Consider the following 55,763-nt stretch of genomic DNA (forward strand, 5'->3'; position numbering starts at 1 on the left):
CGACTACCGACTCGGCCACCGAAGTCGAAGCACTCATCGAAGACATCCAGTCACAGCGTGAGACGGTCGTCACCGGCGTCGAGCGAATGAAAGACCGCGTCACCGAAGAGTCGGAGTCCGTCGAGACGGCCATCGATGCACTCGACGACATCACCCAGCGCGTCGAAGAGAACAACACCAGCGTCCACGAGGTCACCTCGGCGACCGATGCGCAGGCGTCTTCGACCGAAGACGTGAGTGCGATGGTGCAGGAAGTCGCGAGCGTGAGCGAAGAGACCACTGCTGAGGCCCAGACAGTGTCGGCGGCAGCAGAAGAACAGGCGGCATCCATCAATCAGGTCACCACGAGTGCGCAGTCGCTGGCAGTCAACGCCGAGAACTTGCAGTCGCTTCTCGACCAGTTCGACGTCGATGTCGACGAAGCGGGTTCGTCTGTGATTTCGGACACGGTCCCGAACACCGTTGCCGGTGTGGGTGTTGAACCGGGTGTGCAGTCACCCGCGGTCAGTGATGGCGGAGTAGACGAGTAACGAACAGACAACCCGCTTCCTCCTTACCCTCGCCTCGTCGCCCGCCTTCCTCCTTACCCTCGCCTCGTCGCCGGCGACTCAGACGACCGGCCCCGCTCGAACGTCTCGTGAATTGCGAGGACGAACGCGGGGACGACCAGCATGAAGATGTGTTCTTCGAGCGGGATGCCGAGGAGTTCGATGCCCGTCCGGAGTGGAATCGAGAAGACGCCGACTTCGAGCGTGTACCAGTCCCAGACGTACGCGATGGGGTAGACGACGGCGACAGTTCGGGCCGTCCGACGAATCGCGTCGCGCCCAGCCCGAACGAGGAGTACAGCAGCAACCGACCCGAAGAGGACCTCCGTCGCTAGGTAGGTGTACGGCCCGAGGACACCAATATCGGGGAGCGAGATGCCGGATAGTGGGCGGAACGCCACTGCGATCACGAGAAGCGCGAGAAAGACGTACGACCCGCGGACGAGCATCATGGTTGCGAGTTTCGGCGGTGCGTTGCGGGCGATGACGACGACGAGTGCGAACGGGACAGCGGCGACGGCGGCGAAGGGCGGGAACGTGCCAGTAATCGCTCCCGCGACGACGAAGAAGAGGCCTGCGCCGATGAGCACGTGAGCGAGCCGATACGCACCGTCCGTCCCGAGCACGACTGCGACGGTTCGCTTGTCGATAGAGCGGTCGTAGTCGTAGTCTTTCGCGTCGTCGATGATTTTGATGCCGGCGAGGACGAACAGTAGAACACCAGCGAACGCGATGGGCGTGGCGGTGAGGGTGCCTGTCTGGACGTAGTATCCACCGAGGATGGCGAGCGCGATTCCGAGGGGATATCCGAGTGTCGTCGTCACGGGATTCGTGTCCAACTGCGGGGCGTGGAAGTAGCCCAGCAGCCATCCGGGGATGGTGAAGACGAGGACGCCGGCACCGACCAGTCCGACGAGCGCACCGGTCGAAAGCACGAACCCGAGTGTCGCACCGACGAGACAGAGCTGACACCCTCGCCGGGTCAGGGGGTGGTCGTCGTCTTCGCCCCGCTGGTAGAAGTCCACGTAGCCGTCCTTGACGTGGGCAGTGTACACCCCGAAGAACACCGCTGCGGCATAGAGGGTTCCGGGGAGGAGCGCGAACTCCCCCGCGAGGATGGCGCCGAACCACGACGCCGCAACCGGAGGGAGCATGAACACCGGATGCACCTGTGACGCGAGTGCACCGAGCGCTGCTTTGGCCCCCGTGTCGTGACGAGCGATAGACATGTGATACCATACGACGGTTACGACCAAAAAGGGCACAGCGAGTGACACGTGCCGGAGTGAGACGCCGCACTGCTCAGTCGACGGAGACCGTCGAGCTGGAAAGTGTACGAAAAAACTGGGTTCGCCCCGCTACCAGTGGTGCCCACCGATGTCGACGATTGCGCCGCAACGAGCGCATTCGGCGACTTGCAATGGGTCAGAGAGCGCGTTGTGAACGGTGACGTCGCGAGGGCCGACAGGGGCGCCACACCGCTTACAGACGGGGGAGTGGATTGTTTTCGACGATTGGGCTGTGTTCATCATGATGGCTGTTGCGTGACAGACGGTGGCTGTGGCTCGTGTACGTCGCGAGGGGACACCGACACTAATGCTGCTGAGTGGGTGGACTTTCACCCGGTTATGCACTCAGGAGCGAACTCACATCGCGCATCGAAGAAAGCACACTCAGTCACGTAACAGTACGCTAATCGGGAATATAACCATTGCTAGCACGTGTCAATAAACGTGCCAGAGGCACGTACTCTGGAGACGAGTGGGCGGCGGCCAACTGTCTGAGACGCCGTGTGTTCCTCCCACACACCCGCTCTGAATCCGAAGTTCTTAACCCCCGTCCTAAGGTAGTTCCGCCAACTCGCTGGCAACGCGGGCACGCCAGAGGGCACCCGTCACGTACGGGACGAAATGTGGTCACAGGGGAACCCCCCGAACGACTGAATCGCAAGCGCCCGCGGTGATATACAATGGCAAAAAGCTTCTATTCCCACATCAAGGAAGCGTGGAAGAACCCGAAGGAAGGCAAACTGGCCGAACTCCAGTGGCAGCGAAAGCAGGAGTGGCGCAACCAGGGCGCAATCGAGCGCATCGAGCGACCCACCCGCCTCGACAAGGCGCGTGAACTCGGCTACAAGGCCAAGCAGGGTATCGTCGTGGTCCGTGTCTCCGTCCGCAAGGGTGGCGCACGCAAGCAGCGACACAAGGCCGGTCGCCGGACGAAGCGTCAGGGTGTCAACCGCATCGGTCGCCGCAAGTCCATCCCGCGCATCGCCGAGGAACGCGCCTCGCGCAAGTACCCGAACATGCGTGTGCTGAACTCCTACGGCGTCGGTCAGGACGGCTCCCAGAAGTGGCAGGAAGTCATCCTCGTCGACCCCGAGCACCCCGCAATCCAAAACGACGACGACCTCAGCTGGATCTGCGACGACGCCCACGACGGCCGCGCCTTCCGCGGTCTCACCAACGCGGGCAAGAAGAACCGCGGCCTCCAGAACCGTGGCAAGGGTACGGAACACGTCCGTCCCTCCATCACGGCCGGTCGCCGCCGCGGCAAGTAACGCCCCGCGCACCGCACAATTCTCTCATTTATCGACTGCTGAGCGACTGCTCAGTGTCGTCTCTCCCGACCACGACGAAAACAGAATAACCGGACAGGTCAGAACGGCGCGGACGGTCCGAGGTCGGATTCGGTTTCGGACCCGCGTTCGACATCGCCATCCCACCCGTCGAACCCGCCGCGGAGACTGCTCACGTCGGCCTCGACGTTCTGGTCGAGGACGGAGGCGACGCGCTTCGAACTCTTGCCGACGTAACAGGAGACGACCACTTCGTCGGGCCACTCCCGCTCGAATACGTCGGGGCCGAGTGTCGCGGCAGGGAGGTTCTCCGACCCGGGGATGTGCCCGGATTCGTACGACGATGGGTCTCGGATATCGACGATAGCCACGTCTGTCTCGTCGGTTTCCAGTTTCTCGGTCAGTTCGTCAGGCGTCGTCTCGACGACCATACGAGTGTGTGAACGGGCGCGACGCCAAAGGCGCGTCGCTTCCGGCCATACGGGGCGATGGGTGTGCTCGACACCTCGTGCCGCGGGTTTATTCGGTGCCGACGCCAACGTCGGAGTATGACACTCTCACTCGACGCCACCCAACTCGACCGGTATTCGAGACACATTATCATGGACGAAGTCGGTCCCGAGGGCCAAGAGCGACTGCTCAACTCCCGGGTCGTCGTCGTCGGCGCGGGGGGCCTCGGGTCGCCCGTCATCGAGTATCTCGCCGCCGTCGGTGTCGGTGAGCTGGTCGTCGTCGACGACGACGTAGTCGAACGGAGTAACCTCCAGCGACAGGTTATCCACCACGACGACGACGTCGGCGTCCCGAAAGCCGAGAGCGCCGCCGACTTCGTCCGCAGCCTCAACCCAGACGTGACCGTCGAGCCCGTCCAGACGCGGGTCGACAAGTCGAACGTCTACGAACTCGTTGAGGGAGCAGACGCCGTCGTCGACGCCTCCGACAACTTCCCGACGCGATATCTCCTCAACGACGTCTGCCGATTCGAAGAGATTCCGCTCGTCCACGGCGCGATATACAAATTCGAAGGCCAAGCGACGACGCTCTTACCCGAGGGGCCGTGTTACCGGTGTCTGTTCCCAGAGGCTCCCGAGCCGGGGACGGTTCCCGACTGTGCGACGACGGGCGTCATCGGCGTCCTCCCCGGGACAGTTGGCTGTATTCAGGCCACGGAAGCGGTGAAAGTCCTCCTCGACGTGGGCGAGGTGCTCGACGGCCGGCTCATGTTCTACGACGCGATGGACATGACCTTCGAGACGGTCCCCTATCGGAAGAACCCGAACTGCCCGGTCTGTAGCGACGACGGCGTCGACTCCATCGCTGACATCGAGTACGTCGAGAGTTGCGCCATCACACTCGACTGAGTCAGTCTGCAATGTCGAAAAGGGGCGGGGAGAATCGAGGGGGCAGTGAGTTGGGAGGCCTATACGTCTCGGTCGAACTCGAACCCACCGAGTGAGTCTGCGTCGTCGGCCGTCGTTCCGAGATGTTCTTCGCCACCGTCGGTTGCAGCGTGGAGTTCGCCGAGACTCTCAAGTTCTGTGACTGCTGCCGCGCCGCCCCCAACGAGTTCGTCGACATGGTTCGCGAGGGCGTCGAGGGCAACCGTCTGTCGTGACGTTGCCTCGGTGATGTCGGCCGTCGCGTCCTCGGCGGAGCGAGCGTGGTCCTGTGCGACCTGAATCGTCGTCGTGACCTCTTCGATGTTGGTCGCTTGCGAGTCGGTCGCGCGAGCGACTTCCGTGATGCCGTTGGCCGCCGAGTCGGCCGCGTTGGCGATTTCGCTCAACGACGAGAGGACGTCCGAAATCTCGCCGGAGGCGACCTGAATCTGCTCGTGGGACTGTTCGGACGCCATCACCGTCTCATCTGCCTGTTCTTGAATCTCGTCGATGCTGTCGGCAATCTCCTCGGTGTGTTCGTGAGTCTGATTGGCGAGTTGTTTGACCTCGTTAGCGACGACAGAGAAGCCTTCACCGGCCTCGCCCGCCCGCGCGGCCTCGATGTTCGCGTTCAGGGCGAGCAGGTTCGTTCGGTCTGCGACTTCCGCGATGACCTCGACGACTTCCTCGATGGCACCCATCCGCTGTTGGAGTTCCATCACGCTGTCGAGTAACTCGTCAGAGATTTCGATGACGTGGTCCGTCGCCGTTCGGATACCCTGACCGGCCTCTCGGCCGTTCTCTGCGGCGGCCCGTGCTTGGTCTGCCGCCGCCGCGACTTCGTCGGACGTGGCCGCAATCTCTTCCATGCTGGCCGAGAGGTCCTGCATCTCTTCGGACCCCTTCGCGAGGAGGCCGGCCTGTTCTGTCACCTGTGACTCGATGTCCGTCGCGGCAGTCGAAGCGCTTCGAATCGCGTTTCCGAGGTCGGCAGTCGTGCCGTCGACTTCGTGAGCGAGGCGTTCGAAACGAGCGGCCATCCGATTGAGGTTCTCGACGACGAGGAGCACTTCGGCGTCGAGTGCGTCCTTCTCGTCTGTGAAATCCGCTCGGGCGGCGAGGTCGCCTTCGGTGATGCTCTGCATCGTCTCAGACACTTCTTCGACGAGTGCGAGCGACGCCTGCCCCCTGTTCACCACGTCAGTTTGGTCGTGGACTGTCTCGACGACGCCGACGAGTTCGTCGCCCTCGAAGAGTGGTTTCGCCGTGAAGGAGATGTGTCGTTCGTCGCCGTTGTGGTCGACCATCGTACTCGTGTCGTGGTAGAGGTGTTGTGACCGGTCGGCGACCGACAGACCGTACTCCTCGTCGGCGTTTCGTGGCGCGTCGAGCACCTTGTCCGCGAGCGTCTTCGCCCGACGACCGTCCGGGTAGAACAACTCGCTCACGTGGTCGGACCCGAGCGCGTCTTCCGGTGGTGCGCCCGTCAGTTCGGTAATCGGCGCGTTCCACGCGACGACGCGGTGGTTCGCATCGAGGACGAACACGGGTGTTCCGACCCCATCGAGGAGATCACCGACACGAAGGTCCTGTGCCGCCGCAGCAACCGTCGCGCTCTCGTCAGTCTGTACGCCACCGTCAGCACGTGCCCGAGCCCTGGCCCCCGGGACCAGCGCCGCAATTCGCGAAAGCAGGTCCATGTGTCCGTCTGTCGAACAAGGAGGTGATAACCCTACTGTCCAGATTATCATAGACGATATTCAAAAACATGACATGAGGGTTCTCGCTGTAGTATATACGACGTACGTACCAACACCGATACTAAGCCGACGTGTGCGAAAAAAGCAAGTCGGTCGGTCCGTGGTCACGTATCCAGTGCAACGACCATCGTAGCGTTTTATCCGCCCGCCCACCCACGTGCGCACATGACTACTCAGGGAATCGTCGGACAGTTCCTCTCGTTGAAAGAGGAGACCGACGCCGACCTGCTCGCCATGCAGTGTGGTGACTTCTACGAGTTCTTCGCCGAGGACGCCGAGACGGTCGGGCGCGAACTCGACCTCAAGGTGTCGCAGAAGTCCTCACACGGGTCGTCGTATCCGATGGCGGGCGTGCCGTTGAACGACCTGACGCCCTATCTCAAGGCGCTGGTCGAACACGGCTATCGGGTCGCCGTCGCCGACCAGTACGAGACAGAGTCGGGGGATTTCGCCCGCCGAATTACGCGTGTCGTCACGCCGGGCACACTCCTCGAAACGTCGCGGTCTGATGCGCAGTTCCTCGCCGCCGTGGTGACCGGTGGTGACGGTGTTGGCCTCGCGTTCGCCGACATCACGACTGGCCAGTTCCTCGTCACCGAGGCAAAGACTGTCGACGACGCCGCGGCCGAACTCTACCGATTCGCGCCGGTCGAAGTCCTCCCCGGTCCAGACCTCCGCTCTGACGACGAGACGCTCTCGCGACTCCGCGAAGCCACAGACGCCTCCTTCTCACTGTTCTCTAGCGAGGCGTTCGCACCGGGACGTGCCCGCCACGCCGTCCGCGAGCAGTTCGGCGAGTCCACCGTCGACAGCGTCGGTCTCGACTCCGAACTGGCGACACGTGCGGCGGGCGGAATCTTGGCGTACGTCGAAGAGACGGGCGCTGGCGTCCTCCGGTCGATGACGCGACTGCGCGTCTACCATCCGAGTGACCTGCTCGAACTCGACGCCACCACGCAGCGAAACCTCGAACTCACCGAGACGATGCACGGCGACCGCTCGGGGTCTCTCTTCGACACAATCGACCACACGGTGACGTCTCCCGGTGGCCGACTGCTCCGCGAGTGGTTGACGCGCCCGCGACGCGACCAGACCGAACTTTCGCGCCGACTCGATGCCGTCGAATCGCTCGCCTCCGCCGCCCTCGCCCGCGAGCGCGTTCGTGAAGTTCTCGATGGTGCCTACGACCTCGAACGACTCGCCTCCCGTGCCGCGTCTGGGACCGCCGGCGCGAACGCCCTTCTCCGAGTCCGCGACACGCTCGACATCCTTCCCGCACTCACAGACGCCATCGAGGGCACGGAACTGGCCGACTCACCGCTCGCCGAAGTCGTCTCTCGACCGGACAGAGATGCCGCGGCGTCACTCCACGCAGAACTCGCCGATGCGCTGGCCGACGACCCGCCGAAGACTGTCACGCAAGGCGGGTTGTTCCAGAAAGGCTACGACGACGAACTCGACGACCTCATCGAGCGCCACGAGTCGGTGAAGTCGTGGCTCGACACACTCGCCGAGCGCGAAAAGCGCCAGCACGGTCTCTCGCACGTCACGGTCGACCGGAACAAGACCGACGGCTACTACATCCAGGTCGGCAAGTCCGTCGCCGACCAGGTCCCCGACCACTACCGGCAGATAAAGACGCTCAAGAACTCCAAGCGGTTCGTCACCGACGAGGTCGAGGAGAAAGAACGAGACATCCTCCGTCTCGAAGAGGCTCGCGGCGACCTCGAATACGACCTGTTTCAGGACCTCCGCGAACGCGTCGCCCAGCACGCCGAACTCCTCCAAGACGTTGGCCGGGCCCTCGCCGAAGTTGACGCGCTGGCGTCGCTCGCAACCCACGCTGCCGGGAACGGGTGGACCCGACCGGAACTCACTGAGGCGGGACCACTCCGTATCGAAGCGGGTCGCCACCCCGTCGTCGAGACGACGACCGAGTTCGTGCCGAACGACCTGCACATGGACCGCGACCGTGGGTTCCTCATCGTCACCGGCCCGAACATGTCCGGGAAATCGACGTACATGCGACAGGCGGCGCTCATCACACTCCTCGCACAGGTCGGGAGTTTCGTCCCTGCACGCTCGGCGACGATTGGCGTCGTCGACGGTATCTACACCCGCGTGGGCGCGCTCGACGAACTCGCACAGGGTCGGTCGACGTTCATGGTCGAGATGCAGGAACTCTCGAACATCCTCCACTCCGCCACCGAAGATTCGCTCGTCATCCTCGACGAGGTGGGGCGCGGAACCGCCACCTACGACGGAATCTCCATCGCGTGGGCGGCCACCGAATACCTGCACAACGAGGTGCGAGCGAAGACGCTCTTCGCAACCCACTACCACGAACTCACGAGTCTCGCCGACCACCTCGACCGCGTGGCGAACGTCCACGTCGCTGCCGACGAGCGAGACGGCGACGTGACGTTCCTCCGCACCGTCGTCGACGGCCCGACCGACCGAAGTTACGGGATTCACGTCGCCGACCTCGCGGGGGTTCCACGCCCCGTCGTGGACCGGGCGACGGACGTACTGGACCGTCTCCGTGACGAGAAAGCAATCGAAGCCAGAGGCTCCGGGTCGTCAGAACCCGTTCAAGCCGTCTTCGACTTCGGGAGCGGCCAGATGAAAGTCGCCGAAGGGAGCGGCAGTCCGGCGAACGGTGCGGCCCAGAACAGCGCACCCGACACCGACGCGCAGTCCAAACCCGCACTCGACCCGGAGATGGAAGCCGTCCTCGACGAACTGAAATCGACCGACGTGAACACCACCTCACCGCTCGACTTGATGGCGAAAGTGCAGGCATGGCAGTCCAAACTGGGGGGTGACGAATGACGAGTATCAAGCAACTCGACGCGAAGACCATCGACCGCATCGCCGCCGGCGAAGTCGTCGAGCGGCCCGCGTCGGTCGTCAAGGAACTCTTCGAGAACAGTCTCGACGCCGACGCGACACGCGTCTCTGTCGCCGTGGATTCAGGCGGCGTCGAGGGAATCCGTATCCGCGACGACGGCGTCGGGATGACCGAAGAAGAACTCGAACTCTGCGTCCGCGAGCACACGACCAGCAAGATATCCGATATCGAAGACCTCGAAGCGGGTATCGGGACGCTCGGGTTCCGCGGCGAGGCACTCCACACGATTGGCGCCGTCTCACGGATGACCATCCGGTCGAAACCTCGCGGCGGAGACGTCGGAACCGAGTTACGATACGAAGGCGGAGACGTGGAGTCTGTTCGGCCCGCCGGGTGCCCCGAGGGGACGGTCGTCGAAGTCGACGACCTGTTCTACAACACGCCCGCGCGACGGAAGTTCCTCAAGACGACGGCGACCGAGTTCGACCACGTCAACACCGTCGTCACGCATTACGCCCTCGCCAACCCGGACATCGCCGTCTCGCTCGAACACGACGACAGAGAAGTGTTCGCCACAGAAGGTCGCGGTGACCTCCAGTCGACGGTCCTCTCGGTGTACGGCCGTGAAGTCGCAGAGTCGATGGTTCCAGTCGAACACGACGCACCCGGCGTTTCGGTCAGCGGCCTCGTCAGTCACCCCGAGACGACACGGAGTACACGCGACTACCTCTCGACGTTCGTCAACGACCGCTACGTCACAGACCGAGTCCTCCGAGAGGCCATCCTCGATGCCTACGGTGGCCAACTCGACGCGGACCGGTATCCCTTCGCCGTCCTCTTCGTCGAGGTTGCACCCGACGCCGTCGACGTGAACGTCCACCCGCGGAAGATGGAGGTCAGATGGGACGAAGAAGCGCAGGTCAAACGCGGCGTGACCGACGCGGTGGAAGAAGCGCTACTGAACAACGGCCTCGTCCGGTCGTCCGCACCACGCGGCCTCTCGAAAGCCGACGAGACACCGGTCGCCCCGGGCGATGCCGGCGACGAGGGAGGGGAAGACCCACACGACGTTCGTGAGACGGTCGACGCCGACGCCACCGAAACACACGACCGGCCGACGGCGCGAGATGTCCAGCCACCGCGCGAAGACCGGCACATCTCCGCCGACTCAGCCGAGTCTGTCTCGTCGCAGTCGGAGACCGCACAGTCGTCGTCATCTTCACCTTCCACGTCGTCTCACTCGTCCACGTCGTCTCACTCGTCCACCTCGCCGCCGCCGACACCGCCACGCGAGTACGACCTCGCACCCGGTCCAGAGACGACCGAACAGTCATCGCTGAACACTGAAACAGCCGACTCGTCACGGTCGCTCACAGGGTCATCGGCGAACACATCTGAGTCACCATCGACGACAGGGGACGGCGATTCCCAGCGCACGTCTCGCCGAATCGCCGCCCCGACGACACAGCGTGACCTCTCGGGCGACGAGGCGTCGCTGAACCCCGAGTTCGAGTCGCTACCGTCGATGCGAATTCTCGGCCAACTCCTCGACACCTACATCGTCGCCGAGACGAGGGAGGGGCTCGTCCTCGTCGACCAACACGCCGCCGACGAGCGGGTGAACTACGAGCGCCTGAAAGGTGAGGTCGAAGGCGACACGCCGACACAAGCGCTCGCAGAACCCGTCGAACTCGAACTGACGGCCAGAGAGGCCGCGTTGTTCGAGGAGTACCGCGAGGCGTTGGCACAGGTCGGGTTCCACGCTGGGCGAACTGACGACCGAACTGTCTCGGTTCGGACCGTTCCGGCCGTCTTCGACGCCGCACTCGATCCCGGCCTCGTCCGCGACGCACTGACGGCGTTCGTCCGCGAGGAGACCGACGGCGGTCAGCAGACGGTCGACGCCGTCGCTGACGACCTGCTCGCCGACCTCGCGTGCTACCCGTCTATCACCGGCAACACCTCGCTTCGTGAAGGCTCGGTGCTCGACCTGCTCTCGGCGCTCGACGCCTGCGACAACCCGTACGCCTGTCCGCACGGGCGACCAGTCATCATCGAGTTCGACCGCGAGGAAATCGAGGCACGCTTCGAACGCGACTACCCCGGCCACAGCGGGCGGCGCGCAGAGGATTAAAGGCAGAACACTGAGAGGTGGGTAGCGATGAACCCACTCGTCTTCTTGGGAATCCTCTTCGGCCCGCTGATTCTCGTGGTCTCGTACCTCTTTACTGCGGCAACTGGGCCGGGTGTTCCCGTGTGGGCGACCCCCGTCGGTGAGTCGATTCGGCTCTACGGGACGGCGCTGGCAGTCGTCGTCGGCCCGCTGGCACTCCATCTCGACCGACTCACACTCGCACGACATGCCGACTGGGTCCCTTCTCCTATTTATTACCTCGTGGCCGTGCCATTCCTGAGCATCCCCGTCTCCGTCATCTATCTCGTCCGCCGGTTTACCGCGGCCTGAGACCCACCATCGTTCAGAAGCGACGGCAGAGAATCAATCGCAGTCACGCCATTCGACACCAACGCCGGAGGTTTATACCGCGACTACGAACGCCCGTCCATGACAGCACTCGTGACCTTCGGCGAGACGATGCTCCGCTTGTCGCCGCCGCGTGGCGAGCGACTCGAGACGGCCCGTGAGTTCGAAGTGCAGGCGGGCGGCGCAGAGAGTAACGTCGCCGTCGCGGCGGCACGACTCGGACGCGACGCCGCGTGGTTCTCGAAACTGCCGGACTCACCGCTCGGTCGCCGTGTCGTCGGCGAACTGCGAAGCCACGGTGTCGGCACCGACGGCGTCGTCTGGGACGCCGACCACCGGCAGGGACTCTACTACCTCGAACACGGTGTGGCGCCGCGACCGACCAACGTCGTCTACGACCGTGCAGACGCCGCGGTGACGACGCTCGAAACGTCCGAAATCGACCTCGACGCCGTCCGCGACGCGGACGTGTGTTACACGAGTGGAATCACGCCCGCGCTCTCGGAGACGCTCCGAGAGACGACTGCAGACGTGCTCGCTGCAGCACAGGACGCTGGCACGACGACTGCGTTCGACCTGAACTACCGGACGAAACTCTGGGAACCCGAAGCCGCCGCCGAGGCGTACCGTGACCTGTTCGACTCGATAGACGTTCTCTTCGCCGCCCAACGAGACGCCGAGACGGTGCTCGGACGCGAAGGCGACGCCGAATCTATCGCACGCGGACTCGCAGCAGACTTCGGGTTCGAGACGGTCGTCGTCACTCGCGGTGCAGACGGGTCACTCGCGCTCACCGACGGCGAGGTGTACGAACAGGGTGTCTACGAGGCCGAGACGCACGACGCAATCGGCACGGGCGACGCCTTCGTCGGTGGATACCTCGCGAAACACCTCGCAGGCGGCGACGTCGCTGAATCCCTCCGGTGGGCCGCCGCGACGGCGTCGTTCAAGCGGACCATCGAAGGCGACGTGGCCGTCGTCACACCCGAAGACATCGAGCGCGTCGTCGCCGACGAGGGCGACGGTATCTCTCGGTAATTACCGCGCCATTTCGGGGGACTCACACAACTACCCAGTGGTGTTCCCAAGGTATTCTACACGATTCGCCATGCGAAGCGCCAGCATGACTGCCACAAGACTTTCTATTGTGAATGAATTTGCGGTCGAAATGCAATGAACCGAATCGCAGTCGTGCTCGCCGCACTGTTGGTGACGGCCGCCGTCCCCGTTGGGTCGGTCGCCGCCCAGCAGTCGAGCACTGATGCATCGGCCTACACAGGAACACACGTCTCGTTCGACACGAAGACGAACGCCGTGACCAACTACACCGTCGATGGCGTGACCGTCGTCGAGTCGGTCGAGACGTCGTCGCAGGCAGACGCCAGTGTCGGCCTCGACGTGGCGCTCTCTGCAGTCACCGATGTCGAGGCTAGTGGTCTCTCACTCGCCGCGACGAGTGAGACGAACGCGACGGTCCGAGCAGACAGTGGTGCGACCCTCCGCGCTCACGACAACCCCAAAGGGACGCTCGTCGTCTCCGCGGGTAACGAGTCGCAGTACGTGACCGCCGACCTCGGCGCGAACGCCACGGCCGCACAGGCTGGCAACTCGCGAATCATCGTCGAGCAAGACGGTCGGATGGGTGCGTTCATCCTCGTCGGAAACGGGTCTGTGACCGTCAACGAGGAAGGAAACGTCACTGCGGACCTACAGAACGGCTCCCGCCTCGTGTACCGCAGTTACTCCGACGGCCGAACTGACGACGACAAGCAGACCGAGAAACTCATCGCCAGCGGGTCGGCCACCACCGAAGTGTACGTGATGCAAGACGGTGACGAGACGACTGTCGACGCGATCCACTACGACGAGAACACGACCGTCGAACTGTCCGAACAGACGAAGGACAACGTCACCGTGACGATCGACCGGTCGGTCCATCAGGGGACCGTCGTCGTGACCTCCGTCTCCGAAGAGGCACTCGCCGCGACGGACAACCTGTCGGTGATGGTCGACGGTGAGGCCGCCGTGCAGGCGTCGAGTTACACCGAACTCCAGTCCGCCGCGAACGGTGGCGAAACCTCGAAGTACCTCGTCCAGGAGACGAGCGCCGAGGGTGAGACGAACGTCCTCGTCGCTGTGAACCACTTCTCCGAACGGCAGGTCACGATGTCGGGCGACGATTCGTCGTCGACGTCCGACGAGACGACCACCCCGGAATCGAGCGACGACACGACGAGCGACAAGACGACCGAAGACGCTGAGGCAACCGAGACGACGTCCGGTGAGGACGCTGCCGAGACGACCACGTCGTCCACCAGCGCACCCGGATTTGGTGTCGGTCTCACCGTCGTCGCGCTCGCAGGCGCTGCCCTCGTCGCCCGTCGTCGAGCGTAACGTCGAGAACTGCCGTTCAGTCGGCGGTCTCTTTTTGCGGGTCGAGTGACTCTACGGAGTGTCTGAGTGACATGTGTACTTTTCGAATGGTAGTGTATGCCAATAACACTCGATTATGTTCCAGATTACTCTCGGTATTGTCTCTTTCATTGTACATCTAGGCAACGATAATGAATATTCGTCTCGTTCAAAAAGTCAGATTCAAATCCGGGACCACGATAATCCGTTCCGGAAATGGCATCACTCTCGTTCGAACCGCTGACGTACGACGACATCCCCGACGACGAGCGCCCATCGTTCGCGCAGGCGCTCGTCCCTGTCATCGGGATGCTCGTCTTCCTGAGCGTCGGGGTCATCTGGCTGGGCCTCGACCCGCAGTTACCGCTCCTGTGGGGTATCATCCTCACCGGCGTCGTGGGTCGGTACTGGCTCGGCCTCTCGTGGACCCGGCTCTCAGAGGGCATCCGCGACGGCATCAACATGGGGATGTCGGCACTCCTCATCCTCCTCGTCGTCTACATGCTCATCTCGACGTGGACCGCCGCGGGGACGATTCCCGCGCTCATCTACTACGGCCTCGACCTGCTGTCGCCGGCAGTATTCCTCCCGGCGGCAACCCTGCTCTCGGCCATCGTCACCTTCGCCATCGGGTCGTCGTGGACCACCGCAGCGACACTCGGCGTTGCCTTCATCGGCATCGGGTCGGGCCTCGGTATGCCCAACGCGATGACTGCGGGTGCCGTCCTGACCGGTGCGTACACTGGCGACAAGATTTCGCCGTTCTCGGACACGACGAACCTCGCCGCGGCCGTCACGAACACCGACCTGATGACCCACGTGCGGACGATGCGCGTCGGAACGAGTATCGCGCTCGCCATCTCGCTCGTGGCGTACACCGCACTCGGCCTCACGGCTTCCGGGAACATCCCTGTAGAACGAGTCGCTGAGATTCAGACGGCTATCGCGAGCACGTACACCGTGAACCCGCTGGTGTTCGCACCACTTCTGGTCACGTTCGTTCTCGCACTTCGCGGCTATCCGGCGCTCCCCTCCATCATCGCGGGTGTCGTCGCCGGGACGCTCACGCAACTGTTCGTGCAGGGGCCAGTCGCCATCGACACCTTCGTCGGCGCGTGGAACGTCGCCTTCGCGGGAACCTCGCCCGAGACGGGCGTGGCGACTGTCGATTCCCTCCTCGCGTCAGGCGGTCTCCTCGGTTCGTCGTGGACGATGACCGTCATCCTCGCGTCGCTGTCGCTGGGTGGCATCCTCGAACGGACTGGCTGTATCGCCGTCATCGCCCACGAGATGCGTCGCATCCTCACCTCGGTGGCCTCGCTAACCGTCGGGACGGCCGCCTCGTCGCTGGCGATGAACGCCATCGCGGCGGACCAGTACATGAGTATCGTCGTGCCCGGAATGAGTTTCCGCGGCCTCTACGACGAGTTCGACTTGGAGAGCAGAAACCTCTCGCGGGCCGTCGAATCCGCGGGGACGACGACGAGCGCGCTCATCCCGTGGGGGACCGGTGGCGCGTACATGGCCGACGTACTCGGCGTGCCGACGCTCCAGTACGCCCCGTACTACTTCCTCGGGTTCCTCTCGCCACTCATCCTCGTGGCGATGGGCCTGACCGGGTGGCGCATCACGAAGCAAGGGTCCGACACGCAAGCCGGACTGCGCGGTGCGTTCGCGTCGTTCGCTGATGACGACGACTGAACCACTGCATCACTGTTTTCGACCGCCCGGGTCTGGACCGGCAGGCGTATTTTCGTCCGCAAAGTAGCCGCAGGTATGGAGGTCACGACGGCCGGGCGATTTCGCGTCTACCGTAGCCCACGCGAGCGAGACGAACTCCTCTTACTCGAACGCCCAGCGGAAGCCGTCGATTGGACCGACCCGGGTGCGGCGGCCGACGCCGACGACGCCTTCTCACCCACGTACGTCCCGCAGACTGGGTACGACGGCGACCTCGGAGAATCCGTCTCGGCACTCGAACCCGGCAACGAAGTCGAGGCGACGCTGACGTGGGACGACGGCGACCCCCGGTTCACCGAGGTGTCGGTTGTCGACCGGACACGGTTTCGCTTCGTCGGCGCGGCGACAGGGTTGTTCGAGGCCGCCCGCGACACGTGGCGAGCGACCGCCGACGGTGAGGCGATTGGTTCTCGCGTCACGTACGGCACCGACGGCGACCCGAACGCCGTCCTCTACGTCTTCGCAAAACAACCCGGCGCGCGTGACCTGTTCGACGAGTTCAGAGACGGTGTCCTGCCGCTCGACCCGTTGCTCGGGCGTCTCGAAGCCGAGGCGGACGACGCAGACAGGGTGGACGATGAAGATAGGGTAACCGACGCAAATGCAGGGGGCGAATCGGCCGTTCCCGATGCACCTCGTGAGGTGTTCGTGATTCGCCCGCTCGACGAAGAGTTCGTCCTCGTCGCCATCGCGTTCGACAGAGACGGGTTGTTCGCGCAGACGATGCGCGAAACCTACTGCTGAGAGACGGTTCCGGCGCGCAGGTTAGTTCCAACTCGGGTCGACTCGCGCAGTCGGTTCCTCACCCTCGAAGACGCGCCTGATGTCGGAAGCGGTCTGTTCGTTCACCTCGGCTTTCGCTTCGACCGAACACCACGCGGCGTGTGGCGAGAGAACGGCGTTTTCTAACTGACGGAGCGGTGAGTCGTCCTGCAGCGGTTCTTCCTCGAACACGTCGAGGCCGGCGGCGGCGATGTCGCCCTCACGGAGGGCGTCGACGAGTGCGTCTTCGTCGATGACTGCCCCGCGGCCGGTGTTGACGACGATGGCATCGTCGTCGAGAGCGGCGAACGCATCGGCATCGACCATCCCACGGGTCTCCGGCGTCGCAGGCGCGTTGACAGACAAGTAGTCCGTGCGAGCGTAGAGTTCGTCGAGCGTGACGCGTTCGACGCCGTACTCGTCGAGCACCTCGTCGTCCACGTACGGGTCGTAGACGACGGTATCGACACCGAATCCTGAGCAGAGTTCGGCAGTTCGCTGTGCAATCGCTCCGAACGAGAGGAATCCGAGCGTGCGGCCCTTCATCCGGTGGAGTTCTCGGCCGGGGGTCGCCGGCCACTCGCCAGCGCGAACCGCTCGGTCGTAGGTCGGAGTGGCCCGGATACACGACAAGAGGAGGGCGACGCTGTGGGTTGCCACTTCGTCCGTACAGTACGCCGGAACGTTGGTGACGACGACGTCGTGCGCTGCGGCGGCCTCCACGTCGATGTTGTCGAATCCGACGGCCGCCCGAGCGACCACCGAGAGGTCGAGTTGGGAGAGCGCCTCGGCGGTGACCGGCGTGTTGATGTCCGTGACGACGGCGTCGGCGTCGGCCGTGCGACACGCCTCGACGAGGGCGTCTTCGGACCCGAGTTCGGCGACGTGAATCTCGGCGATGTCCCCGAGGATACGGTGTTGGTGCTCGGGGTCGACCATGTGGAAGTCGCTGAGCACGACGTTGTAACTCATGTTCGAGTGAAAGGATTCGGCTGAACGCACTTATTTGTGTCTCGGATTCTCGGAATTTAACTGAGTCGAACGTTGATGACGAACAGCGACGCTCCGACTGCGGTGTCGTTAGTTCTCTTGAGACCAGCGCTGGTAGAGCCCAGAACCACCGATGACAGCGAACACGACCGACGCGAGGACGGGGGCACCGAGCGACGAGATGACGGGGACTTCGGCGGCGACGGCGGTCATGAGGACGAGTCCGAGCGCAGAGAGCGTGGTGTAGTACTCACTCCACGACAGTTCACCCTCGGGGACGACTTCCATGTAGACGGTGACGTCGCCCGCCTCTGCCAGTGAGACGGTCTTCGAGCCTTCGTCGTACGTGACGATGTCGAGTTCGTCGAGTTTCGGGATGTGGGTCTGCTGGAGCGACACGTACGCACTCTGTCGGATATTGCGTGGTGGGGGCGACTCACCCGTCTCGGCCTCCGCGATTCGTTCCGAGAGCTCGCGCAGTGTCAGGTCTCCGTCTTGGAGAAACTCGATTGCCATCCGACGGCGGTCGTTACTCAGTACCTCGTGGATTCGCGTCTCGGAGAGTTCGGTGTCAGGTGTGGTCGCCATACGAGGATTCGATTGATTCGTGACTGGTCGCTTCTCCTATATCAACAGTTCGCCTTGGTTATCTCTGGTGAAAACGGCGACGTTCACCAGCTGCCGCCAGTACCCGCCTGAGGCACCGCAGAACGACCATTTCCGGCCAGATTCGAGCGCTCGGTTCAGAGCAGATGGACCGCTGACAAGACAGGGCGACGACGACCCCAGCGAAGGAGAATCCCCCGAGAGATACGAATATTTATTAATTGAAACGCCCGCAGTTAATACATGACTGTCGTCAGCGTCTCCATGCCGGAGGAACTTCTGGAGCGCATCGACTCGTTCGCCGAAGAGCACGGCTACACCGGGCGGAGTGAAGTCGTCAGGGAGGCATCTCGAAACCTCCTCGGTGAGTTCGAAGACAAGCGACTCGAAGACCGTGAGCTGATGGCCGTCGTCACGGTCATCTTCGACTACGAGACGACGAGCGTCGAAGAACGGATGATGGGCCTGCGCCACGAGTACGAAGGCCTCGTCAAGTCGAACTTCCACAACCACGTCGGCAACCACTACTGCATGGAACTGTTCGTCCTCGAAGGGCAACTCACAGACATCTCGACGTTCGTCGGGAAGATTCGGGCGACTCGGGACACGCTGAGCGTCGACTACTCCGTGATGCCGATCGACGAGTTCACGGGCGTCGCCGAAGAGTAGACGGCCGATGAGCGACCCAGTCTCCGTCGTCATCTACACCCGTCAACAGTGTCACCTCTGCGAGGTGGCCGAAGCGACCATCCGCGAGGTGGCCGACGACGAAGGTGTCCCGGTCGATATCGACCTCGTCGACGTCGATACAGACCGCGAGTTGCTGGAAGCGTACGGTGACAGAGTCCCCTACGTGTACGTCGATGGCCGACCCGCGTTCAAATTCGAAGTCGACGCCGACCGATTGCGAGAGAAGTTAGCAGCGGCATCGACCTGAGTGTCGCACCGGTCGTCACTACTGCCACCACGTCACTGTTGCGGCCATCCCGTCGCCGTTGCAGTTACCACATTCTCACTGTGACCATCCCGTCGCCGTTGCAGTTACCACATTCTCACTGCCGTCATCGCGTCGCGGTCGTAAGGAGAATCCACACGACGGCGAACCCGAGGACACCGATTCCACCGTCTAACAGAGCGTGGACCACGGCATCGGCCGGTTCGACCAGGAGCGTTCGCGAGTGGACCACCACGAGGAGGGCGGCCGAGAGACTCCCAGCGAGAACGAACGCGGTGACTTGTGTAGAGCGTGACTGCCGTGGGCGAGTCGATTGCCGTCCAGAGAGGAAGAGCCCAACAGTTGCGACGACCCCAACCAGCGTCGGGAACCAATAGACCGTTCCTCGATAGACGAGTGCGGCGGCAGTTGCGAGGGCGCCAGCGATGCCCGTCATCGCCACGAGCAGTCCGGACAAGACGACGACTGCGCTTCCGATACCCCCGGGCGTCGGCACGAGACCACTCACCTTGGCCAGCGGGATGACGACGAGAACGAGCAGGAGCGGTTGCGTCACACCGAGAGCGTCCAGGACGGTCCAGAGCGCCGCCGCCACCGACAACTGCCCGAACACCGCGAGTGCGAAGACGACGGCGAGTCGCCACGGGTTGGCCGCCAACTCGTCGAGTGTCGCGACGAACTGGCTGACTCGATGGGCGGCACGCTCAGGAGCTGGAGGAGAGACACCCGGAATCCAGCGACCACTCCACTGTGTGAGTCGTCCGAGCGCTCGGCCAACGACCGGTTCGACGTCGTGCCGGGTTATCCACAGCACAGCACCGGCGACGAGGAAACCCACGGTGACGGCGACGACGAGTGCAGCGATGTTCCGAACGCTGTCCACGACCACGAGGTGAGACGAGTAGACCACGGCAGCGAAGAGACCCAGCGCGACCGAAGCGAGTCGAATCACGACGTTGACGCCGACGACCGCAGCGAATGCTCGCTCGTAGTCGATGGCACACTCCCACGCGACGAGCAGACTACTCACGGGTGTCCCGCCAGTCTGCCCGAACGGCGTGATGGCGTTGACGAACTCCATCGCCGTGAAGAGAACCGTCGCTCTCCAGAACGACACCTGTGTCCCGATTTGCCGGAGCACCACCCCGAGTGCTGTCCCCCAGGCGACGAGCGGAACGAGGCCGAGGACCGCGAGTGAAACGACGGTACGTCTCGAAACCGCACCGACGGCATCGACCACTGCCGTCGTTCCGACGACCCAGACGTAGAGTGCAAATCCGGAGAGTGCGAGGACGATGCCGGCGACCTTTCGCCACGTGCTCTGCGTCCGAATCGACGTCGTACTCATCGTTCCGTGTGCTCGTCTGTGACGGTCGGTACGCGATGCTCGACACGCTCGGCCCGCTCGATGCTGACGCCGACGTTCGTACGGGAGTGCTCCCAACGTTCTCCCGCCAGTTCGACGGGTACTACTGCACGTACCGTGGCAGGCTCCTCAACGTGGGCGAAGAGAGGGAGTGTTACCGACGGCGTGGTGGGGCGGTTAGCCACCATCCGAACACCTTCGACCAGTACTCGTCAGGGTCTGATGGGGGCTTTTTCGTCTCGTCGTGTGTCTTCCCTTCGAGTAACTGCCGCTCGACGATGTTCCGTGCGAGGTGCAAGGCGTGTGACGCTCCGTAGCCCTCACCCGTGCCGACGAAGTGACCCTTGTCGGTGAACAGACGGATGCGGGCCATGATGAGCGGCGTGCCACGGAGTTTCTCGTCGTGTTCGTGCAGGTAGACGTTCGCTTCGAGTATCGTCAGCCCGCCGTACTTGTCGGCGAACCCCTCGACCATCTTGACGACTTCCTCGCGAGAGATGTCGTCCAGCAAGTTGACGTTCGTAATCTGGACTGGAAGTCTCGATTCGCCCGTCCACGTCAGCGATTCGAGGACGTCGGTCTTCGTGACGATTCCTGCCGGCGCGTCCTCTTGCAGGACGATGAGCGAAGAGACACCCTCTTCGAACATGCGTTCGACGGCGTGGTCGAGTCCTTCGTTCGGGAGTGCTGTCGCGACGGGTGCGCTCATCACGTCCACGACGGGGAGGTCGAGCATTCGTTCGATTTCGCCGGCACGGTCACCCATCCCACCTGCCGACCGGAACCCGGGCGCGGCGTCGCCACTGGAGACGTCGAACCCGCCTGACGACCCGCCTGACGGTTTGCTCACCTCACGGGTCGTGAAGTCGAGGATGTCGTAGAGACTCACGACACCCACGACGTCGTCGCCCTCGGCGACGGGGAGGTGAGTGATACCGTTCTCACGGAAGGTGTTGAGCGCCTCACCGAACGTCGCCTCTCGTCCCACCGTGACGAGTGCGTCGGTGTACACGTCTTCGACGGTGAGCACGCCGAGAAACTCCTGTACCGCCTCTAGCACTCGGTCGGTCGAAACGGTACCGTACAGGTCGTCACCGTCGAAAACGGGGAGGACCTCGCTTCTGCTCGCGAGGATGAGGCGGGCGACGCGCCGAACGTCTTCGTCCACGTCGACCTTTGCAGGGTGCCACAGGACGCCCCGGGCTTTTGCATCAGGGTCTCGGTGAGTGACGTTCATCTGCCGAAGCGTGACGAGACCGAGGTACTCGTCGTCGTCGACGACGACGATCGCCTTCGTGCCCGTCTCCTGAAACATACCCTGAAGCTTCGAGACACGCGTATCTGGCCCGACCGTCGGAAAATCTCTGTCGACGAGATTCGAGATGTCCATACACAGAGTACGCCAGATGAGATGTTGAATGTTGTCAGTTGAGTAATGGAAACACACTATCTCACTAACCGTTATGCGGTCTGTTAGCATAGTATACGTCGGTGGTGGTGAGATGGTGAAACTCGTCGAACGCAGAGAGAACGTCTACGAAATCGAACGAACTGGGGAGATGCACGTCCCAGCGCGAGTCTACGGGTCAGCGTCCCTCATCGAGGAGATGCTGGAAGAAGGTGACCTCACGCTCACGCAGGTACGAAACGTCGCGACACTCCCGGGAATCCAGAAGTTCGCTCTCGTCCTCCCGGATGGACATCAGGGGTACGGATTCCCCATCGGTGGTGTCGCCGCTGTGGACCTCGACGAGGGCGTCATCAGTCCGGGAGGCATCGGGTTCGACATCAACTGCGGTGTCAGGTTGCTCCGAACGGGACTCTCGTACGGAGACATCGCTGGACAGGAAGCAATTCTCGCGGACCGTCTGTATCAGACCATCCCGACGGGACTGGGGAAGGGTGGCTATCTCCGTACAGATATCTCAGACGTGCGTGGTATCCTCGAATCGGGGATGGAGTGGATGCTAGAGAAGGGCCACGCTACCGAGGACGACCTCGACCACTGTGAAGAAAACGGCTGCCTTCCGGGCAACCCGAACGCGGTCCCGACCGAGGCCCTCAAACGCGGTGTCAATCAGGTCGGCTCGCTCGGCTCGGGGAACCACTTCCTCGAAGTTCAGCGCGTGGGCGAGGTGTACGACCCGGAGACGGCGGCAGCATTCGGCATCGAGAGCGACGACATCGTCGTGATGATTCACTCGGGTTCTCGTGGCCTCGGCCACCAGACGTGTTCGCACTTCATCAGAGAGTTCGAGCGGGCGTATCCGGACCTCGTCGAGTCACTCCCGGACAGACAACTCGTCTACGCTCCGCTCGGTGACCCACTCGCCGACAAATACTGGGGGGCGATGAACGGCGCGGCCAACTTCGCGTGGGCGAACCGGCAAGCGATGACGCAGGCGGTCCGCGAGGTGTTCGGCGCACTCTTCGACGCGACAGCGGTCGAACTCGTCTACGACGTGTGCCACAATATCGCAAAAGAGGAACGCCATACCGTCCGTGGGCGGGAGAAATCGCTGCTCGTACACCGAAAAGGCGCGACACGAGCATTCCCGGCCGGACGGCCCGAAATCCCAGACGCGTACCGAAACGTCGGCCAACCCGTCTTCCTCCCCGGGAGCATGGGCACTCACTCGTACGTCCTCGCGGGCGGCCCGCAGTCACTGGAACTCAGTTTCGGGTCGACGGCCCACGGTGCCGGTCGGCTCAAGTCGCGGACGCAGGCGAAAGGTGAGTACACCGCTGGTGAACTCCAGAAGGCGCTCCGTGCCCGTGGCATCTTCGTGCGTGCGCGGTCCGGCGGGACCCTGACCGAAGAGGCGCCCGGGGCGTACAAAGACATCGACGAAGTCGTCCGGGTCAGCGACGCACTCGGAATCGGGACCAAAGTCGCGCGGATGTCGCCGCTCGCGAACATCAAAGGGTGAGTCTGCACCGTGCGGACGGTCCGAACGAATCGTGTGATACTCCGTGCGAGTATCAGTACGAGTGAGACACCGGGGCGTAATCATATCACCTCGGCGCCCCACTATACACCCATGGAAGCTGACAGACAACTCCTCCAACAGGCCCGGACCAAACTCGACGGGTGGATTTACACGGCACGTGACAGGACGTACCGTGAACTGTTCGCCGGCGACGACGCCGTCGTCACGGCAGAGGAGCGTCAGCTTCTCGACCACATCGACGAAGAACTCGCCACCGACGGCAACGGGGGGCTCTGGGGCACCGACGAGTACGACATCGTCATGGGCCACCCGAAGAACCATCCGCTCTCGGTCGTCTGTACGCACCATCCCCAAATTCCAGTCGAGTGGTCACGCGGCGAAGAGAGCCTGACCGAACCGGAACGAGAACAGTTCAACGACTTGCTCTGGGACTACAGTGAACGCGTCCGCCGATACGTCCAGGACGAGGTAAACGAGTTCGTCGGCGTCGCGGGAGTCCCCGAAGAGTAGTACGATTCGACCATGCGCGTCATCCATCCACCCGACCGGCAACCCTGTTATCAATGTGGTGACCGCGCCGAGGTAGTTGTCGCCCGTGGACACGAGATGTGGTACAGTTGCTGGGAGTGTGCCTACCCACTTCTCGAACACGGTGGTGTCATCGTCGCGGGAGCGTTGGGCAAGGCCGTTCGAAAGCCGAAGTGACCACGACTCGTCGACTCTGACCCTGTACAACCAACTCTGACAGGCTCTGCGCGGGCCGCACGTGTTCGACCGATTCCGAGGTCGTGAGAACGAGTTACGTATTCAAGCCGGACGAGTTCTTACTGAACGTCTATGGGAGATTTAGATTCGTTTGGAGCCATCCGTGAATTCGAACACGGAGGAACTACGTACAAGATGGCGGACCTGACGGCCCTCGAAGACCAGGGCCTCTGCGAACTCGACCGTCTTCCAGTGAGTATCAGAATCCTGTTGGAGTCCGTTCTCAGAAACGTCGACGGCGACATCGTCACCGACGAAGACGTCCGAAACGCGGCGTCGTGGGAACCGGACGTCCCGAACGTCGAAGTTCCGTTCACACCGTCGCGTGTGGTGTTGCAGGACCTCACCGGCGTGCCCGCAGTCGTCGACCTCGCAGCACTTCGGTCTGCGGCGGACCGCTCGGGAAAAGACCCCAGCATCGTCGAACCCGAAGTCCCCTGTGACCTCGTCATCGACCACAGTGTACAGGTCGACTTCTTCGGGTCGCCCGACGCGTACGAGAAGAACGTCGAACTGGAGTACGAGCGCAACGCCGAGCGCTACAAGGCGCTCAAGTGGGCACAAAACGCGTTCGAGAACTTCCAGGTCGTCCCGCCGGGAACGGGTATCGTCCACCAGGTAAACCTCGAACATCTCGGGCAGGTCGTCCACGACCGAACGTGGCGAGACGAACAGTGGCTCTTACCCGACACCCTCGTCGGAACCGACAGTCACACGCCGATGATTGGTGGTATCGGCGTCGTCGGCTGGGGTGTCGGTGGTATCGAAGCAGAGGCTGCGATGCTCGGCCAGCCAATCACGATGAAACTGCCCGAAGTCGTCGGCGTCCGCCTTGAAGGGACCCTTCCAGAGGGGGCGACTGCGACGGACCTCGTCCTCCACGTCACCGAGCAGCTCCGCGAAGTCGGCGTCGTCGACCGATTCGTCGAGTTCTACGGTCCCGGTGTGAAGAACCTCTCCGTGCCCGACCGGGCGACCATCTCGAACATGGCACCCGAACAGGGGTCGACTATCAGCGTCTTCCCGGTAGACGAAGCCACGCTGGACTATCTCGAACTCACCGGCCGCGACCCAGACCACATCGAACTCGTCCGCGCCTACCTCGACGCACAGGGCCTGTTCGGCGAACAGCACCCCGAGTACACCGAGACGGTCGACGTCGACCTCTCGACGGTCGAACCGAGCCTCGCCGGGCCGAAGCGCCCACAGGACCGCATCCCGATGGGCGACATGAAGACGCACTTCCGCGGACTCGTCCACGGTGAGTTCGAACAGGAACTCGACGACTACGACGAACGTGAACTCGAACAGTGGTTGGGCGAAGGCGGGCACACCGACGGGGGAACAACTGCTGTCGAAGCAGACGCTGACCTCCACCCGCTGACCAAGCGCGTCACCGTCGAGATGGACGACGGCACCGAGGCCGAAATCGGCCACGGGAGCGTCGTCGTCAGCGCCATCACGAGTTGTACGAACACGTCGAACCCGTCGGTCATGGTCGCCGCAGGTATCCTCGCCCGCAACGCCATCGAGAAGGGACTCGACATGCCGAACTACGTCAAGACGAGTCTCGCACCCGGCAGTCGCGTCGTCACGGAGTACCTGAAGAAAGCCGACCTCTTGCCCTCGCTTGAGCAACTCGGCTACGACGTCGTCGGCTACGGCTGTACGACCTGTATCGGGAACGCCGGCCCGCTCCCAGAACCAATCGAGAACGCCATCGACGAACACAACCTGTGGACGACGAGCGTCCTCAGTGGGAACCGGAACTTCGAGGCGCGTATCCACCCGAAGATTCGCGCGAACTATCTCGCCAGCCCGCCGCTCGTCGTCGCCTACGGCCTCGCTGGCCGGATGGACATCGACCTCGAACACGACCCGCTGGGGACCGACCAGAACGGCGACCCGGTCTATCTCGCGGACATCTGGCCGGACCCAGAAGAGGTCAGACAGACGATTCACGACAGCATCGACCCCTCGATGTTCCGTGAGAAGTACGCAGAAGTGTTCGAAGGCGACGAGCGCTGGGAGGCGCTCGAAGCACCGACCGGCGACGTCTACGAGTGGGACGACGAGTCGACCTACATTCGCGAACCGCCGTTCTTCAAAGACTTCCCACTGGAAGCACCCGGCGTCTCGAACATCGAAGACGCGCGCTGTCTCCTGACGCTCGGCGACACCGTGACGACCGACCACATCAGTCCCGCCGGTCCGTTCGGTTCGAAGCTTCCGGCAGGGCAGTGGCTCATGGACCACGGCGTCGACCCCGTCGACTTCAACACCTACGGCTCTCGCCGCGGGAATCACGAGGTCATGATGCGCGGGACGTTCGCCAACGTCCGCATCGAGAACCAGATGCTCGACGACGTCGAGGGTGGGTACACCATCCACTTCCCGACCGACGAAGAGACGACCGTCTTCGAAGCGAGCCAACGCTACCGTGAAGAAGAAACGCCGCTCGTCGTCCTCTCGGGCGTCGAGTTCGGCACCGGGTCGAGTCGTGACTGGGCGGCCAAAGGAACGGACCTCCTCGGTGTGCGAGCGACTATCGCAGAGAGTTACGAGCGCATCTACCGCGACAACCTCGTCGGCATGGGCGTCCTTCCCCTCCAGTTCGAAGACGGCGACTCGTGGGGGTCGCTCGGGCTCGACGGGTCGGAACACTTCGACATCCACGGCCTCGACGACGGCCTCGAAGTCAACGACGAACTCTCCGTCGTCGCCACGAAAGACGACGGCACAGAAATCGAGTTCGACGTGACCGCACAGGTCGGCACGCCCGCCGCCGTGAAGTACGTCGAAAACGGTGGCATCCTCCACTTCGTCCTGCGCCGTCTGCTGACGCAGGACTGAACAGGAAGTTGGGGCGGACCACTCCGCCCCGTCGACCCGCCCGAGTTGGTACCGTCTATTTTCGGTCGTTCGAGTCGAGTGACGCGCAGTTCATGCGCCTTGATGACGTAGTACACACTACCATGTCAACAGTCACACCAACTGTCCGTCCAGCTCGGTCGGTACTCGCTCGACGAGGAGTGCTTGCCGTCGCGCTCTCGCTCGCCGCGAACGCGCTCGTCTTGGCGCTCGTCCTCGCGAGTGGGGCAGTTCAGCCGTATTCCCAACTCGCCTACCCACCTGTTCTGTTCCTCTCGGGTGCGGGTGCAGTCGGTGCAACACTCGTCTACAGCTATCTCACGACCCGCGTCGAGAATCCAGACCGGACGTTCCTTCGCGTCGCACTCGCAGTCTTGGTCGTCTCGTTCCTTCCAGACATCGGGCTATTGGTCGGTGACCCGGAGGCGACGCTTCCGGCCGTCCTCGTGTTGATGGCGATGCACGTCATCGTCGCCGGGGTGTGCATCGCGACGCTGACGAAAATCGGGCGAACGGCAACAGCCGTCTGAGTGCGCGAGTCCTCTCGACCGACTAACGGACCCGGCTATCTCTGTTCTTGTTCTGCAGCGAGTCGCTGGAGGCGAGCGATTCGCTCTGCTGTCGGGGGATGAGTCCGAAAAGGCCACTCGTACCCGTCGGGAGAGAGCGAGAGGACTGCAAAGAGTCGCGGCAGGCCGTAAGCGAACTCGAACGGAGTGGTGAGGAGACCAAGAACCGCGAACCCGGCAAAGGCGCCGAGGACTGCCACGAACAGGGCGAGCACGACGGAGAGCGACGAAAGGATGGCCGCGGCCACAACCATCTGGAAGAGATGGAGAGGCGAAGTCGGAGTTCCATACGAATTAGTTGGTATATTGTACTGTCAATTTATCCATCACGACAGGTGACGACTCCAACTGCGGTCACCTATCCACCCGTTCACGTGACAGTCACTCCGGTGTCGGCACTATGTCATTTCGTGCGACAGTCGGGTGTCCCAAACTATCACGGTTAATTATATACGTTTTCGAAGTGTTAGTGAGTTCACAACACTGCCCTCCCCCTGAACGTCGGGACCTCCGCGCAGTTGTTGGAAAATCATGCCATCAGAGAAATCTACAGCTGACAATTCAGTACCAACAGAATCCCGCTCTCGGCTCTCCGTGTCGCGGCGCAAGATGCTCACGCTCCTCGGCGTCGGCGGCCTCACTGGAATCGCAGGAGTCGGAAGTGCCCACCCGGGTGGCGTTACCGACGACCCAACCGAGTCGGACGAACACGAGGTCCACCGCGGGCTGCACAATCACGGTGCACCGGACCCCAGTCAACCGCTCATCGACCTCGATGCGACACACAACAGCGTCGTCAGCAGCGGCCCATCCGCTCACGTCGTGAAGAATCTCGCACTCGTAGGACGCGGCGAACGCCTCCTTCCAAACGGAACGACCGACGTGTGGGCACTCGACGGCTATGCCTATATCGGGACGTTCAACACGCCCTGCGGGACGGGTGCCGGGTTCGGTAGCGGCGAACTCGTAGACGACCTCCTCGGCCCCGGTATCGCCGTCTTCGACGTCCACAACCCCAACAAGCCCGAGTACGTCGGTAGCATCCCCTCGGTTGCGGGCAGTCGTACCAACGACGTGAAGGTCGCGAACATGAACTCCGGACGCATCCTCGCGCACTCCAACGAGTCCTGTGGCGGCGGTCCGGGTGGATTCGAACTCTACAACGTGGACGACCCACTCGCACCACAGCACCTCGCACACGTCCAGACCGACGATATGAATGCATTCTTGCGTGACAACTTTGGCTTCACCGACTTCGGTGTCCACAACCTCTGGTTCTTCACACAGGGGGCGAACGACTACATCGCTGCAGTCGTCGAAAGCGAACTCGGCAACTTCCAGATTTACGACATCACGGACCCGTCCAACCCGGTGTTCGTGAGTGGATGGGGTGCTGAGAGCCTGTTCGACTCCAACGTCGATTGGGCTTCGACGACCGACTTCGGCCTCATACTCGAAGCAGACGCCTACCTGTTCAGCGGCTACGGTTCCTCGCAGAATCGTTTCCTGCACGACATCGTCGTCAACGAAGACGGTACCCGCGCATACCTCGCCAACTGGGACGCTGGCCTCGTCCTCCTCGACATCTCGGACCCGGCCAACCCGACGCTCGTCTCGCAGGCGATCGAACCGAGTGTGGGTGACGGCGAAGTCAACAGTCACCAGGCGTTCCCGAACGAGGACGGCAGCATCGTCGTCGAAACCGAAGAGGACTTCGACCCATTCACGCTCACCTTCGACATCACCAGTGGCCCAGACGCAGACGAGTACCCGGCCGCAGAAGGGGCGATTACCTCCCCAATCGTCGAACTCCCCGGTGGCGAGATGAGCGGACCAACCACGTACGTCGGCCTCGCGTGTGACGCAGCAACCGTCCCGCCAGCACCTTCCCCGGACCACGTCGCAGTCATCCAGCGTGGCGTGTGTGCATTCTCACAGAAAGCACAGAATATCGTCGATGCTGGCTACGCCGGGATGGTCGTGTTCAACGACGAAGCACGCGGTGACGCGCTCGTGACGATGGGTGGCACGGCAGTCGACACCCCCGGTCTCTTCGTCGGCCACTCCACTGGCCTGAAGATTCTCGGTGTTGGGTCTGCGGCGGACCTCGTCGTGGGTGCCGCCGGCGAATCTGTCTCGGCCACCGCGGAACCCCAGCGCTGGGGCAACGTCCGCATCTGGGACTACTCCGACGAATCGAATCCGGACCTCCTCAGCGAGTTCGACACGGTGTGCAGCGCCAACCCCAGCGACCCAAGTTGCGACCCACGTGGTACCTACTCGGTCCACAACATCATCGTCGAAGACGACATGGTGTACATCTCGTGGTACTCCGACGGCGTCCTCATCGTCGACATCTCGGACCCAGCGAACCCCGTCGAAGTCGCCCGGTACAGCCCCGGTGGACAGGAGTTCGAAGACCAGAACGGCGGTATTCAGGACGTGTGGGGCATCGACAAAGAGAAGAACAGTCCGTGGATTTACGCCTCCGACCGCAACGGTGGTCTGTACGTCCTGAAGGAACTCGGGTCTGGGTCGGAAAAGCGCAACAACCGTAACTGAGCCGGCATCGAACCCGTGAACCGTTCACGGTGAGTCTGCTTCGGTCCACCCCCGAGGTTGCCAGCGGCTACGGCTCACCTTCGTATGAGAGATGCGCTTGAAGTTCAGCCGAAAGAAAGCATACCAAACAGTTATCAACAAATCTCCCGAACGTGTTTTTGGGTTACAGAGTGTTGTGATTAGCGTCCTCACAAGGACACGTCCTACTTTCACATCCTCTGTAGCCTATCTTCTACTTCGATAGAAGCCTCTCTGAGAGTTCGAGACTCAGTGAGATGGAGAACTGCAGTCCAGGTGTTGCAGAGAGTGCCAGATTCAGACATTCCGATGGCTGTGATGGGGATTCAGTGTCACCAAAGAACCGACTGAAATTATGATGGCCCATCGGGTTGCGAACCACGGTCATTCCGCTCACTCCGTTCGCTTCACTCCCTGATTCGAACCGCCATGGCGGGAACGTTCGGCCCTCGCTGTCGCTCGGGCACTCACATGGGCCCCATGGGGTTCGAACCCATGACCACCCGGTTATGAGCCGAGCGCTCTGACCAGACTGAGCTAGGGGCCCTCGGTCGATTCTATTCCGGCCGCCCTCTTATGTCTTATCAGAAGGCGTCGACGGTGACGGGTCGCACCGCTCACCGGGTTGGGGGTGGGGGAATGAAGGAAGCGCCGCCGCCAGGACTCGAACCTGGGACCACCTCGTGTCTGCGGACGGCAGCCGGAACTGCAATCCCTAACAGCGAGGTGCTCTACCAACTGAGCTACGGCGGCTCGCACCCGTACATATCGAGTGGAGTTTGAAGTGGATTTCGTTTTGGACGAGCGTCGTCACTTCGAAGTCAGACACTCATTCTCGGGGAAGATAGCAGTCACTGGAAAGCGTTGAAAGTGAGAGAAGCGCCACCGCCAGGACTCGAACCTGGGACAACCTCGTGTCTGCGGACAGCAGCCGGAACTGCAATCCCTAACAGCGAGGTGCTCTACCAACTGAGCTACGGCGGCTTTCGTCTGCAATGCTTCGTATTCGACGTTTCCTGATAGGGCTTTCGTTTTTGCCCGACGGCTGGCGGATGACAGCGACTCACGCGGTCGCGAGCGCACCGTCACGCTTTCGCCACCCGGCACGGAACTGACGCCCATGACGAACTCGGACCTCGACGCAGTCGTCGCCGCGGTCCGCGAGCGTATCGACCCCGACGAGGAGGAACGTCGGGCGCTCGCCGATGCGGCGGCGGAACTGGAGTCCCGCGTCCACGACGCGCTGGCGGACCTGCCGGTCGACGCCGACGTGCTGCAAGTCGGCAGCACCGCCCGTGGAACGTGGCTCTCTGGCGACCGTGACATCGACCTCTTCGTCCGGTTTCCCGAGGACCTCACGCGAGAGGAACTGCAAGAGTACGGTCTCGCCGTCGGCCACGCCGTCCTCCCCGACGGTCACGAAGAGTACGCCGAACACCCCTACGTCAAAGGAGACTACGACGGATTCGACGTCGACCTCGTCCCGTGCTACGACGTGCCGACGGCACCCGACATCCGCTCTGCAGTCGACCGGACACCGTTCCACAACGCCTACCTCACAGAACGCCTCGACGACGACCTCGCCGCCGACGTTCGTGTGTTCAAACGCTTCTTGAAAGGAATCGGTGCCTACGGCAGTGACCTCCGGACAGAGGGCTTCTCTGGATACCTCGCTGAACTCCTCATCCTCGAATACGGCGGCTTCGAACCACTCCTCCGCGCTGCGGCAGACTGGAACCCACAAGTCGAATTCGACCCCGAAGACCACGGCACACGAACCTTCTCCGACCCGCTTGTCGTCATCGACCCGACGGACCCCGAGCGAAACGTCGCGGCCGTCTGCTCGGCGGAGAACGTCGCTCGCCTCCAGCACTACGCTCGCAGTCTGCTCGCGGACCCACGCGAGGACCTCTTTTTCCTCCCCGACCCACCTGCGCTCGATGCAGACGGTGTTCGAGCCCACCTCGAGCGCCGCGGCACCACACCTGTCGCCATCGTCTTCGACGCCCCCGACCTCGTCGACGACCAGCTCTACCCTCAACTTCGGAAGTCGCTCGATGGCGTCGCGGACGGCCTCGACCGGCGCGGGTTCGACGTGTTCAGAACGGAGACGTTCGCTGCCGACGACGCAGTGCTGTTCGTCGAACTCTCGGTCGCAGAACGGCCCGCCGTCGAACGACACGACGGGCCACCAGTGCACGTCAGACAGCACGCAGAAGGGTTCTACGGGGCGTACGCAGACGGCGAGGACCACTATGGCCCGTTCCTCGATGGAGACCGGTACGTCGTCGAACGGGACCGAGAGTTCACGTCTGCGACGGCGTTCCTCACGAGCGAGTCACTGTTCGACGTTGCACTCGGCAAGCACGTCGAATCGACACTGCGAGAAGACGGCTACGAGGTTCTCGTCGCCGACGAGGTCGCCGCCCTCGCCGACACGTTCGGTTCAGAGTTGGGTCGTTACTTCGACCCGAGGCCGTGAACGTCGCGAATTTCGTCGACGAGGTCGACGTTCTTCTGGTCGGGTTCTTCGTCGGGGTCCATCGCGATTCGGCCGTCGAACGTCTCGTGGACGATTGCGACGCCTTCTGAGAGCGTGTCGAGACCGTATCCGCCTTCGAGAACGAACGAGAGCGCGGCGTCGGTGTTCTCACAGAGGTCCCGGACTCGTTCGGTGAGCATCGCGTAGCCTTCGGTGGAGACGCGCATCCGCGAGATTGGGTCGTGTCGGTGCGCGTCGAACCCGGCGCTCACGATGAACAGGTCGGGGTCGAACTCCTCGACTGCCGGTTCGATGGTCTCTTCGAACGAGTAGACGTAGTCGGCGTCGCCAGCACCGGCACGGAGCGGGACGTTGAGGTTCGTCCCCTCCGCGCCGTCGGCACCAGTCTCTTCGACTTCACCCGTCCCGGGGTAGAGGCCGTCTTCGTGGATCGACGCATAGAACACGTCGTCACGGTCGTAGAAGATGTCCTGCGTGCCGTTTCCGTGGTGGACGTCCCAGTCGAAGATGGCGACGCGTTCGGCGAGGCCATCGTCGATGACTGCTTGTGCGGCGACGGCGGCGTTGTTGAAGAAGCAAAAGCCCATGGCGTCGTCCACGACGGCGTGGTGTCCCGGTGGGCGGCCAAGCGAGAACGGTGTATCACGGCCATCGTCACCTGCGAGTGCCGAGCGTGCGCCCCACTCGGCGAGACCGGCAGACGCGAGGGCGGCGACCCACGACTCTTCGACAGCGACCGTGTCAGGGTCCCAGTTCCCGCCGCCGCCACGACAGAACGATTCGAACTCGTCGACGTAGTCTGCGTCGTGGATGGCGGTGACAGTCGATTTCTCGGCCGGTGCTGCGTCGACGTACTCGACGCCGTGGCGTTTCGCCAGTCCGCGTCGAATCGCACGAAGACGGTCTGCCGTCTCTGGGTGTCGTGGCCCGGTATCGTGGTCGAGACACGTTTCGCTGTAGCCGAAGCGCATTATTCGAAGAGAGAGAAGTAGGTCTCGATGTCCTCGGCTTGCACCGTTCGTCGGTCGGCGTGGTGGGCGAGTTTCACCGCAGCGCTCGCCACGTTGTTGGCGTAGTCTTCGAGGATATCGGCCAGTGCGATTCGAGCATCCATCGCGACGCGGTAGCGGTCGTCGATCTGGAGGCGTGCGATACGGTCGATGGGCGCGACGGGGAGATAGAGGTCGTCTCGGTCGACGACCTGTTGGACGCCGAAGTCTTCGGCCATCAACGTCTTGCGACCGTCCGCCGTCGCCCGCTCGGCGGCGTCGATTGCCAACTCGGCACCGTGGTCCTGAATCCGACGAGCGAGCTCCTCTGCAGCGCCTGCACTGACCCGAAGGTCACCCGCGTTCTGCCGGATAATCGCGTCTACCGGGGCGAACGGTAGCTCGACACTCATACCCACATATCGGGTCCGTCCGGCGTATAATCCTTTCCGTCGCGGTGGCTTCTGTATTTTATCGGGCGCACAGCTCCTGAAACCGGTCTTGAGTGGCGTCATACGGTTGACAGAGGCGGTTCAGACGACACAGACAGCGACTGTGTCGGCGGCGCCCGAGCGAGGTTACCGCTTTGCGCCCGTGTGGACTTCGACCGAGTCCGCAGTGATGCGACCGTCGGTCTCGGCTCCGTTGACCGTCACCTCGTCGCCGAGTCCGAGTTCGGCGTCAGTCTCGACGGTCTTCGTCTGTGTCCCGTCGTCAAGGATGACAGGGTTGCCGGCTTGGACGACTGTCCCCGTGAACTCGACCGGTTCACCGTCTGCACTGGCGCTAGACGAGTCCGCAGACGAGTCGGTCGACGCGGTCGAACTGGCCGCACTCGAGTCACCCGAGAACGCGCCGAGTCCCTGGTCGCTGGACGCAGACGTCTCTGCGTCGCTGCCACCAGCGTTGCCGGGGGCGTCGTCCATGACCGTGATAGACGACCGCCAGCCGGCGGACGCTTCGAGGTCCTCTTGCCAGCCCTCTTTGATTTGGACGTCTGTGATGACGACGTAGTCGGCGAGGTCGACGTCGGTGTCCGCTTTCTCGCCCCAGAGTGCGACGCGGATGTCGCCCGTGTCGTCCTTCACGCGGATGTTTCTGACCTGTCCTTGCGACCCGTCGTCGCGGTCGAAGGTTCGTTTGCCGTCGGACTCGATGACGCCACCGGCGATGTCCACCGTCTGCCCGAGTTCGAGCGCTTCGATGTCTGTCGTCTCGGGGACGTACTCGATGTCCTCGTCGATGACTTCGACTGCACCGCGCGACCCGACGTGGAGTTCGAGCGACCCGTCACGTTCGCGGACGTAGCCATCGACGACTTCGACGGACTCGCCGGTGTCGAGTTCTCCTGCGAGGTCTGCTCGTTCGTCCCAGAGCGTCACGCGGATGCGACCCGTTGCGTCGCCAAGCGAGAGGTTCGAGACGCGGCCTTCGGAGCCGTCGTCACGGTCGAACGTCCGAACCTCACCCGTGTCGAGGAGTTTCCCTTTGAGGTTCACGTCCGAGAGTCCGAGCGCGAGGTCTTCGACTCGGTAGCTATCGAGAATCTGGACGTCGACTTCGGCGTCGGGGTCTTCTTCGACCTTGTTCGCACTGATTTCGACACCGTTGTAGCCATCTTTCGGCCGACCGGCGATGCGAAGGACGGTTCCGACTTCGAGGTTCTCCTCGGCGCCCACAGCCATCTCGTCCCACAGCGAGACGCGGATGCGGCCGGTCTCGTCGGCGACTTCGATGTTGAGGACGCGACCGTCTTCGTCTTCGCCGTCGCGTTCGAAGGTCCGAATCTCGCCGATGCTGATGACCTTGGCGAGGAACTTCACGTCCTCCATCCCGGGTTCGATGTCGGCGATGCCGTTTACTTCCTCGTCGCGGAGTTCGTGGGCGATGAGCATCGCCGCCGTCTCCTCGTCGGCGAGGCCGCCCATCTGTTCGACCTTGTCTTTTACCGCGGCCTCGAACTTCTCGAACTCGACGTCGGTATCGAGGTCCTCGTACACGTCCTCGATGACGCCCATCAGGCGTCACCTCCCTGTCCAAATCGCGCACGTCGCGGCAGACGACACGTCGTACTCATTCTATGGACGAACAGGGAAGGCCGGCGCTTAAGCGTTGTTTTCCTCGTGGTTAGGACCGAGCGACCTCGGCGCAAATCAGACGACATAGTGGGGGATGGGACCGCCTTCACGTAAGAACGTTCGCCGGACAGAATGCCATCGAACCTCGCTGGACGACAGACTCATCGACCTGCGCTGAACGTGGGACCGATCCAAGACGATATGTTCAGGTGTCGAGTTCGCGCCGAGTCAGTGTTCGGCGTCCGTTCACGTCGTCGTGGACGACCTCGATTGCTGCGGGGAGTTGGAACGAAAAGCGTAGTTGTGCCCGATAGCCGAGGGGGACGAGTGCTTGCGTGCATCCCTCGTCAGGTGCGACATCTTCCACCGTCTGGATGACGACTGTAGCGGTGTTCGAGTCAGAATCGTAGTCGGCGGCGGCGAGACGGACGACCGAACAGCCGTTCGCCCCCCAGAGACAGCCTTCGACGGTGATGACGCCCTCGGCGACGGCGGGGACGGTTGCCCTCCCGTCCGTGGGGCAGTCATCCGTCGGGACCGGGGAGAGCGACTGCTCGACTAACACCGGTTCACTCGGCGTGGGCGTCGGTGTGGTCGACGTGGTCTCTGTCGTCGTCTGGTCGCCGTCGCGGTCGTCAGTGTCGTCATCGGCCGCGCACCCCGCGAGGGAGACACAGACTCCAGCGACCCCGGCGAGGATGGCGCGTCGTTTCACGCCCGGTGCTACAGCACGTCGGCAAAAAGTCCTTGTGTCGAAACAGGTGTGCCCAGGGGTGAAACCACACTCCTCCTCGTCCGAAGCGTCACCCGGTCCTCGTGCCGTGGTCCCGCGGTTCACTGGCAGTTCACATCGTAACCGTCTTAAGTAACCGTCGAGTACCGAAGAATGCAGCAAGACAGTCCTGATAGGGTAGTGGACTATCCTCCTGGCTTGCGGAGCCAGGGACCGGAGTTCAAATCTCCGTCAGGACGTTTCTCTTCCGAAACTACACCTCCGAGACACCTCTGTGCCTCTCGATTCTCTGCCCCCGAAAATCGTTATTGGAGTGACTAACTCACGCCTCAACGAGAGCGCAATCGCTCGTGACAGAACAGACTCGGTAAAAGTTGGATATCACTCGTCGTCGTACGGAGGTTCGAGCGGACGGGGGAGGTTGTCGTCGTGTTGGTGGACCGACGACGTGGTCCGGGAACTCTGTGAGCGGGGTCGAGGGGGCACCTCGGACCGAGGCGTCGTAGACCATGCTTCGTGACAGTCTGGGCAGTAATTGCCCTTGTACATCCGTGTGAACGAGTAGTTGTCACCACAGCGGATGCAGACCGGAGACGGAGTCATGGTTCGAGACCTCGGTCGAGGATTTGGTGGGCATTCATGTGCTATCATACCTCATATGTCCCCGAGACGGATAAGTATGACCGCGCTGTGCGGTGACTGTCCCGAGAGCGGACCTGTTACCACTGGACTAACTATGGCCACAACAGAGCGACAGCTCACTTCCAAAAATGACAATATGAATATATTTTCGTGCGGGACAGACTGATGCGGACGTTTTTAACTCGGTAACGGTCGAGTTCTCTCCATGGACGATTCGCTTCGCGCGGGGGTCGCAATCTACAACGCGGGGGCGTACCGTGCGGCCCACGGTGCGTGGGAGTCGACGTGGTTGGCCCTCGAAGACGGAAGCGACGACGAGCGGTTCCTCCACGGACTCATCCAGTTCACGGCCGCCATCCATCACGCACGTGAACGAAACTACTCCGGTGCGACAGGATTAGCCGAGAGTGCACAGGGCTACCTCGACGGTCTTCCGGACGACTATCGCGGTGTGAACCTCGACGACGTTCGCACCTCGCTCTCAGAACTCGAATCCGACCCCGATTCCGCCGCCCGCGACCCGCTCGTGCTCCGTCTCGATGGCCACGTCGTCACCGTCGACGACCTCGATTTCGACGCAATCGTCGTCGCCGCCGACACACTCGCCGAAGAACTCGATGGATACGACGAGTCGGTGGTGGCAGACGCAATCGACTACGCTCGTGAAGAGATTGCGGAGGGAGCGCAGACGCAGTTCACGGCGATGGTGTTCGACTTCGTGCAGAACGACGCACAGCGTGGACTCGTCTATCAGCGGCTGGAAGAACACGTTCGACGAAAGCGACGCCGCGAAGACGACGTCAGCGGGCTGTTCGAGTAATCGCTACGCTCGAATCAGGCTTCGTCGAGTGGTTCGCCTTCGAAGGTGTACTCGGCAGAGTTGTCGATTGGGTCGTAGCCGAGCACCTCGCGGGCGCGGTCGATCGAGTAGTACTTTCGGTCGTTGTTGGAGATGCCGTAGACGATTTCGAACTCGTAGTCGGCCTCGACACAACACTCGAAGAGGTGCGCACAGTCGCGGTACGAGAGCCACATGGCCTGTCCGCGCTCGTACTCACGCGGTGGGTGGTGTTGCGTGAGATTGCCGATGCGGACGTTCACGACCGAGATGCCGTAGTGGTCGTGGTAGTAGCGTCCGAGTGTCTCTCCGGTCGCCTTGCTCACACCGTAGAGGTTGCTCGGACGGGGGAGTTCACTCCCATCTAAGCGGAACTCGTGGTGAGAGCGGTACATGTCCGGCGTTCGCTCTTCGGTCTCGTACGCGCCGACCGCGTGGTTCGACGAGGCGAAGGCGAACTTCTCGACGCCCGCTTCGACGGCCGCTTCGAACATCTTCTGCGTGCCGTCGATGTTGTTTCTGAGTACACTGTCCCACGGTGCCTCTGGACGGGGGTCACCGGCGAGGTGGATAACGGCGTAGACGCCCTCCATCGCGTTTTTCACGGCAGTCTCGTCGGTGATATCTGCGACGTACACGTCCGTCCGGTCGACAGACGCTGGAATCTTCTCGTCAGGAAGTGGCTCTCGGTCCAGCAGTCGCCAGTCGTAGGCGTCCCCAATGTGCCCGAGTATCGCCTGGCCGACGCGCCCGCCAGCCCCCGTAAGCAAAACCGGCTGGTCCATTCGGTTCTACGTCCGCCGAGGGAGGCTAAGTAAGGACCGGTTCGCGTCTGCGGAGCCATCCAATCGGCGAACTTTAGCACTGAGCGACATATCCTCCCCCATGGTCACCGACCCACAGACCGCGTGTTTCGAGGCGGGAATCAAGTTCGGGACGCTCTATCACCAGTTCGCTGGAACGCCGGTCTCACCGGCCAGTTCTCGAAGTCTCGAACAGGCCATGGCGGAGGCGATCGAGAACCAACCGTACTGCGAATCGGTCTCGGTCGATATTCTGGACGACGAACTCGAAGCTGAACTCGCCGACTCGACGGCCGACTACACTGAACTCACGGGTCAGTTCATGGAAGTCGAGATGCGAATCGAGTACGAAGGCGTCACGGTCCGGACGAAGATGGAGATGGAAGATGGGTATCCACTGATGAAACTCGTCTCGGTCGAGTGAGGGTGGTTCGACCGCTCCAAGAAATCGGCCACGACCGCAACCGAGTCGCACGATTTCACTTTCACTTTCGGGGTCGTTTTTAAACCCCCACGTGCCGAATGTGTTGGCATGAGTCAAGCTACCCTCGGCGACGACGACCTTTTCGGAGAGGCGGCGGCGGAAATGCGTGCAGATGTCGAGGAACATCTCGACGAGGCCCGCGCGGTCCTTCCCGACGCGGACGACGTGTGGAACGCCGACGCTGACAACGTGCTCGGCGTCCTCAACGGACTCCGTTCCTCGCTGAACGTCGACGACGCCGGAGAACACCTTCGACAGGCCAAGAAGTGGTTCGTCATCGGCCAACGCGCCGAAGCGTTCGACGACCCAGAGGACCTCGAAGAGGCCATCGAAGAACTCGAAGAACTCCTCGAGATGGTCGACGAGGCCCACGAGCTCGTCGGCGAACTCACGAACACGATGCCGCAGCTCCGCGGCGCGCTCGCAGATGCAGCGGAAGCGGCCGCTGAGGAAGAGGAAGAAGAAGAGGAAGAAGAAGAGGAAGAGGAAGAGGAAGAGGAAGAAGAGTAGACAAAGAGTCTCTCTCAATCGAGTTTTCGTGTTTCGACCGCCGTGAGGAGCGATGCGAGTGCGTCGGCCGCGAGCGACTCCAGTTCTTCGCCACGCGCCGCGTCGCCATCGGCCGGGTCGCCGACGACACCGTTCTCGCTGAACTCGTCCGAGTCGTGCGCAAGATTGACCCCTGAAACCCACTCTCCCCAGCGGTCTGCGGCGCCCTCCCGTGCCTCGTCGATTCGGTCTTCGTGGACGAGTTCGGGGTGCGTGTGCCGCAGGAGGGCGGTTTCGAGTGGGCCGCCGTGACCCATATCCGACGAGTGCTCGCCGACAGCGTTGAACCACGTGAAAGCGACTGCGTAGGCGTCACCCGTCCGTGAGAGACGCCGACAGACTTCTGCGAGGGCCTCGACGTTGCCGCCGTGGCCGTTGACGACGACGACGCGGTCGAATCCGTGGAAGGCGAGCGATTCGATGGTCTCGCGAACGTACGCGCGGAAAGTGTCTGGAGAGACCCAGAGGGTTCCGTCGAAGGTGCGGTGCTCCTCGGCGATACCGACTGGAATCGTTGGCGCGACGACGGCCTCTCCGTCGAAGGCCTCTACACCGGCCTCGGCTATCGATTCGGCGTTGAAGAAGTCCGTGCCGAGTGGTGCGTGTGGCCCGTGTTGCTCGGTGCTCCCAACGGGGAGGACCGCGAGGTCGGTGTCGAGGTCGGCGACTGCGGTCCAGGTGGCCTCGGAGAGTCGCATAGCGGGAGAAGGGAGGGGGTGACCTTAGTGGTAGGCGCTTTTCACGTCAGTCGTCGCTGGCGTCGACTTCGGCCTGTCGGCGCGCGGCGCGCTCGACGAACTCGTCGGGGAGTTGGTCGATTTCGCCGGCCTGCACACCCCAGAGGTGGGCGTAGAGGCCATCTTCGGTGAGCAGGTCGTCGTGCGTGCCGCGCTCGACGATGCGGCCGTCTTCGAGGACGACGATTTGGTCTGCGTCTTTGATCGTCGAGAGGCGGTGAGCGATACTGAAGGTCGTTCGGTCGGCGGTGAGTGAATCGAGCGAGCGCTGGATGAGCATCTCCGTCTCGGTGTCCACGTCGGACGTCGCTTCGTCTAAGACGAGGACTTCGGGGTCTTTGAGGATGGCGCGGGCGATAGAGACGCGTTGGCGCTGGCCGCCTGAGAGTTTCACGCCGCGTTCGCCGACTTTCGTGTCGTATCCGTCCGGGAGGTTCGAAATGAAGTCGTGGGCTTCGGCGGCTTTCGCGGCCGCGACGATGTCCTCGTGGTCGGCGTCGAACGTCCCGTAGGCGATGTTCTCTTCGACCGTCCCGTAGAACAGGAAGGTCTCTTGGCTGACGTAGGCAATCGACTCGCGGAGACTCGACAGCGCCACGTCACGGACGTCTTGGCCGTCGATACTGACGCTCCCTGCGTCGGTGTCGTACATCCGCATCAGCAGTTTGAGGATGGTCGACTTTCCGGCACCCGTCGGGCCGACGAGCGCGAGGGTCTCGCCACCACCGACCTCGAACGAGATGTCTTCGACAATCGTCTCACCGTCGTCGTAGCCGAACGTGACGTGGTCGTACTCGACGCGACCCTCGGAGACGGCGAGGTCCGGTGCGTCTTTCTTCTCGGCGAGGCGCGCGGGTTCGTCCATCAGTCCGAAGATGCGTGCACTCGACGCGTGAGCGCGCTGGTACATGTTGATAATTTGGCCGAACTGTGCGAGTGGCCAGACGAACTGCTGGGTGAGCAGGATGAACGTGACGAACTCACCGACTGCGAGGGTTCCGGTGAAGGGGCCGGGTCCTTCACCGTTGATGACCCAGAGGCCACCGACGACGAAGGTCAGCGTGAACCCGATGCCGGCGAGGATGCGCAGCGCCGGGAAGAACTTGATTCGGGTGTTGATGGCGTCCCAGTTCGCGTCGAAGTAGTCCATCGAGACGCCGCCGACACGGTCAGATTCGTGTGACTCTGCGTTGAACGTCTTGATGACCTGAATCCCGCCGAGGTTGTTCTCCAACCGGGAGTTGAGTTTTCCGACCGAGGACCGCACGTCGGCGTACTTTGGCTGGATGATGTCCACGAACTTCCACGTGAACAGCGCGATGAGTGGGACAGGGAGGAGGGCGACGAGCGCCAGTTGCCAGTTGTAGGACAACAGGACGACGGCGATGGCGATGACCATCACCGAGAGACGGAAGAACGAGTTCATCCCGTCGTTGAGGAACCGTTCGAGTCGGTTCACGTCGTTCGAGAGGATGGACATCATCTCGCCGGTCTGTTTGTCGGCGAAGAAGTCCATGTTGAGCAGTTGCATCCGGTCGTAGGTGTCGGTCCGGACGGCGTGCTGGATGTTCTGTGCGTAGGAGTTCCACCCCCAGTTTCGGAGCCAGTGGAACACTGCACCACCGGTAAAACTGAACACGATGAGGCCGACGGCGAAGAGGAACTGGCCACTTCGCGTCGCGGGGACGAGCGGTGCGACCCACGCCTCGGGGACGACGGGGAACGCGGCCGCGAACGACTTCTCTTGACGGATGATAGCGTCGATGGCGAGACCTAAGACGACCGGCGGGACCAAATCCAACACTCGGGCGGCGATGCTCGCGGCGATGCCGACGATGAACTGCATCGTGTTCTCGCGCCCGTATTCGGAGAACAGGCGTCGCATCGGACTGTCGACCCGCTCTCGTTGGTCTTCGAACGGGTCGTCGTCTGTATCAGGAGGCACGAAAGCGTTTCAAGGGGCGCGCAGGGTAAAGTCCTCGGGTGGGGGAGTACTGCGCCGGTTTTCGGTCGCTCAGGTGTTGGCGGCACGGAGGGAACGCACCGTCACGACACCCTGTGCGACAGAGAGGACGAAGGTCGCCGCAATGAGCGCGAGCGAGACGGGAAGTCGAAACTCCGGGCGACCGAGCGCGAGGAAATAACTGTGGGCGACGACGGCGAACAGCCCTGCCGCCACGAGGAAGAGTGAGAACTGGTAGCCGCGTCGCTCCCGAAGGACGAGCCGACGAAGCCCTTCGAGAAAGACGAAGACGAGAACGAGATTGAACACGTCGAACACCTGAATGCCGCCGGGGATGCCGAACAGAGTCCACTCCTCCCAGTATGCGGAGTCTATCTCGTGCGTAATCAGGACTGCCAGATTCAGCATGTACAAACGAACCGTCCACGTGTGGGTGTCCACGTATTCTCACCTCCGTCACAGTTCGTCGCCGAACGAGTTGAATACACGCGAACAGGTTCTATGCGCTCCTTGCGGGACGGTTCTTCACTCAGAACTCCCCGACTGACGTCGGTTCTGCGAGGGGGAGAACGAGATAGTCTTGCAATCCGACGACGCCCAATTTTGAAATTTAAATTTAGTTTACTACACTATAGTTGTAGACGAGTTTGTGAGTATACGATATTGTTGTATCTTCCGGTAATTTGAATACCGTCGTGACGAGACCATACACTGCTGGGGTGCCTCTGACTACACCAGCATCGTCGCCTTACTGGGGTGCCCGGTCCAGTAGAGGCGACAGAAGAGCTCTTTGTTCACTCTGACCGCAGTCTCGACGAAGTTGTACGACCGAGCCACGCTCGGAGCCGACGTCTCTCTAGAGAACGCGGGATTCTATCTCTGGGTCGAGTCCAGACTCGGCCAAATCCTCTCGGATGCGGGTTCGAAGCGGGTCTGGAACCGTGTCGCGGCCGACGGGAACCGCCGTCTCGCCGTCGCCTTTCACTTTCCAGTAGAGGACGCAGTTCGACGGTTCGTAGTACTCGATGCTGTACGCGTCGTCGGCACCGCGGTAGTGGACGCGTGCTGCGAAGTCCTCAGCGAGCCACCCTTCGAGTTCGGCCAGCGCATCGACGTGTTCGCCCATGGAACCACGCACACAGGCCACGCTTTCGGTCGTTTCGCTTTCAGTCGAAGACGACGCGGTCACCTTCGTGGATGCAGTTCTCCGTCGTGTAGCCGTAGGGGACTTCGAGGACGTACTTTCCAGTGCCTCGGTAGCGGGTCAGGTCAGACTCACTGGTTCCCGCAGGGTCGAGTTCGGCGTGGTGAATGCGCGTGATAGTGCCGTTCTCGGCGACGAAGATGATGTCGATGGGGAAGTCCATATCGCGCATCACGTAGGTGTAGGTTCCCGGTGAGTCGTGGACGAACCACATCCCTTCGTTCGTCGCGAGCGACTCGGTGTCACTCAGCCCCGTGAAGCGCTTGGGATAGGTGTCCGACACGCGGGCGTCGACAGTCGCGAGCGTCTCGCCCGTCTGGTCGTCGACGATAGTCAACGAAGTTCGCTCGTAGTCGTCGGTTGCTCCGGGGGCGATTGCAGGGTTCGAGAGGTACGCCACGCTGGCGACGACGACGAGCACGACCGCGACGAAGAGGGCAGTTCGTGCGCGAGAGGTCATTCGCCCGACGATACGTTCGCAACGCGTCTAAGGGTTCCGGGGGTCGGACGAAACGAAAACCGTTATGAGCGCGAACCGGTTCGAATGTAATGCAGGGCTCGTGGTCTAGTTGGTTATGACGCGGCCTTTACAAGGCTGAGGTCGGTGGTTCGAATCCGCCCGAGCCCACTAAAACTCGCGAGCGGTAGCGAGCGATGTTTTCGTACCCGAGGGCGATTCGAATCAGGGAGCGAACGCAGTGAGCGACTGAGGTTCGAATCCGCCCGAGCCCATGTTTCTGCGACGAACCGAACGGTGAGTCACAAATCTGTTCCACCCTCACCACAACCCCACACGAACCCTTTTATCCAATCACGCACCCACTCCCGTTCAGTGACCATCGTCGCCCGTCTCAGAGAGCGCCCCCGCAGCACCCTCGTCGTCGTTGGGTACGCCCTCGTCGTCCTCGTCGTCTCGGTGATACCGACGCCGCCGGGAGGCCTCTCCCCGAGCGGACCACTTGGACTGGTCGGCGTCGACAAGTGGGTCCACGGGATTGGATACGCCGGACTCAGCCTCGGGCTTGGGTTCGCCAGTCAGGCACGGCGACCTGCAGAGATACGCACCGTAGTCGTGGTCGCCAGCTGCTACGGCGCGTGCATCGAACTCGTGCAGGCGACACTCCCGTATCGGTCGTTCAGCCTCGCAGACATGGGTGCCAACGTCGTCGGTGCGGTACTCGGCGGCGTACTCTGGTACGTCGTCGTCCGCCCCCATGTGGGGAGGTAGCATTATGACCCCCCCTTGTCTACCACCACCAGTGAAGTGAGAGGCACATGGGCACAAAACGACTACTTCGGGCAGCTGGACGGGCACTCGGAGTCGCAGGGGTAGCGCTCAGCGGCGCGTATCTCTTCGCACTCCGGCCGTGGCACAGACGCTGGGGAACGACCGACACCGAGGCGGCGGGCGCACTCCCGGGTGACGACTTCGTCGGCGACGCCGACGTGGTCTCCACACGAGCAATCACCATCGCGACACCAGCGCGGGCCATCTGGCCGTGGCTGGTGCAGTTAGGGCAGGGTCGCGGTGGGTTCTACAGTTACGAGCGGCTGGAGAACCTCTTCGGGTTGCAGATTCACAGCGCCGACCACATCCTCCCGAGCCACCAGCACCTCAGCGTCGGTGACGTGATTCGTCTCGGTCCACCGGGGTCGAACACACCGTCGTTTCACGTAGCATTGGTCGACCCAGGTCGGACGCTCGTCTTGAGCGCGCCGGGGTGGGAAACGGGAGCGAGTACGGCCACGTGGACGTTCGCGTTACACGAAATCTCCCCCAGTGCGACGAGACTCATCGTCAGATTCCGGGGACGCTCGACGTCGCTTCGGGAGCGAGTGTTCAACCGACTCGTCGTCGAACCCATCCAGTTCGCGATGGAGCGAAAGATGTTGAAAGGCATCCGAAAGCGGGCCGAACGAGCGCGAGCGAGTCCGACAGAGGGTCGGCGTCGCTGACCCAGCGCCGACGGGCGATTCGAAAGTCTTTTTCGTCCCCTCCGGCTTCGGAAGAGTGCAAGCCGCCTTAGCTCAGACTGGGAGAGCACTCGACTGAAGATCGAGCTGTCCCCGGTTCAAATCCGGGAGGCGGCACTTCTGTGATTTCAACCCGACGAGCGGAGCGAGTCGCAGTGAAATCCAGAATGCGACCCGAGCGGGTTCTGAACCAGACGAGTCGCAGCGTTCGAGCGAAGCGAGAACGACCGTCTCGGCGAGGTTCAAATCCGGGAAGTGGCAATTTCCTACGTACTGCACGAACGAGCGACGCAACCGAGTCGTGTGACGACACAGTATTCAGTTCTCTTTCGGACCCAACTCGACCCTTCCATCGACGAGAAAAGACGAAATTCAGGAAGATTCAGGGGTGAGTTCGTCCTCGGGATAGCAGAATGTACCCGAGAATGTAATTATTACACCTAGATACGTTGTGAGTGGGTTTATTGAAATTATAACCCTGCATTGCAACTGTATCGACAATTAACGTGTGTTGAACTTCTTGTAAGCGACACATAACAATACGTCTTATTTGTCAATTTATCCCGATGACAGAACCCTCGAGACCTAGTGGCCGGTTGCCGCTAGACAGACGGTCTGCGCTGAAATTGACTGGTGGGTTCCTCCTCGCGAGTGCGCTCGGTGGACAGGTTGGAGCAGTTCACGCGCTCGATGGAACACAGCAAGTATACCGTGTCAAGCAAGGCTCCCGCGAGTTCGAAATCACTCTCCTCGAGGGTGATACACCCGTCAGAGAGCTCTACGACCTTCGGATTCCAGACGCGTACGGTGGCGACAACGGTGCGACGGACCCCGGAGAAGGGCCGTACTACGAGTCACTGGGGCTCAAATACCTGCTAGAAGCGCAAGAATCGGTGATGTTCCTCTACCACGGGCCAGATGGGGTCAGTCTCGTCGCACTCCATGGCGGTCCGGGTGACGGGACAGCAGTCACGTGGCGGGTTACTGGCGTGCCCTCCGGTGCAAAGTGGCTGGTGAAAGACGACCTGTACACCTACCCAGAGACGGGAGAGCCAGCGGTGTCGAACTACGACCAGTGGAACGTGAGCGGAAGCCAGCACGTCATCGATTGGACGTGGGCTGGTGGCCGAACAGACGGTGGCGTTCTCGGCTATCTCAACGGCGACTTCTCGATTACCATCGACCCAGCGTACAACACCGCTGCAACACTCTACGGAGAGTATTTTGCCGGCGTAATCGCCGGGTGGTACGTCCTCACCGGTAGTTGGGGTAATCTGACGCGCGAGGAGTTGAACCTCCAAGAACCAGTGACGATTAGCTGCGAGACGATCCAGGAGCCAGAAGTGCCTGGGACGCCGCAGGAGGAGACTCCAGAAGAGACTCCCACAGAAACCCCTGAAGAAGAGACTCCTGAAGAAACACCAGAAGAGTCGCCCGAAGAATCTCCTGCGGAAGAGACTCCCACAGAAACCCCTGAAGAGAAGAAGTCGAACGAGAAGAAGAAGAAAAAGAACAAAGAAGAGAAGGAGAAGCCGGAGTGGAAGGAAGACCGCGACGAGGCACGTGAAGAGTGGAAAGAAGACCGAGACGAGTGGCAGAAAAAACGCGACAACGGGGACGACGACTGGAAAGAAGCCCGCGACGAAGCACGAGAAGAGCGGAAAGAAAAGCGTGACAAGTGGCAGGACAAGCGGGACAAAGAAAAGGAGAAAGAGAGGAAAAAGCGAGAAAAAGAGAAAGAGAAGGAGAAGAAGAAGCGGGAGAAGGAGAAAGAGAAGGAGAGAAAAAAGCGAGAGAAGAAGAAAAAGAAGGAGAGGAAAAAGAAGCGAAACAGGGGCGACGACCGCGAGTGGGATGATGACGACGACGACGATGACGACGACCGCGAGTGGGATGACGACGACGACGATGACGACGACGACTGATCCGTTCAGTACGACTCCAATCTCGGTGACGACGACCTCGGCGTAATTCACCGCGGGCACACTACTTCTCACAGGGAACACGCGAGCAGAGAGACAGCGACCCTCGTACGGGGCGAGTGAAACCGGCGAATAATTTTATCGTGTTCTGGACCGTCCGGTTTACCTGATAGTATCGGCGTCCAACTCGGCCCGGTAGTATTGCTTTCACACTATGACAGATTACACCACAATCAGCCGTCGGCAGTTGCTCAGAATAACAGGTGCTAGCATTGCACTTGGGGGAGTTGGGACGGGCGTCGCGGGCGCCGAAGAAGGACGTTACATCGTCGGCGTGAATTCGAACGCAGGTCTCAGAGAGGCACGACGGCGTGCGGCATCGGTCAAACGCGTTCTCGATTTCGGCGGTATCGGGACGGCCGTCGCCGGACAGTTCTCACAGTCCGCACTTCGAGGCCTCTCGAACCGTCCCGACGTTCGGTACATCGAACCAGACGGTGTCATGCACGCGATCGGCGGCCCCAGTGACATCGACAGCAGCGACGCGGAGATTCCGTGGGGCGTCGACCGCGTCGACGCAGAGAAGGTACACGAGAGCACGACGGGAGACGGTGCGCACATCGCGATTATCGACAGTGGCATCGACAACGACCACCCGGACCTCTCGGGGAACCTCGGAGACGGAATCGCCTACACGGTCGGCCCTCGATGGCGCGACGACTCCAGTACCGACCCGAGAGACTGGGACGACGGAAACGGTCACGGGACGCATTGCGCAGGCATCGCCGCCGCAGTCAACAACGGGAACGGTGTCGTGGGTGTTTCGACACGGTCGACGTTGCACGCCGTGAAGGTGCTCGATAACAGCGGCAGTGGGTCCTACTCCGACGTCGCCGCGGGCATCGCGTACGTCGCAGACCGTGGGTGGGATGTGGGAAGTCTGAGTCTCGGAGGTGGACTCTCCAGCACCATCGAAGACGCGTGTAACTACGCGTATGGGAAGGGCGTGCTGTTAGTTGCCGCAGCAGGCAACGACGGTGAAGACGTCGCAAACAGCGCCCCAGCAGCGTACCCATCTGTCGTCGCGGTGAGTGCCACGAGCGACGACGATTCGGTTCCGAGCTGGTCGAACTTCGGCGACGAAATCGAACTGGCCGCACCGGGCGTCAACATCTACTCCACGTACAAAGGCGGTGGCTACGCGACACTGTCCGGAACGTCGATGGCGTGTCCACACGTCTCGGGAGCAGCAGGGCTCTTGATGAGCACCGGGCTTTCGCACACGGACGCACGAACTCGCCTGCAATCGTCGGCAGAAGATATCGGGGCCAGTGGCCGCGACACGTACTACGGATACGGTCTCCTCGACGTCGAAGCTGCGCTCGGTGGGGCGAGTGATGGCGGGTCAGGCGATGACGGGTCGTCAGATACGACTGCCCCGTCGGCACCGTCGAATTTGACGTCACCCACCCAAACAGACACGACAGTCGACCTGAGTTGGGATGCTTCGACAGACGACACCGGCGTGGCGTACTACACCGTCTACGTCGGCAGCACAGCGTGGGGAACTACGACAGAGACGTCTGAGACAGTGACGGGCCTCGCCGCAGACACGTCGTACGACTGCTTCGTCACTGCCACCGACGCCGCAGGAAACGAATCTGCACAGAGTAACACGATTACCGTGACCACCAACACGGCCGGCGGGACGCCGCCGACGGTCACCTCGTTCAGCGTGCAATCTGGAAGTCCGAACAACCCACACGCGGACGTGGAACTGTCGTGGCGCGTCTCTGGGTCGCCCGAGTCGGTGGCGCTCGAACTGTACGACGGGTCCATCAGTTCAGGAGAGTCGCCGATTCAGACGTGGAGCGTCGCGAGCGAAGGGAGCCTCGTCTACCAAGAGAAGTTCGCCTCTCCGAAGGCGTACACCGCTCGAATCGTCGCGACGAACGCCGCAGGCACCGACGAGGAGACGAAGACAGTACAGGCCTGAGGCCCCCGGTCGAGGGCGCTACAGGAGCGTTCTCAGCCGACACGCCACAGCGCGAGATGTCCACCAACAGGACGTTCACCTTTCCCCTTCACAAGACTTATACGTGCAACGCGGTTGAATCCAAAGGCAATGGCGAAAGGTAAGGTTGATTTCTTCAACGACACTGGCGGTTACGGTTTCATCTCTACTGACGACGCGGACGACGACGTGTTCTTCCACATGGAAGACGTTGGCGGCCCGGACCTCGAAGAGGGTCAGGAAATCGAATTCGACATCGAACAGGCCCCCAAGGGTCCCCGCGCGACGAACGTCACCCGCCTCTAAGCAGGTTTTCGTTCAACGCCGGTAACTTCACACACTGACGAACTTTCTTCCGTTTTTCACCCACCGACAGCGGGCGCGCTGTGTCGCGCAGTCTCGCGGTTATCCGAACTCAGTTGAGGTATGCGGAAGGGTTAACCGTCCACAGCATCGTTATACAAAGGCAATGGCGAAAGGTAAAGTTGATTTCTTCAACGACACTGGCGGTTACGGTTTCATTTCTACTGACGACGCGGACGACGACGTGTTCTTCCACATGGAAGACGTTGGCGGCCCGGACCTCGAAGAGGGACAGGAAGTCGAATTCGACATCGAAGACGCCCCGAAGGGCCCGCGCGCGACGAACGTCAAGCGCCTCTAACTCGGTGCGAACTCGTAACCACAGACGAATCGTTTCTTGAGAACTATTTTCTACAGCCGAAGAGTCGCATCGCTCGTCGACGGTAGTATTGTATCCAACCACAATATTCTGGCACAGATGTTGCCCCAGTCAGGGCAGAAGATTCATACCTCTCCGTAGTTGTGCATAGATTGAACAACAATGTCTGCCGAGAGGGAGCGCGAACCCCACCCGAGGCCGCCCGATTCACACATCGGTGCGGACCTCTTCGACGAGACCATGGGTCCGGGGTCGTCGTTCGCCCACCTGTACCGCGGAGAGATACACCGGATGAAATCCTGGCGCGAGCGGTTAGACCGGACGAGCAACTGGGCGATTACGCTGATGGCGGGGATTCTCACGTGGTCGTTCTCTGCACAGACACACCCACACTACATCATCCTGCTCGGCCTCGTGACGCTGAGTATCTTCCTCGGAATCGAGTCGCGCCGCTTCCGTGCGTACGACATCTGGCGCTCCCGCGTCAGGATGTTCCAACAGAACGTCTTCGCGTACGCACTCGACCCGATGGGCGGTGTCGTCGACGAGAACTGGCGACAGAAACTGGGCAGCGACTACCGAACGCCGAACATGAAGATTCCGTTCGAAGAGGCGGTTGCACACCGGCTTCGGCGGGTGTATCTCCCACTGTTCCTCGTGATGCTCGTCGCGTGGGTTATCCAGTTGACCACGTACACTGACCACGCGAGTCTGGTCGCCAACGCAGGCGTCGGAAGCGTTCCGGGGACCGTCACCGTCGCCATCGTAGCGGCGTTCTACGCGACGATCGTCGCCATCGCGTTCCGGCCACGGGACTGGAACGTCAACGGCGAACTCATCCCGAGTGACGTGACCGGATGGGAACCGCCCGAACGCGACGAGACCTAGCGCCGGAATCCGAAATCGTTTTTTCCACCCTGCACGTCTACCGAGATGCGCCGCCTTAGCTCAGACTGGGAGAGCACTCGACTGAAGATCGAGCTGTCCCCGGTTCAAATCCGGGAGGCGGCACTTCTCTGAACCCGACCACCGAGCGAAGCGAGCGTGGCGGGTTCTGAACGTGCGACTTGAGCGGATTCTGAACCAGACGAGTCGCAACCGCGAACGGAGTGAGCGGTCCGTCTCGACTCGGTTCAAATCCGAGAGGCAGAGGACGCTGTTTACTCGTCGGACGCATCCAAACTAGAGAGACGGAATACCCGTGGGAACAATTAACATGGATGCTAGCGTACGTGTAATGTTATGCAGAGTGCTGACGAGAACGTCGAGGCGCTGGTGACGAAGGCAGAAGCCGAGTGGATGAAGCGATACGAAACGGGCCCGTCGCGCCTCCGATGGACCGAACTCCCGGTGCAGGTTGGCGACGACGCGCCGGACGCCGAACTGGCAGACTTGAATGGAGAGATGCGGTCACTGAGTGGGTTCTGGGCCGAACAACCGACAATCGTGATGTTCTGGCGGCACTTCGGGTGTAACTGCGGAATCGAACGTGCAGAGCGATTAGCAACGGAGTACGGCGACTACCGCGACGCGGGCGCGGAAGTGGTCGTAGTGACGCAAGCCGAGCCTGCACGGTCGGCCGAGTACGCCGAACGACGTGGCATCGAGTGTCCCGTCCTCTGTGACCCGGGACGAGAGACGTACGACGCGTTCGGACTGTTGGATTACGACCTCCCGCAAGTGTTCCAAGGCGCACCCGACGAGTTCCTCGCGCTGGACCCCGAGGCGGGCGCTGGCTTAGCCGCCGACCGGCGTGAGATGGGACAGAATATGGTCGACAACCCGTGGCAACAGGCAGGCGAATTCCTCGTCGATACGGACGGTCACATTCAGGTGAGCCACCGGTACCAGTACTGCGAGGACTACCCCGACCCGGGCGTCTTCCTGACTGCGCTTCGGATGCTCGAGTGAACGGCGAGTCGCAACCGCGAACGGAGTGAGCGGTCCGTCTCGACTCGGTTCACATCCAGGAGACAGCATACTTCTGCGAACCACTGAGAGAGCAGCAGGACCGAACAGCGCGTGAGCGGACGAGACTGTCGATTAGGCAATTGCTAATTAACGTTGAATCTGGCGATGTTTCTAATCAGCCAAAACTCGTTATGGAAATACAAGAACTCACACTCGACGAGTGGGCAGCCGTCGCTGAGAGGAAACGCCTCGGTGTGTTTCATATGCCCGACGTACTGTCCGTTATCGACGACCACACTGATGCGGAGATGCGCCTCCTCGGAGGGTTCGATGGCAAACAACTGGTCGGGATGCTTCCGCTCTTCTTGCACAAGTATCCGGGGGTACGACTCGCACTTTCTCCCCCACCGGCAGTGAACATGTCGCGGATGGGGCCAGTCGTGATGATAAATAGCCCCAAGCTCCGGAAGCAAGAACGCCTCAATCAGGAATTCACTGAAGCGGTCCTGAACGAACTCGACCGCTACAAAGGAATCATGCTGTACTACATGATTCTCGACACGACGTACACCGACCCACGGCCGTACCGATGGGCTGGATTCAGATTCGAACCGCGGTATACCTATCAGCTCGATTTGCGAGACAGGGGCGCCGACGAGGTCATAGCTGGGTTCTCACGCAACCTCCGTTGGGAAATCCAAAACTTCGACGACCATTCGGTTGAGGTATCTCTCGGTGGGGTTGGTGACGCTCTTCGAGTCTACGACGACACGAAAGCGCGATTCGCTGAACAGGGAGCAAAATTCCCGGTTTCGCGGGCGTTCACACGTGACCTCATTTCGACGCTCGACGACTCCGCCCGAGTCTACACCGCCACAGGCCCAGACGGCGAGTACCTCGGAGGAATCACGGTTCTGTACTCCGATACGACGGCCTACTTCTGGCTCGGTGGCACACGGGCGAACTACCAAAACCAGAGTGTCAACAGTTTCCTCCACTGGCAGATAATTCAGGACATCCTCTCTGACCCCACGCTCGAGAGCGTCGAACGGTACGACCTCGGAAGGGCTGCAGTCAAGCGACTCGGCCGGTACAAGAGCAAGTTCAATCCAGAACTCGTTCCCTACTACGAGATCAAATCGAGCAGGCTCATCGACCTCGCCAAAGAGGCCTATAAACTCGTCTCGTACTGAACGACCGTGCAGAACGGAGTCCTCGATAGAACCGCAACCGAAGCACGAAGTCGATTGACTGGACACAGTCTCGTGTCGTCTACACCCGGTTGCGGTTCCGCGAGGCGGTCCCCAGCGCCGCCTCACGAACGACAGTCGAGCGCCCTCAAAGAGGCGCTCACAGCCCGGTTAGAAGAAGAGAATCCACCTTACGCGGTGATAGTCGACCCTTGTGCAACGTCACGGTGCGTGACGCGCACTTCGAGTCCAGACGACGTGACGGAGACAGTGACGTCGTCGACGGCGCGCTCGTACTCGGCGGTGTGTTTTCCGGCGCGAGAGATACGCAGTCGCTTCGAGAGGAGGCCAGCGTCGGTGAGGGGTTCGAGTTTGCGGTACGTCGTCGAGAGTGGGAGGTCACACGACTCGGCGATTTCACTCGCGGACAGTGCGGTTCCGTCGGTGGCTTCGAGGATGCACCGGCAGCTTTCGTCGTCGAGCACATCGAAGAGGACATCCATCGTCTCTTGGTCGTCGACGACGGTTTCGTCGGACGAACTGGGAGTGAAAGAGCGAACGGACGATGGGGGCGATGCCTGACTCATACTCCAATAGAGTCACTGTACGTAGACCAACGGACAACCACGATATCCGGGGACGTTTATATACTCCCGTGCCAGACGGGTGGGAGACGACGATTAGCCTTCTTCGAGGATATCGCCGAGAAGTTTCGTCTGTGCGGCCGCAAGATGCTCCGAAAACGTCGATTGACTGATGTCGAGTGCTGCCGCCACTTCGGTCGCGTTTGCCCGCCGTGGGCGTTCGAAGTAGCCCATCTCGTAGGCCGTCTGGAGCACTTCGAGTTGTCGGGCCGTGAGTTTCCCTCGGTCGACGAAGATGTTGTCCTCTGGTGACTCGCCCGTGGGAGACCTGACGAGTCGTTTGATGTCCACCTCCGGGAACCGTTCGCGGAGTTCTCCAATGACGCCTTGCAGTTGTTCGTAGTCGGCCGCGTGGAAGACGAGCGTCAGCGTACCGCGCTGTGTGAAGTAGCGGTCGATTGGGCAGCCAAACTCACCGAGACACTCGCACGGACAGTTCACGCTGCCGTCGTGCGTGATTCGGAACAGATGCTTGTTCCCGTACGAGAAGATGGGTTCGACCGACGTATCGTCGGGAACCTCGTCGGAGTCGATGACGAACTCGGTGACGCTCACCGTCTCGGGCGTCGGTGCGACGCTGGTAGAAACAGAGTTGACGACGGAGTCAGTCGAATACGCAATCGAGGTAATCTGGCAGATGGACGGCGAATCGAACTCGACAGTCGCACGAATCCCAGCAGGCATCAGTTGGTTACTCGGTTTGGGGTGCTGTGGTTTCGAGCGACGAGACGGTCGTGCCCGATGCGTCGGCTCGGCGTTCGAGGGTCGGTACAGCGTCGGGTTGGAGGCTCATTCCTCGTCCTCGTCGATGCGGACCTCTCGGCCACCCAGACGCTCCGGGGCGAGTTCGTAGAGTTGGATGTCGAGGTCACGCTTCGTCTCGCCCCAAATCTCGAACAGCGGGCGCTTCGCCTTGCCGTACTGGACGATGCGTTCGACCGTCATCTCGCTCGGGTCGACTCGTTCGAGGTTGCCCTCGGCGATGACGCTTCGGTAGATTTCACCGTTCGCTTCGTGGACGACGAGTCGAGCGCGCGGCGAGGACGTGAGGAACTGGCGTTTTTCGCTTTCGGGCGTCGAAACGAGTCGAAGGTAGAACTGGCCACCTTCGGGGTCGTAGCCGTAGGAGATGGGGATAGCGTAGGGTTCGTCTCCTTTCGCGAGCGACAGCACTCCCGTCTCGTGGCGAGCCAGTACCTCACTAATATCATCCGCCGAGAGGTTGGTCTGTTGGTCCAGAGACATAGTTCGTATCCACTGACTCGCGGGGGGCGTAATCATTGTTACTTCTCGAACCAGGAACGTTCGAGAGAGAAATCCCGTCGTCAGGTGGACTCACAGTTCGCACTGACACTGAGTACGGGCGCAGGGAGACAGAGCGTTCAGGCGTGAGAGAACGATTGGTCCGAGACGGACGACCCACAGATGACACACCCGTTGTCGATGAGTGCGTCACGCATCGGAGCGTTGACCACCATCGACTCAGCACATTCCGGGCAGACGAAGGTGAAGTCCGTTGCGTCGCTCATGCTTGTTGATAGTACGGGTACCACTTGTATATGTAGCCTACTGTTTTCTCGATGAGACTAACACACGACGAGGAAAGAAGAGAACTGTCGAGAGACCCGTAGAGACGCTCAGCGAGAGGACAGCGGAGTGAACGCGGTGCCAGAGACGGTAGACGTACAGACAGGGCAGCCGCGCTCGAGCAGTGCATCTCGCATCCCGCCGTTGACTT

At 61.8% G+C, this 55,763-nt stretch carries 55 protein-coding genes and 7 tRNA genes (2 of these 62 only partly in view); 35 read left to right on the forward strand and 27 right to left on the reverse strand.

Annotation, left to right across the window (positions count from 1 at the left end; all coding sequences use genetic code 11):
- A protein-coding gene (locus GJR98_RS00880; RefSeq protein WP_225316406.1) for a methyl-accepting chemotaxis protein crosses the window boundary here: on the forward strand, positions 1 to 530 show its 3' end. It extends 1,669 nt beyond the left edge of the window; only the last 530 of its 2,199 coding nucleotides appear in the window; its start codon lies beyond the left edge, outside the window; its stop codon occupies positions 528 to 530.
- Between the two features lie 53 nt (positions 531 to 583).
- Here the strand turns inward: GJR98_RS00880 and GJR98_RS00885 are convergent, their stop codons facing one another.
- The gene (locus GJR98_RS00885) at positions 584 to 1,777 is read right to left on the reverse strand and encodes a lycopene cyclase domain-containing protein (protein WP_151134567.1); all 1,194 of its coding nucleotides are present in this window, start codon (positions 1,775 to 1,777) and stop codon (positions 584 to 586) included.
- A 740-nt stretch (positions 1,778 to 2,517) separates the two neighbouring features.
- Here GJR98_RS00885 and GJR98_RS00890 point away from each other — a divergent pair.
- Positions 2,518 to 3,108, forward strand: a complete 591-nt coding sequence (locus GJR98_RS00890) for a 50S ribosomal protein L15e (protein WP_151110475.1) — start codon at positions 2,518 to 2,520, stop codon at positions 3,106 to 3,108.
- 98 nt (positions 3,109 to 3,206) lie between these two features.
- Here the strand turns inward: GJR98_RS00890 and GJR98_RS00895 are convergent, their stop codons facing one another.
- On the reverse strand, positions 3,207 to 3,557 hold the full coding sequence (locus tag GJR98_RS00895) for a rhodanese-like domain-containing protein (protein ID WP_151134569.1): 351 nt from the start codon (positions 3,555 to 3,557) through the stop codon (positions 3,207 to 3,209).
- A 117-nt stretch (positions 3,558 to 3,674) separates the two neighbouring features.
- Between GJR98_RS00895 and ubaA the strand changes: the two genes are divergently transcribed.
- Entirely contained in the window at positions 3,675 to 4,487 is an 813-nt protein-coding gene (gene ubaA, locus GJR98_RS00900) for an SAMP-activating enzyme E1 (RefSeq protein WP_151134571.1), read from the forward strand.
- A 59-nt stretch (positions 4,488 to 4,546) separates the two neighbouring features.
- Here ubaA and GJR98_RS00905 read toward each other — a convergent pair whose 3' ends face one another.
- Entirely contained in the window at positions 4,547 to 6,205 is a 1,659-nt protein-coding gene (locus GJR98_RS00905) for a methyl-accepting chemotaxis protein (RefSeq protein WP_151134573.1), read from the reverse strand.
- Between the two features lie 225 nt (positions 6,206 to 6,430).
- On the opposite strand from GJR98_RS00905, the gene mutS reads away from it, so the two are divergent.
- The 7 genes from mutS to GJR98_RS00940 all read left to right on the forward strand — a co-directional run bounded on the left by mutS (position 6,431) and on the right by GJR98_RS00940 (position 16,494).
- A complete protein-coding gene (mutS, locus tag GJR98_RS00910) occupies positions 6,431 to 9,097 on the forward strand; it encodes a DNA mismatch repair protein MutS (protein WP_151134575.1) in 2,667 nt (888 codons plus the stop codon).
- Positions 9,094 to 11,250 carry a DNA mismatch repair endonuclease MutL gene (gene mutL / locus GJR98_RS00915; protein WP_151134576.1) on the forward strand — a complete coding sequence of 719 codons (2,157 nt, stop codon included), beginning with the start codon at positions 9,094 to 9,096 and terminating at the stop codon, positions 11,248 to 11,250. The genes mutS and mutL overlap by 4 nt, the downstream gene beginning before the upstream one ends.
- A 27-nt stretch (positions 11,251 to 11,277) precedes the next feature.
- Positions 11,278 to 11,580, forward strand: coding sequence for a hypothetical protein (locus GJR98_RS00920; RefSeq protein WP_151134578.1), 303 nt, complete (start codon positions 11,278 to 11,280; stop codon positions 11,578 to 11,580).
- Positions 11,581 to 11,679: 99 nt separating this feature from the next.
- The gene (gene kdgK1 / locus GJR98_RS00925) at positions 11,680 to 12,636 is read left to right on the forward strand and encodes a bifunctional 2-dehydro-3-deoxygluconokinase/2-dehydro-3-deoxygalactonokinase (protein ID WP_151134580.1); all 957 of its coding nucleotides are present in this window, start codon (positions 11,680 to 11,682) and stop codon (positions 12,634 to 12,636) included.
- Positions 12,637 to 12,771: 135 nt separating this feature from the next.
- A complete protein-coding gene (locus GJR98_RS00930) occupies positions 12,772 to 13,992 on the forward strand; it encodes a PGF-CTERM sorting domain-containing protein (protein ID WP_151134582.1) in 1,221 nt (406 codons plus the stop codon).
- 234 nt (positions 13,993 to 14,226) lie between these two features.
- Positions 14,227 to 15,711 carry an arginine/ornithine antiporter ArcD gene (arcD, locus tag GJR98_RS00935; RefSeq protein WP_151134584.1) on the forward strand — a complete coding sequence of 495 codons (1,485 nt, stop codon included), beginning with the start codon at positions 14,227 to 14,229 and terminating at the stop codon, positions 15,709 to 15,711.
- A gap of 75 nt (positions 15,712 to 15,786) precedes the next feature.
- On the forward strand, positions 15,787 to 16,494 hold the full coding sequence (locus tag GJR98_RS00940; RefSeq protein ID WP_151134586.1) for a DUF6663 family protein: 708 nt from the start codon (positions 15,787 to 15,789) through the stop codon (positions 16,492 to 16,494).
- Between the two features lie 21 nt (positions 16,495 to 16,515).
- On the opposite strand, the gene GJR98_RS00945 is transcribed toward GJR98_RS00940, so the two are convergent.
- Both GJR98_RS00945 and GJR98_RS00950 read right to left on the reverse strand, forming a co-directional pair.
- On the reverse strand, positions 16,516 to 17,484 hold the full coding sequence (locus GJR98_RS00945; protein ID WP_191965397.1) for a C-terminal binding protein: 969 nt from the start codon (positions 17,482 to 17,484) through the stop codon (positions 16,516 to 16,518).
- A gap of 108 nt (positions 17,485 to 17,592) precedes the next feature.
- Positions 17,593 to 18,090 carry a DUF7344 domain-containing protein gene (locus GJR98_RS00950; protein ID WP_151134588.1) on the reverse strand — a complete coding sequence of 166 codons (498 nt, stop codon included), beginning with the start codon at positions 18,088 to 18,090 and terminating at the stop codon, positions 17,593 to 17,595.
- A 261-nt stretch (positions 18,091 to 18,351) separates the two neighbouring features.
- Here GJR98_RS00950 and GJR98_RS00955 point away from each other — a divergent pair, with 261 nt between their 5' ends.
- Positions 18,352 to 18,777, forward strand: a complete 426-nt coding sequence (locus GJR98_RS00955) for a CopG family ribbon-helix-helix protein (protein ID WP_151134590.1) — start codon at positions 18,352 to 18,354, stop codon at positions 18,775 to 18,777.
- Between the two features lie 7 nt (positions 18,778 to 18,784).
- Entirely contained in the window at positions 18,785 to 19,045 is a 261-nt protein-coding gene (locus GJR98_RS00960) for a glutaredoxin family protein (RefSeq protein ID WP_151134592.1), read from the forward strand.
- A 124-nt stretch (positions 19,046 to 19,169) separates the two neighbouring features.
- Here the strand turns inward: GJR98_RS00960 and GJR98_RS00965 are convergent, their stop codons facing one another.
- Positions 19,170 to 20,411 (reverse strand): lysylphosphatidylglycerol synthase transmembrane domain-containing protein, encoded by a 1,242-nt coding sequence (locus GJR98_RS00965; protein WP_151134594.1) that lies wholly within the window; start codon positions 20,409 to 20,411, stop codon positions 19,170 to 19,172.
- A 172-nt stretch (positions 20,412 to 20,583) separates the two neighbouring features.
- A complete protein-coding gene (locus tag GJR98_RS00970; protein ID WP_151134596.1) occupies positions 20,584 to 21,819 on the reverse strand; it encodes a CBS domain-containing protein in 1,236 nt (411 codons plus the stop codon).
- Between the two features lie 112 nt (positions 21,820 to 21,931).
- Between GJR98_RS00970 and GJR98_RS00975 the strand changes: the two genes are divergently transcribed.
- The 5 genes from GJR98_RS00975 (at position 21,932) to GJR98_RS00995 (ending at position 27,546) form a co-directional block, all read left to right on the forward strand.
- Complete coding sequence (locus GJR98_RS00975) at positions 21,932 to 23,359, forward strand: RtcB family protein (protein ID WP_225316347.1); 1,428 nt, start codon at positions 21,932 to 21,934, stop codon at positions 23,357 to 23,359.
- A gap of 111 nt (positions 23,360 to 23,470) precedes the next feature.
- On the forward strand, positions 23,471 to 23,890 hold the full coding sequence (locus tag GJR98_RS00980; RefSeq protein ID WP_151134600.1) for a DUF7539 family protein: 420 nt from the start codon (positions 23,471 to 23,473) through the stop codon (positions 23,888 to 23,890).
- 12 nt (positions 23,891 to 23,902) lie between these two features.
- Positions 23,903 to 24,085 (forward strand): hypothetical protein, encoded by a 183-nt coding sequence (locus GJR98_RS00985; protein WP_151134602.1) that lies wholly within the window; start codon positions 23,903 to 23,905, stop codon positions 24,083 to 24,085.
- 132 nt (positions 24,086 to 24,217) lie between these two features.
- Positions 24,218 to 26,998, forward strand: coding sequence for an aconitate hydratase AcnA (gene acnA, locus GJR98_RS00990; protein ID WP_151134604.1), 2,781 nt, complete (start codon positions 24,218 to 24,220; stop codon positions 26,996 to 26,998).
- A 122-nt stretch (positions 26,999 to 27,120) separates the two neighbouring features.
- Positions 27,121 to 27,546: a DUF6069 family protein gene (locus GJR98_RS00995; RefSeq protein WP_151134606.1), complete on the forward strand. Its 426-nt coding sequence runs from the start codon at positions 27,121 to 27,123 to the stop codon at positions 27,544 to 27,546.
- A gap of 35 nt (positions 27,547 to 27,581) precedes the next feature.
- On the opposite strand, the gene GJR98_RS01000 is transcribed toward GJR98_RS00995, so the two are convergent.
- On the reverse strand, positions 27,582 to 27,839 hold the full coding sequence (locus GJR98_RS01000; protein WP_151134608.1) for a hypothetical protein: 258 nt from the start codon (positions 27,837 to 27,839) through the stop codon (positions 27,582 to 27,584).
- A 340-nt stretch (positions 27,840 to 28,179) separates the two neighbouring features.
- Between GJR98_RS01000 and GJR98_RS01005 the strand changes: the two genes are divergently transcribed.
- Positions 28,180 to 30,147 carry a PA domain-containing protein gene (locus tag GJR98_RS01005; protein ID WP_151134610.1) on the forward strand — a complete coding sequence of 656 codons (1,968 nt, stop codon included), beginning with the start codon at positions 28,180 to 28,182 and terminating at the stop codon, positions 30,145 to 30,147.
- 490 nt (positions 30,148 to 30,637) lie between these two features.
- Here GJR98_RS01005 and GJR98_RS01010 read toward each other — a convergent pair.
- From GJR98_RS01010 to GJR98_RS01020, 3 genes are all read right to left on the reverse strand, one after another.
- Positions 30,638 to 30,712: transfer RNA gene (locus GJR98_RS01010), tRNA-Ile, on the reverse strand.
- 102 nt (positions 30,713 to 30,814) lie between these two features.
- Positions 30,815 to 30,918: transfer RNA gene (locus GJR98_RS01015), tRNA-Asn, on the reverse strand.
- A gap of 127 nt (positions 30,919 to 31,045) precedes the next feature.
- A tRNA-Asn gene (locus GJR98_RS01020) sits at positions 31,046 to 31,149 on the reverse strand.
- Positions 31,150 to 31,285: 136 nt separating this feature from the next.
- Between GJR98_RS01020 and cca the strand changes: the two genes are divergently transcribed.
- Positions 31,286 to 32,647, forward strand: a complete 1,362-nt coding sequence (gene cca, locus GJR98_RS01025; protein ID WP_151134612.1) for a CCA tRNA nucleotidyltransferase — start codon at positions 31,286 to 31,288, stop codon at positions 32,645 to 32,647.
- On the opposite strand, the gene GJR98_RS01030 is transcribed toward cca, so the two are convergent.
- The 4 genes from GJR98_RS01030 to GJR98_RS01045 form a co-directional block, all read right to left on the reverse strand.
- A complete protein-coding gene (locus tag GJR98_RS01030; RefSeq protein WP_151134614.1) occupies positions 32,626 to 33,639 on the reverse strand; it encodes a histone deacetylase family protein in 1,014 nt (337 codons plus the stop codon). The genes cca and GJR98_RS01030 overlap by 22 nt on opposite strands.
- Positions 33,639 to 34,070, reverse strand: a complete 432-nt coding sequence (locus tag GJR98_RS01035) for a histone (protein WP_058572727.1) — start codon at positions 34,068 to 34,070, stop codon at positions 33,639 to 33,641. Before GJR98_RS01035 ends, GJR98_RS01030 begins: the two co-directional genes overlap by 1 nt.
- A gap of 165 nt (positions 34,071 to 34,235) precedes the next feature.
- Entirely contained in the window at positions 34,236 to 35,675 is a 1,440-nt protein-coding gene (locus GJR98_RS01040; protein ID WP_151134616.1) for a single-stranded DNA binding protein, read from the reverse strand.
- 265 nt (positions 35,676 to 35,940) lie between these two features.
- Positions 35,941 to 36,450 carry a hypothetical protein gene (locus GJR98_RS01045; RefSeq protein ID WP_151134618.1) on the reverse strand — a complete coding sequence of 170 codons (510 nt, stop codon included), beginning with the start codon at positions 36,448 to 36,450 and terminating at the stop codon, positions 35,941 to 35,943.
- Positions 36,451 to 36,634: 184 nt separating this feature from the next.
- On the opposite strand from GJR98_RS01045, the gene GJR98_RS01050 reads away from it, so the two are divergent.
- Positions 36,635 to 36,707, forward strand: a tRNA-Arg gene (locus GJR98_RS01050).
- A gap of 142 nt (positions 36,708 to 36,849) precedes the next feature.
- Here GJR98_RS01050 and GJR98_RS01055 read toward each other — a convergent pair.
- Complete coding sequence (locus GJR98_RS01055) at positions 36,850 to 37,071, reverse strand: DUF7564 family protein (RefSeq protein ID WP_151134620.1); 222 nt, start codon at positions 37,069 to 37,071, stop codon at positions 36,850 to 36,852.
- 244 nt (positions 37,072 to 37,315) lie between these two features.
- Here GJR98_RS01055 and GJR98_RS01060 point away from each other — a divergent pair, with 244 nt between their 5' ends.
- A complete protein-coding gene (locus GJR98_RS01060; protein WP_151134622.1) occupies positions 37,316 to 37,930 on the forward strand; it encodes a DUF309 domain-containing protein in 615 nt (204 codons plus the stop codon).
- 14 nt (positions 37,931 to 37,944) lie between these two features.
- Here the strand turns inward: GJR98_RS01060 and azf are convergent, their stop codons facing one another.
- Positions 37,945 to 38,733 carry an NAD-dependent glucose-6-phosphate dehydrogenase gene (gene azf / locus GJR98_RS01065; RefSeq protein ID WP_151134624.1) on the reverse strand — a complete coding sequence of 263 codons (789 nt, stop codon included), beginning with the start codon at positions 38,731 to 38,733 and terminating at the stop codon, positions 37,945 to 37,947.
- Positions 38,734 to 38,833: 100 nt separating this feature from the next.
- Here azf and GJR98_RS01070 point away from each other — a divergent pair, with 100 nt between their 5' ends.
- Positions 38,834 to 39,175 (forward strand): dihydroneopterin aldolase family protein, encoded by a 342-nt coding sequence (locus GJR98_RS01070; protein ID WP_151134626.1) that lies wholly within the window; start codon positions 38,834 to 38,836, stop codon positions 39,173 to 39,175.
- Positions 39,176 to 39,283: 108 nt separating this feature from the next.
- The gene (locus GJR98_RS01075; protein WP_151134628.1) at positions 39,284 to 39,745 is read left to right on the forward strand and encodes a DUF5790 family protein; all 462 of its coding nucleotides are present in this window, start codon (positions 39,284 to 39,286) and stop codon (positions 39,743 to 39,745) included.
- A gap of 14 nt (positions 39,746 to 39,759) precedes the next feature.
- On the opposite strand, the gene GJR98_RS01080 is transcribed toward GJR98_RS01075, so the two are convergent.
- The 5 genes from GJR98_RS01080 to GJR98_RS01100 form a co-directional block, all read right to left on the reverse strand.
- The gene (locus GJR98_RS01080) at positions 39,760 to 40,482 is read right to left on the reverse strand and encodes a creatininase family protein (RefSeq protein WP_151134630.1); all 723 of its coding nucleotides are present in this window, start codon (positions 40,480 to 40,482) and stop codon (positions 39,760 to 39,762) included.
- 46 nt (positions 40,483 to 40,528) lie between these two features.
- Positions 40,529 to 42,466: an ABC transporter ATP-binding protein gene (locus GJR98_RS01085; protein WP_151134632.1), complete on the reverse strand. Its 1,938-nt coding sequence runs from the start codon at positions 42,464 to 42,466 to the stop codon at positions 40,529 to 40,531.
- Positions 42,467 to 42,535: 69 nt separating this feature from the next.
- Positions 42,536 to 42,925 carry a DUF6713 family protein gene (locus tag GJR98_RS01090; RefSeq protein WP_225316348.1) on the reverse strand — a complete coding sequence of 130 codons (390 nt, stop codon included), beginning with the start codon at positions 42,923 to 42,925 and terminating at the stop codon, positions 42,536 to 42,538.
- Positions 42,926 to 43,340: 415 nt separating this feature from the next.
- Complete coding sequence (locus GJR98_RS01095; RefSeq protein ID WP_151134634.1) at positions 43,341 to 43,610, reverse strand: DUF7538 family protein; 270 nt, start codon at positions 43,608 to 43,610, stop codon at positions 43,341 to 43,343.
- Between the two features lie 40 nt (positions 43,611 to 43,650).
- Complete coding sequence (locus GJR98_RS01100; protein ID WP_151134636.1) at positions 43,651 to 44,148, reverse strand: DUF192 domain-containing protein; 498 nt, start codon at positions 44,146 to 44,148, stop codon at positions 43,651 to 43,653.
- A gap of 94 nt (positions 44,149 to 44,242) precedes the next feature.
- Here GJR98_RS01100 and GJR98_RS01105 point away from each other — a divergent pair.
- The 12 genes from GJR98_RS01105 to GJR98_RS01160 all read left to right on the forward strand — a co-directional run bounded on the left by GJR98_RS01105 (position 44,243) and on the right by GJR98_RS01160 (position 53,384).
- Positions 44,243 to 44,316 (forward strand) — tRNA-Val (locus GJR98_RS01105).
- Between the two features lie 204 nt (positions 44,317 to 44,520).
- Positions 44,521 to 44,916, forward strand: a complete 396-nt coding sequence (locus GJR98_RS01110) for a VanZ family protein (RefSeq protein ID WP_151134638.1) — start codon at positions 44,521 to 44,523, stop codon at positions 44,914 to 44,916.
- A gap of 47 nt (positions 44,917 to 44,963) precedes the next feature.
- Positions 44,964 to 45,644, forward strand: coding sequence for a hypothetical protein (locus GJR98_RS01115; protein ID WP_151134640.1), 681 nt, complete (start codon positions 44,964 to 44,966; stop codon positions 45,642 to 45,644).
- Positions 45,645 to 45,705: 61 nt separating this feature from the next.
- Positions 45,706 to 45,779, forward strand: a tRNA-Phe gene (locus GJR98_RS01120).
- 449 nt (positions 45,780 to 46,228) lie between these two features.
- Positions 46,229 to 47,587 carry a hypothetical protein gene (locus GJR98_RS01125; protein ID WP_228717153.1) on the forward strand — a complete coding sequence of 453 codons (1,359 nt, stop codon included), beginning with the start codon at positions 46,229 to 46,231 and terminating at the stop codon, positions 47,585 to 47,587.
- 211 nt (positions 47,588 to 47,798) lie between these two features.
- The gene (locus GJR98_RS01130) at positions 47,799 to 49,580 is read left to right on the forward strand and encodes a S8 family serine peptidase (protein ID WP_151134642.1); all 1,782 of its coding nucleotides are present in this window, start codon (positions 47,799 to 47,801) and stop codon (positions 49,578 to 49,580) included.
- Positions 49,581 to 49,709: 129 nt separating this feature from the next.
- Entirely contained in the window at positions 49,710 to 49,904 is a 195-nt protein-coding gene (locus GJR98_RS01135; RefSeq protein ID WP_004057907.1) for a cold-shock protein, read from the forward strand.
- A 163-nt stretch (positions 49,905 to 50,067) separates the two neighbouring features.
- Entirely contained in the window at positions 50,068 to 50,262 is a 195-nt protein-coding gene (locus GJR98_RS01140; protein WP_058571200.1) for a cold-shock protein, read from the forward strand.
- Between the two features lie 180 nt (positions 50,263 to 50,442).
- Positions 50,443 to 51,168 carry a DUF2270 domain-containing protein gene (locus GJR98_RS01145; protein ID WP_151134644.1) on the forward strand — a complete coding sequence of 242 codons (726 nt, stop codon included), beginning with the start codon at positions 50,443 to 50,445 and terminating at the stop codon, positions 51,166 to 51,168.
- A gap of 49 nt (positions 51,169 to 51,217) precedes the next feature.
- A tRNA-Phe gene (locus GJR98_RS01150) sits at positions 51,218 to 51,291 on the forward strand.
- A gap of 231 nt (positions 51,292 to 51,522) precedes the next feature.
- Entirely contained in the window at positions 51,523 to 52,191 is a 669-nt protein-coding gene (locus GJR98_RS01155) for a peroxiredoxin-like family protein (RefSeq protein ID WP_151134646.1), read from the forward strand.
- A 191-nt stretch (positions 52,192 to 52,382) separates the two neighbouring features.
- Entirely contained in the window at positions 52,383 to 53,384 is a 1,002-nt protein-coding gene (locus GJR98_RS01160) for a GNAT family N-acetyltransferase (RefSeq protein ID WP_151134648.1), read from the forward strand.
- A 188-nt stretch (positions 53,385 to 53,572) separates the two neighbouring features.
- On the opposite strand, the gene GJR98_RS01165 is transcribed toward GJR98_RS01160, so the two are convergent.
- The 5 genes from GJR98_RS01165 to GJR98_RS01180 form a co-directional block, all read right to left on the reverse strand.
- Entirely contained in the window at positions 53,573 to 53,968 is a 396-nt protein-coding gene (locus GJR98_RS01165) for a winged helix-turn-helix domain-containing protein (protein WP_151134650.1), read from the reverse strand.
- Positions 53,969 to 54,061: 93 nt separating this feature from the next.
- Positions 54,062 to 54,709, reverse strand: a complete 648-nt coding sequence (locus tag GJR98_RS01170; protein WP_151134652.1) for a helix-turn-helix domain-containing protein — start codon at positions 54,707 to 54,709, stop codon at positions 54,062 to 54,064.
- A 105-nt stretch (positions 54,710 to 54,814) separates the two neighbouring features.
- Complete coding sequence (locus tag GJR98_RS01175) at positions 54,815 to 55,270, reverse strand: pyridoxamine 5'-phosphate oxidase family protein (protein WP_151134654.1); 456 nt, start codon at positions 55,268 to 55,270, stop codon at positions 54,815 to 54,817.
- Positions 55,271 to 55,407: 137 nt separating this feature from the next.
- On the reverse strand, positions 55,408 to 55,554 hold the full coding sequence (locus GJR98_RS17385) for a DUF7560 family zinc ribbon protein (RefSeq protein WP_191965400.1): 147 nt from the start codon (positions 55,552 to 55,554) through the stop codon (positions 55,408 to 55,410).
- Between the two features lie 108 nt (positions 55,555 to 55,662).
- Positions 55,663 to 55,763, reverse strand: partial view of a DUF7560 family zinc ribbon protein gene (locus tag GJR98_RS01180; RefSeq protein WP_151134656.1) — the 3' portion only. It continues 61 nt past the right edge of the window; only the last 101 of its 162 coding nucleotides appear in the window; the start codon falls outside the window, past its right edge; the stop codon is at positions 55,663 to 55,665.

Origin of the sequence: Haloferax marinisediminis (genome assembly GCF_009674585.1) — an archaeon.
Taxonomy (GTDB): Archaea; Halobacteriota; Halobacteria; order Halobacteriales; family Haloferacaceae; genus Haloferax; species Haloferax marinisediminis.

Bases quoted from the DNA above. Each gene is read 5' to 3' on its own strand.
- GJR98_RS00885 (WP_151134567.1), bottom strand. From the start codon at position 1,777: ATGTCTATCGCTCGTCACGACACGGGGGCCAAAGCAGCGCTCGGTGCA.
- GJR98_RS00890 (WP_151110475.1), top strand. From the start codon at position 2,518: ATGGCAAAAAGCTTCTATTCCCACATCAAGGAAGCGTGGAAGAACCCG.
- GJR98_RS00895 (WP_151134569.1), bottom strand. From the start codon at position 3,557: ATGGTCGTCGAGACGACGCCTGACGAACTGACCGAGAAACTGGAAACC.
- ubaA (WP_151134571.1), top strand. From the start codon at position 3,675: ATGACACTCTCACTCGACGCCACCCAACTCGACCGGTATTCGAGACAC.
- GJR98_RS00905 (WP_151134573.1), bottom strand. From the start codon at position 6,205: ATGGACCTGCTTTCGCGAATTGCGGCGCTGGTCCCGGGGGCCAGGGCT.
- mutS (WP_151134575.1), top strand. From the start codon at position 6,431: ATGACTACTCAGGGAATCGTCGGACAGTTCCTCTCGTTGAAAGAGGAG.
- mutL (WP_151134576.1), top strand. From the start codon at position 9,094: ATGACGAGTATCAAGCAACTCGACGCGAAGACCATCGACCGCATCGCC.
- GJR98_RS00920 (WP_151134578.1), top strand. From the start codon at position 11,278: ATGAACCCACTCGTCTTCTTGGGAATCCTCTTCGGCCCGCTGATTCTC.
- kdgK1 (WP_151134580.1), top strand. From the start codon at position 11,680: ATGACAGCACTCGTGACCTTCGGCGAGACGATGCTCCGCTTGTCGCCG.
- GJR98_RS00930 (WP_151134582.1), top strand. From the start codon at position 12,772: ATGAACCGAATCGCAGTCGTGCTCGCCGCACTGTTGGTGACGGCCGCC.
- arcD (WP_151134584.1), top strand. From the start codon at position 14,227: ATGGCATCACTCTCGTTCGAACCGCTGACGTACGACGACATCCCCGAC.
- GJR98_RS00940 (WP_151134586.1), top strand. From the start codon at position 15,787: ATGGAGGTCACGACGGCCGGGCGATTTCGCGTCTACCGTAGCCCACGC.
- GJR98_RS00945 (WP_191965397.1), bottom strand. From the start codon at position 17,484: ATGAGTTACAACGTCGTGCTCAGCGACTTCCACATGGTCGACCCCGAG.
- GJR98_RS00950 (WP_151134588.1), bottom strand. From the start codon at position 18,090: ATGGCGACCACACCTGACACCGAACTCTCCGAGACGCGAATCCACGAG.
- GJR98_RS00955 (WP_151134590.1), top strand. From the start codon at position 18,352: ATGACTGTCGTCAGCGTCTCCATGCCGGAGGAACTTCTGGAGCGCATC.
- GJR98_RS00960 (WP_151134592.1), top strand. From the start codon at position 18,785: ATGAGCGACCCAGTCTCCGTCGTCATCTACACCCGTCAACAGTGTCAC.
- GJR98_RS00965 (WP_151134594.1), bottom strand. From the start codon at position 20,411: ATGAGTACGACGTCGATTCGGACGCAGAGCACGTGGCGAAAGGTCGCC.
- GJR98_RS00970 (WP_151134596.1), bottom strand. From the start codon at position 21,819: ATGGACATCTCGAATCTCGTCGACAGAGATTTTCCGACGGTCGGGCCA.
- GJR98_RS00975 (WP_225316347.1), top strand. From the start codon at position 21,932: ATGGTGAAACTCGTCGAACGCAGAGAGAACGTCTACGAAATCGAACGA.
- GJR98_RS00980 (WP_151134600.1), top strand. From the start codon at position 23,471: ATGGAAGCTGACAGACAACTCCTCCAACAGGCCCGGACCAAACTCGAC.
- GJR98_RS00985 (WP_151134602.1), top strand. From the start codon at position 23,903: ATGCGCGTCATCCATCCACCCGACCGGCAACCCTGTTATCAATGTGGT.
- acnA (WP_151134604.1), top strand. From the start codon at position 24,218: ATGGGAGATTTAGATTCGTTTGGAGCCATCCGTGAATTCGAACACGGA.
- GJR98_RS00995 (WP_151134606.1), top strand. From the start codon at position 27,121: ATGTCAACAGTCACACCAACTGTCCGTCCAGCTCGGTCGGTACTCGCT.
- GJR98_RS01000 (WP_151134608.1), bottom strand. From the start codon at position 27,839: ATGGTTGTGGCCGCGGCCATCCTTTCGTCGCTCTCCGTCGTGCTCGCC.
- cca (WP_151134612.1), top strand. From the start codon at position 31,286: ATGACGAACTCGGACCTCGACGCAGTCGTCGCCGCGGTCCGCGAGCGT.
- GJR98_RS01030 (WP_151134614.1), bottom strand. From the start codon at position 33,639: ATGCGCTTCGGCTACAGCGAAACGTGTCTCGACCACGATACCGGGCCA.
- GJR98_RS01035 (WP_058572727.1), bottom strand. From the start codon at position 34,070: ATGAGTGTCGAGCTACCGTTCGCCCCGGTAGACGCGATTATCCGGCAG.
- GJR98_RS01040 (WP_151134616.1), bottom strand. From the start codon at position 35,675: ATGGGCGTCATCGAGGACGTGTACGAGGACCTCGATACCGACGTCGAG.
- GJR98_RS01055 (WP_151134620.1), bottom strand. From the start codon at position 37,071: ATGACTCCGTCTCCGGTCTGCATCCGCTGTGGTGACAACTACTCGTTC.
- GJR98_RS01060 (WP_151134622.1), top strand. From the start codon at position 37,316: ATGGACGATTCGCTTCGCGCGGGGGTCGCAATCTACAACGCGGGGGCG.
- azf (WP_151134624.1), bottom strand. From the start codon at position 38,733: ATGGACCAGCCGGTTTTGCTTACGGGGGCTGGCGGGCGCGTCGGCCAG.
- GJR98_RS01070 (WP_151134626.1), top strand. From the start codon at position 38,834: ATGGTCACCGACCCACAGACCGCGTGTTTCGAGGCGGGAATCAAGTTC.
- GJR98_RS01075 (WP_151134628.1), top strand. From the start codon at position 39,284: ATGAGTCAAGCTACCCTCGGCGACGACGACCTTTTCGGAGAGGCGGCG.
- GJR98_RS01080 (WP_151134630.1), bottom strand. From the start codon at position 40,482: ATGCGACTCTCCGAGGCCACCTGGACCGCAGTCGCCGACCTCGACACC.
- GJR98_RS01095 (WP_151134634.1), bottom strand. From the start codon at position 43,610: ATGGGCGAACACGTCGATGCGCTGGCCGAACTCGAAGGGTGGCTCGCT.
- GJR98_RS01100 (WP_151134636.1), bottom strand. From the start codon at position 44,148: ATGACCTCTCGCGCACGAACTGCCCTCTTCGTCGCGGTCGTGCTCGTC.
- GJR98_RS01115 (WP_151134640.1), top strand. From the start codon at position 44,964: ATGGGCACAAAACGACTACTTCGGGCAGCTGGACGGGCACTCGGAGTC.
- GJR98_RS01125 (WP_228717153.1), top strand. From the start codon at position 46,229: ATGACAGAACCCTCGAGACCTAGTGGCCGGTTGCCGCTAGACAGACGG.
- GJR98_RS01130 (WP_151134642.1), top strand. From the start codon at position 47,799: ATGACAGATTACACCACAATCAGCCGTCGGCAGTTGCTCAGAATAACA.
- GJR98_RS01135 (WP_004057907.1), top strand. From the start codon at position 49,710: ATGGCGAAAGGTAAGGTTGATTTCTTCAACGACACTGGCGGTTACGGT.
- GJR98_RS01140 (WP_058571200.1), top strand. From the start codon at position 50,068: ATGGCGAAAGGTAAAGTTGATTTCTTCAACGACACTGGCGGTTACGGT.
- GJR98_RS01145 (WP_151134644.1), top strand. From the start codon at position 50,443: ATGTCTGCCGAGAGGGAGCGCGAACCCCACCCGAGGCCGCCCGATTCA.
- GJR98_RS01155 (WP_151134646.1), top strand. From the start codon at position 51,523: ATGCAGAGTGCTGACGAGAACGTCGAGGCGCTGGTGACGAAGGCAGAA.
- GJR98_RS01160 (WP_151134648.1), top strand. From the start codon at position 52,383: ATGGAAATACAAGAACTCACACTCGACGAGTGGGCAGCCGTCGCTGAG.
- GJR98_RS01165 (WP_151134650.1), bottom strand. From the start codon at position 53,968: ATGAGTCAGGCATCGCCCCCATCGTCCGTTCGCTCTTTCACTCCCAGT.
- GJR98_RS01170 (WP_151134652.1), bottom strand. From the start codon at position 54,709: ATGCCTGCTGGGATTCGTGCGACTGTCGAGTTCGATTCGCCGTCCATC.
- GJR98_RS01175 (WP_151134654.1), bottom strand. From the start codon at position 55,270: ATGTCTCTGGACCAACAGACCAACCTCTCGGCGGATGATATTAGTGAG.
- GJR98_RS17385 (WP_191965400.1), bottom strand. From the start codon at position 55,554: ATGAGCGACGCAACGGACTTCACCTTCGTCTGCCCGGAATGTGCTGAG.